Source organism: Sphingomonas sorbitolis (genome assembly GCF_036663875.1).
In the GTDB taxonomy this organism is placed as follows: Bacteria; Pseudomonadota; Alphaproteobacteria; order Sphingomonadales; family Sphingomonadaceae; genus Sphingomonas.
The window spans coordinates 508,675-566,345 of sequence record NZ_JAXOJS010000003.1 but is presented as its reverse complement, the minus strand read 5'-3'; the positions used below and the strand labels follow the sequence as shown (position 1 = coordinate 566,345).

Annotated in this window: 45 protein-coding genes and 1 tRNA gene (2 of these 46 only partly in view); 24 read left to right on the top strand and 22 right to left on the bottom strand. The window is 66.5% G+C overall.

Annotation, left to right across the window (positions count from 1 at the left end):
* The 3 genes in view from U1763_RS11895 to U1763_RS11885 are tightly spaced (each overlapping or abutting the next) and all read right to left on the bottom strand, a layout consistent with a single transcriptional unit that may run on beyond the window.
* On the bottom strand, positions 1-1,032 hold the 5' portion of the coding sequence (locus U1763_RS11895) for an acyl-CoA dehydrogenase family protein (RefSeq protein WP_332755369.1). Its footprint begins 66 nt before the window's first position; 1,032 of the gene's 1,098 nt are visible here — the first part of the coding sequence; the start codon lies at positions 1,030-1,032; its stop codon lies off the left edge, out of view.
* Positions 1,029-2,567, bottom strand: a complete 1,539-nt coding sequence (locus U1763_RS11890; RefSeq protein ID WP_332755368.1) for an acyl-CoA synthetase — start codon at positions 2,565-2,567, stop codon at positions 1,029-1,031. The genes U1763_RS11895 and U1763_RS11890 overlap by 4 nt, the downstream gene beginning before the upstream one ends.
* Entirely contained in the window at positions 2,567-3,820 is a 1,254-nt protein-coding gene (locus U1763_RS11885; protein WP_332755367.1) for an acetyl-CoA C-acetyltransferase, read from the bottom strand. The genes U1763_RS11890 and U1763_RS11885 overlap by 1 nt, the downstream gene beginning before the upstream one ends.
* A gap of 110 nt (positions 3,821-3,930) precedes the next feature.
* On the opposite strand from U1763_RS11885, the gene U1763_RS11880 reads away from it, so the two are divergent.
* On the top strand, positions 3,931-4,488 hold the full coding sequence (locus U1763_RS11880) for a TetR/AcrR family transcriptional regulator (protein WP_332755366.1): 558 nt from the start codon (positions 3,931-3,933) through the stop codon (positions 4,486-4,488).
* Positions 4,489-4,545: 57 nt separating this feature from the next.
* A complete protein-coding gene (locus U1763_RS11875; protein WP_332755365.1) occupies positions 4,546-6,165 on the top strand; it encodes a choline dehydrogenase in 1,620 nt (539 codons plus the stop codon).
* 301 nt (positions 6,166-6,466) lie between these two features.
* Here U1763_RS11875 and U1763_RS11870 read toward each other — a convergent pair whose 3' ends face one another.
* On the bottom strand, positions 6,467-7,246 hold the full coding sequence (locus U1763_RS11870) for an SDR family NAD(P)-dependent oxidoreductase (RefSeq protein WP_132739416.1): 780 nt from the start codon (positions 7,244-7,246) through the stop codon (positions 6,467-6,469).
* Positions 7,247-7,350: 104 nt separating this feature from the next.
* On the opposite strand from U1763_RS11870, the gene U1763_RS11865 reads away from it, so the two are divergent.
* The 4 genes from U1763_RS11865 to U1763_RS11850 are packed head-to-tail and all read left to right on the top strand — an operon-like array spanning position 7,351 to position 13,307.
* Positions 7,351-8,721: a cytochrome P450 gene (locus U1763_RS11865; RefSeq protein WP_332755364.1), complete on the top strand. Its 1,371-nt coding sequence runs from the start codon at positions 7,351-7,353 to the stop codon at positions 8,719-8,721.
* A gap of 42 nt (positions 8,722-8,763) precedes the next feature.
* A complete protein-coding gene (locus tag U1763_RS11860; RefSeq protein WP_332755363.1) occupies positions 8,764-10,839 on the top strand; it encodes a prolyl oligopeptidase family serine peptidase in 2,076 nt (691 codons plus the stop codon).
* Positions 10,836-12,944: a S9 family peptidase gene (locus U1763_RS11855; RefSeq protein ID WP_332755362.1), complete on the top strand. Its 2,109-nt coding sequence runs from the start codon at positions 10,836-10,838 to the stop codon at positions 12,942-12,944. The genes U1763_RS11860 and U1763_RS11855 overlap by 4 nt, the downstream gene beginning before the upstream one ends.
* Positions 12,945-12,992: 48 nt before the next feature.
* A complete protein-coding gene (locus U1763_RS11850) occupies positions 12,993-13,307 on the top strand; it encodes a hypothetical protein (RefSeq protein ID WP_332755361.1) in 315 nt (104 codons plus the stop codon).
* Positions 13,308-13,461: 154 nt separating this feature from the next.
* Here U1763_RS11850 and U1763_RS11845 read toward each other — a convergent pair whose 3' ends face one another.
* From U1763_RS11845 to U1763_RS11835, 3 genes are all read right to left on the bottom strand, one after another.
* A complete protein-coding gene (locus tag U1763_RS11845) occupies positions 13,462-14,409 on the bottom strand; it encodes an aldo/keto reductase (RefSeq protein ID WP_332755360.1) in 948 nt (315 codons plus the stop codon).
* A complete protein-coding gene (locus tag U1763_RS11840) occupies positions 14,406-14,642 on the bottom strand; it encodes a hypothetical protein (protein ID WP_332755359.1) in 237 nt (78 codons plus the stop codon). Before U1763_RS11840 ends, U1763_RS11845 begins: the two co-directional genes overlap by 4 nt.
* 114 nt (positions 14,643-14,756) lie before the next feature.
* Positions 14,757-15,128, bottom strand: a complete 372-nt coding sequence (locus U1763_RS11835) for a hypothetical protein (protein WP_132739398.1) — start codon at positions 15,126-15,128, stop codon at positions 14,757-14,759.
* A gap of 193 nt (positions 15,129-15,321) precedes the next feature.
* Between U1763_RS11835 and U1763_RS11830 the strand changes: the two genes are divergently transcribed.
* From U1763_RS11830 to U1763_RS11810, 5 genes are all read left to right on the top strand, one after another.
* Positions 15,322-16,275 carry an ArsR/SmtB family transcription factor gene (locus U1763_RS11830; protein WP_332755358.1) on the top strand — a complete coding sequence of 318 codons (954 nt, stop codon included), beginning with the start codon at positions 15,322-15,324 and terminating at the stop codon, positions 16,273-16,275.
* A complete protein-coding gene (gene metF / locus U1763_RS11825; protein WP_332755357.1) occupies positions 16,272-17,216 on the top strand; it encodes a methylenetetrahydrofolate reductase in 945 nt (314 codons plus the stop codon). The genes U1763_RS11830 and metF overlap by 4 nt, the downstream gene beginning before the upstream one ends.
* A gap of 115 nt (positions 17,217-17,331) precedes the next feature.
* Positions 17,332-18,390: a homocysteine S-methyltransferase family protein gene (locus U1763_RS11820; protein WP_332755356.1), complete on the top strand. Its 1,059-nt coding sequence runs from the start codon at positions 17,332-17,334 to the stop codon at positions 18,388-18,390.
* Between the two features lie 143 nt (positions 18,391-18,533).
* Positions 18,534-21,224 carry a methionine synthase gene (gene metH, locus U1763_RS11815; RefSeq protein WP_443026915.1) on the top strand — a complete coding sequence of 897 codons (2,691 nt, stop codon included), beginning with the start codon at positions 18,534-18,536 and terminating at the stop codon, positions 21,222-21,224.
* Positions 21,225-21,293: 69 nt separating this feature from the next.
* Positions 21,294-23,069 (top strand): SLC13 family permease, encoded by a 1,776-nt coding sequence (locus U1763_RS11810; RefSeq protein ID WP_332755355.1) that lies wholly within the window; start codon positions 21,294-21,296, stop codon positions 23,067-23,069.
* Positions 23,070-23,216: 147 nt separating this feature from the next.
* Here the strand turns inward: U1763_RS11810 and U1763_RS11805 are convergent, their stop codons facing one another.
* Positions 23,217-24,677: an aldehyde dehydrogenase family protein gene (locus U1763_RS11805; RefSeq protein ID WP_332755354.1), complete on the bottom strand. Its 1,461-nt coding sequence runs from the start codon at positions 24,675-24,677 to the stop codon at positions 23,217-23,219.
* A 106-nt stretch (positions 24,678-24,783) separates the two neighbouring features.
* Here U1763_RS11805 and U1763_RS11800 point away from each other — a divergent pair, with 106 nt between their 5' ends.
* The 5 genes from U1763_RS11800 (at position 24,784) to U1763_RS11780 (ending at position 29,785) form a co-directional block, all read left to right on the top strand.
* Positions 24,784-25,758 (top strand): quinone oxidoreductase family protein, encoded by a 975-nt coding sequence (locus U1763_RS11800; protein ID WP_332755353.1) that lies wholly within the window; start codon positions 24,784-24,786, stop codon positions 25,756-25,758.
* 87 nt (positions 25,759-25,845) lie between these two features.
* Positions 25,846-26,166, top strand: coding sequence for a hypothetical protein (locus U1763_RS11795; protein ID WP_332755352.1), 321 nt, complete (start codon positions 25,846-25,848; stop codon positions 26,164-26,166).
* The gene (locus U1763_RS11790) at positions 26,163-27,692 is read left to right on the top strand and encodes a methyl-accepting chemotaxis protein (protein WP_332755351.1); all 1,530 of its coding nucleotides are present in this window, start codon (positions 26,163-26,165) and stop codon (positions 27,690-27,692) included. Before U1763_RS11795 ends, U1763_RS11790 begins: the two co-directional genes overlap by 4 nt.
* 75 nt (positions 27,693-27,767) lie before the next feature.
* A complete protein-coding gene (locus U1763_RS11785) occupies positions 27,768-28,448 on the top strand; it encodes a response regulator transcription factor (protein ID WP_332755350.1) in 681 nt (226 codons plus the stop codon).
* The gene (locus tag U1763_RS11780; RefSeq protein WP_332755349.1) at positions 28,448-29,785 is read left to right on the top strand and encodes a sensor histidine kinase; all 1,338 of its coding nucleotides are present in this window, start codon (positions 28,448-28,450) and stop codon (positions 29,783-29,785) included. The genes U1763_RS11785 and U1763_RS11780 overlap by 1 nt, the downstream gene beginning before the upstream one ends.
* A gap of 141 nt (positions 29,786-29,926) precedes the next feature.
* On the opposite strand, the gene U1763_RS11775 is transcribed toward U1763_RS11780, so the two are convergent.
* Positions 29,927-32,452, bottom strand: a complete 2,526-nt coding sequence (locus tag U1763_RS11775) for a TonB-dependent receptor (protein WP_332755348.1) — start codon at positions 32,450-32,452, stop codon at positions 29,927-29,929.
* 250 nt (positions 32,453-32,702) lie between these two features.
* On the opposite strand from U1763_RS11775, the gene U1763_RS11770 reads away from it, so the two are divergent.
* Both U1763_RS11770 and U1763_RS11765 read left to right on the top strand, forming a co-directional pair.
* Positions 32,703-35,819: a TonB-dependent receptor gene (locus U1763_RS11770; protein WP_332755347.1), complete on the top strand. Its 3,117-nt coding sequence runs from the start codon at positions 32,703-32,705 to the stop codon at positions 35,817-35,819.
* A complete protein-coding gene (locus U1763_RS11765; protein WP_332755346.1) occupies positions 35,819-36,853 on the top strand; it encodes a phytase in 1,035 nt (344 codons plus the stop codon). Before U1763_RS11770 ends, U1763_RS11765 begins: the two co-directional genes overlap by 1 nt.
* A gap of 192 nt (positions 36,854-37,045) precedes the next feature.
* Here U1763_RS11765 and U1763_RS11760 read toward each other — a convergent pair.
* Positions 37,046-37,119 (bottom strand) — tRNA-Gly (locus tag U1763_RS11760).
* A gap of 137 nt (positions 37,120-37,256) precedes the next feature.
* Between U1763_RS11760 and U1763_RS11755 the strand changes: the two genes are divergently transcribed.
* From U1763_RS11755 to U1763_RS11745, 3 genes are read left to right on the top strand one after another with little or no spacing between them, the layout of a single operon-like run.
* Entirely contained in the window at positions 37,257-37,832 is a 576-nt protein-coding gene (locus U1763_RS11755) for a TspO/MBR family protein (RefSeq protein WP_132897620.1), read from the top strand.
* Entirely contained in the window at positions 37,829-38,194 is a 366-nt protein-coding gene (locus tag U1763_RS11750) for a thiol-disulfide oxidoreductase DCC family protein (RefSeq protein ID WP_332755345.1), read from the top strand. The genes U1763_RS11755 and U1763_RS11750 overlap by 4 nt, the downstream gene beginning before the upstream one ends.
* On the top strand, positions 38,191-38,685 hold the full coding sequence (locus U1763_RS11745; protein ID WP_332755344.1) for a DUF427 domain-containing protein: 495 nt from the start codon (positions 38,191-38,193) through the stop codon (positions 38,683-38,685). Before U1763_RS11750 ends, U1763_RS11745 begins: the two co-directional genes overlap by 4 nt.
* A gap of 3 nt (positions 38,686-38,688) precedes the next feature.
* On the opposite strand, the gene U1763_RS11740 is transcribed toward U1763_RS11745, so the two are convergent.
* The 3 genes from U1763_RS11740 to U1763_RS11730 all read right to left on the bottom strand — a co-directional run bounded on the left by U1763_RS11740 (position 38,689) and on the right by U1763_RS11730 (position 41,863).
* On the bottom strand, positions 38,689-39,546 hold the full coding sequence (locus U1763_RS11740; protein ID WP_332755343.1) for an NAD(P)-dependent oxidoreductase: 858 nt from the start codon (positions 39,544-39,546) through the stop codon (positions 38,689-38,691).
* Positions 39,547-39,603: 57 nt separating this feature from the next.
* Positions 39,604-41,028 carry a sensor histidine kinase gene (locus U1763_RS11735; RefSeq protein WP_332755342.1) on the bottom strand — a complete coding sequence of 475 codons (1,425 nt, stop codon included), beginning with the start codon at positions 41,026-41,028 and terminating at the stop codon, positions 39,604-39,606.
* 169 nt (positions 41,029-41,197) lie between these two features.
* Positions 41,198-41,863 (bottom strand): response regulator, encoded by a 666-nt coding sequence (locus tag U1763_RS11730; protein ID WP_332755341.1) that lies wholly within the window; start codon positions 41,861-41,863, stop codon positions 41,198-41,200.
* 111 nt (positions 41,864-41,974) lie between these two features.
* On the opposite strand from U1763_RS11730, the gene U1763_RS11725 reads away from it, so the two are divergent.
* The gene (locus U1763_RS11725) at positions 41,975-42,652 is read left to right on the top strand and encodes a hypothetical protein (RefSeq protein ID WP_332755340.1); all 678 of its coding nucleotides are present in this window, start codon (positions 41,975-41,977) and stop codon (positions 42,650-42,652) included.
* Positions 42,653-42,732: 80 nt separating this feature from the next.
* On the opposite strand, the gene U1763_RS11720 is transcribed toward U1763_RS11725, so the two are convergent.
* From U1763_RS11720 to U1763_RS11700, 5 genes are all read right to left on the bottom strand, one after another.
* Positions 42,733-42,957 (bottom strand): hypothetical protein, encoded by a 225-nt coding sequence (locus U1763_RS11720; RefSeq protein ID WP_332755339.1) that lies wholly within the window; start codon positions 42,955-42,957, stop codon positions 42,733-42,735.
* Entirely contained in the window at positions 42,954-44,087 is a 1,134-nt protein-coding gene (locus tag U1763_RS11715) for a PepSY-associated TM helix domain-containing protein (protein ID WP_332755338.1), read from the bottom strand. The genes U1763_RS11720 and U1763_RS11715 overlap by 4 nt, the downstream gene beginning before the upstream one ends.
* Before the next feature lie 235 nt (positions 44,088-44,322).
* Entirely contained in the window at positions 44,323-45,216 is an 894-nt protein-coding gene (locus tag U1763_RS11710) for an SDR family oxidoreductase (protein ID WP_332755337.1), read from the bottom strand.
* A gap of 59 nt (positions 45,217-45,275) precedes the next feature.
* Positions 45,276-46,910, bottom strand: a complete 1,635-nt coding sequence (locus tag U1763_RS11705; protein WP_332755336.1) for an OFA family MFS transporter — start codon at positions 46,908-46,910, stop codon at positions 45,276-45,278.
* 42 nt (positions 46,911-46,952) lie between these two features.
* Positions 46,953-47,627 carry a fumarylacetoacetate hydrolase family protein gene (locus U1763_RS11700; protein WP_332755335.1) on the bottom strand — a complete coding sequence of 225 codons (675 nt, stop codon included), beginning with the start codon at positions 47,625-47,627 and terminating at the stop codon, positions 46,953-46,955.
* 126 nt (positions 47,628-47,753) lie between these two features.
* On the opposite strand from U1763_RS11700, the gene U1763_RS11695 reads away from it, so the two are divergent.
* Together U1763_RS11695 and U1763_RS11690 are read left to right on the top strand one after the other, a co-directional pair.
* A complete protein-coding gene (locus U1763_RS11695) occupies positions 47,754-48,848 on the top strand; it encodes a catalase family protein (RefSeq protein ID WP_332755334.1) in 1,095 nt (364 codons plus the stop codon).
* On the top strand, positions 48,841-49,635 hold the full coding sequence (locus tag U1763_RS11690) for a metallophosphoesterase family protein (protein WP_332755333.1): 795 nt from the start codon (positions 48,841-48,843) through the stop codon (positions 49,633-49,635). The genes U1763_RS11695 and U1763_RS11690 overlap by 8 nt, the downstream gene beginning before the upstream one ends.
* Positions 49,636-49,682: 47 nt before the next feature.
* On the opposite strand, the gene U1763_RS11685 is transcribed toward U1763_RS11690, so the two are convergent.
* The 4 genes from U1763_RS11685 to rpoB form a co-directional block, all read right to left on the bottom strand.
* Positions 49,683-50,471 (bottom strand): hypothetical protein, encoded by a 789-nt coding sequence (locus tag U1763_RS11685; protein ID WP_332755332.1) that lies wholly within the window; start codon positions 50,469-50,471, stop codon positions 49,683-49,685.
* A 92-nt stretch (positions 50,472-50,563) separates the two neighbouring features.
* A complete protein-coding gene (locus tag U1763_RS11680; RefSeq protein ID WP_332755331.1) occupies positions 50,564-51,847 on the bottom strand; it encodes a glycosyltransferase in 1,284 nt (427 codons plus the stop codon).
* Positions 51,848-52,405: 558 nt separating this feature from the next.
* Positions 52,406-56,692 (bottom strand): DNA-directed RNA polymerase subunit beta', encoded by a 4,287-nt coding sequence (rpoC, locus tag U1763_RS11675; RefSeq protein WP_056051382.1) that lies wholly within the window; start codon positions 56,690-56,692, stop codon positions 52,406-52,408.
* A 168-nt stretch (positions 56,693-56,860) separates the two neighbouring features.
* On the bottom strand, positions 56,861-57,671 hold the final stretch of the coding sequence (rpoB, locus tag U1763_RS11670; protein ID WP_056051380.1) for a DNA-directed RNA polymerase subunit beta. 3,344 nt of this gene lie beyond the right edge of the window; 811 of the gene's 4,155 nt are visible here — the last part of the coding sequence; its start codon lies off the right edge, out of view; its stop codon occupies positions 56,861-56,863.

Sequence of the window (57,671 nt, the reverse complement as noted above, 5' to 3'; positions counted from 1 at the left end):
GACGAGCGCGAGCTGGCGCGAGCGGCGGTAATAGAGGTGGCAGTCGGACTCCCAAGTGAAGCCCATCCCGCCATGCGTCTGGATATTCTCCTTCGACGCGAACCAATAGGCGTCGGACGCAGCGACGCGCGCGGTGGCGGCGGCGAGCGGGAGTTCGGCGGCGCCCGCGTTCAGCGCCCATGCGCCGTAGTAGGCGTTCGAGCGCGCGAGTTCGTTCTTCACATACATGTCGGCGAGCTTGTGCTTGATCGCCTGATAGCCGCCGATCTGTCGGCCGAACGCGTAGCGATCGAGCGCGTACCCCTTCGCCATCTCGAGACAGCGATCCGCGCCGCCCAGTTGTTCGAATGCGAGGAGGACGGCGGCGCGATCGAACACCGCCTGCATCGCGGCGATGCCGTCGTCGGTGCCGAGCTTTTCGCAAGGCGCGTCGGTGAAGGTGAGGCGGGCGGCACTGCGCGTCGGGTCGAGCGTTTCGAGGACTCCCGCGGTGACGCCTGCGCCCTGCTCGACGAGGTAGAGGCCGTCGCGCGCGAGAACGACGATCAGGTCGGCGACGTCGCCGTCGGTGACGGGGATCTTCTCGCCGGTGAGCTTGCCGCCGGAAACGGTGGTGCGGATTGAGCGTGCGGTAACCGGGCCGACGCCTTCGGAGGTGGCGAACGCGCCGATGACGTCGCCCGCCGCGATCCTTGGGAGCCATCGGACTTTCTGGGTGTCGCTGCCGTACAGCATCAGAGCTTCGGCGACGAAATAGACGGTCGAGGCGAACGGGATCGGCGCGCAGGCCCGCCCCAGCTCCTCTGCGATCGCGCAAAGTTCGATGTGGCCGAGGCCCAGTCCACCGAATTCCTCGGGGATCGCCGCGCCGAGCCACCCTTGGGCGCCGACCGCCTTCCAGAGGTCGACGTCATGCGCCTTGGCGGGATCGTCGAGCACGGCGCGGACGCGATCGCTGCCGCAATGCGCCGTCAGGAACTTGCGCGCTTCGTCCTTGAGGAATTTCTGGTCGTCGGAATAATCGAAGTTCATGCGGACTCCCTGGCTTGCGCCCAATATTCGTCGCGGAGCAGGCGCTTGTAGAGCTTGCCCGTCTCGTGCCGCGGCAGCGTCTCGCGAAAGTCGATCCGGCGCGGCGCCTTGACGTGGCTGAGGTTCGCGCGGGCGAAGGCGCTGAGTTCGGCGGCGAGTTGCACGCGATCCTCGGACGGGTCGGCGGGGCAGATGATTGCCACCACCTGCTCGCCCATTTCATCGTCCGGCGCGCCGATCACCGCGACGTCGGCGACCTTCGGGTGGGTGACGAGCAGGTTCTCGATCTCGGCCGGATAGATGTTCACGCCGCCCGAGATGATCATGAAGCTCTTGCGGTCGGTGAGGTAGAGATAGCCCTCCTCGTCCAGCCAGCCGACGTCGCCGAGCGTGGTCCAGCCGTGCGCGTTAGCGGCCTCCGCGGTTTTGGCGGGATCGTTGTGATATTCGAACGCCCCGCCGCCCGCGAAATAGACGTCGCCTTCGGTGCGCGGTGGCAGTGCATTGCCGTCCTCGTCGCAGATCATCGTCTGCGCGGTCAGGTTGCGGCCGACCGAGCCCTTATGCGCCAGCCATTCCGCGCTGGAGATCGCGCAGAACCCATTGCCTTCGGTACCCGCGTAATATTCGCCGATGATCGGCCCCCACCAGTCGATCATCGCCTGCTTGACCGGGAGCGGGCAGGGCGCAGAGGCGTGCCAGACGGCTTTGAGAGACGATACGTCGTAGCGGGCGCGGACGTCTGGCGGCAGTTTGAGCAGGCGGATGAAGTGCGTCGGCACCCATTGCGCATGCGTGATGTGATAGCGCTCGATCGCGGCCAGCGCGGCCTCGGGGTCGAAATGCTCCATCACGACGACGGTGCCGCCGACCTGATGCACCGCCATCGACCAGCGCAGCGGCGCCGCGTGATAGAGCGGCGCAGGCGACAGATAGACCATCCCAGGCGTGAACCCGTACAACCCCTTGCCGAGCATCACGAGCGGCGAGACGTTGGTCCCGAACGGCTCGTCGGACAGCGCGTGCTTGACGCCCTTGGGCTTGCCCGTGGTGCCCGACGAATAGAGCAGGATTCCGCCGGGAGACGGATCGGCAATGGGCGTGGCCGGCTTCGCGTCGCGCGCGGCTTCGTACGCCGCGTACCCGTCGATCGCGCCGTCGACGACGTAGCGCCGCACGTCGTCAAGCATCGGCACCAGCACCACAGCAACCTCCGCACAACCCTTGCTCGCGATCAGAACCCGGCAATCGCCGTCGCGGATGATGTACGCCGCCTCGGTCGCGGTGAGTTTCGAGGACAGGCAGGTGCAATACACGCCGGTCCGCTCGGCTGCCCACATCACCTCCAGATAGCGCGGCGAATTGTCCATCAGCACTGCGATCCCGTCGCCACGCTTCAGCCCCAGCGACCGGAGCAGATGCGCGCCCTGATTAGCCCGGGCGTCAAAGTCGCGATACGTCACCGTCTCGCCCGTCGCCGCCATGATGTAGGCGGGTTTATCGGGCGTCGTCAGCGCGTGCGCGACGGGGTGCATCAGACGCGCTCGATGATGATCGCCGGCGCCATCCCGCCGCCCGCGCACATCGTCACGAGCCCGCGCTTCAGGTCGCGGCGTTCGAGCTCGTCCAATATCGTGCCGATCAGGATCGCCCCGGTCGCGCCGATCGGATGGCCGAGCGCGATCGAGCCGCCATTGACGTTCACCTTGTCGCGGTCGAGCTTCAGGTCGCGGATGAACTTCTCGGCGACCACCGCGAACGCCTCGTTGATTTCCCACAGGTCGATGTCGTCGACGGTGAGCCCGGCCTTCGCCAGCACTTTTCGCGCGGCGGGAACGGGGGCGTTGAGCATCAGCGTCGGGTCGTCGCCCATGTTCGCCATCGCGACGATCCGCGCGCGGGGTTTAAGACCGTGCTTGGCGGCATAGTCGGCACTCGCGAGCAGCACCGCGGCGGCGCCATCGACCACGCCCGACGAATTGCCGGCATGATGGACGTGCTTGATATCGACGTCGGGATAGCGGCGGTTGATCTGCTTGCGATACGTCGTGCCCTTCTCGTCGAGCGGAATGTCGGCAATCCCGGCAAACGAAGGGCGCAACGCCGCGAGGCCCTCGGCGGTCGTATCGGGTCGTGGGTATTCGTCCTTTTCGAGCACAAGCGCGCCGGTATCGTCGGTGACCGGCACGAGGCTGCGATCGAACCGCCCTTCGGCGATCGCCACCGCGGCGCGGCGCTGGCTTTCCAGCCCGAGCGCTTCGAGCGTCTCGCGGTCGATCCCCTCGATACTGGCGATCGCGTCGGCGCAGATGCCCTGGTTCGATTGCGGATGCGCCGCGTCGAGCCTCGCGTTGCCCGAACCGATCCCGAGCGGCCGCTTCCCCGCCGCCATGTCGTCCTCCATCATCGTCGTGGTCAGCGACATCATCTCGGTCCCGCCGGCGATCACGAGGTCTTCCATCCCGCTCATGATCTGCGCCGCGGCGAAGTTCACCGCCGTGATCCCGCCGCCGCAGAACCGGTCGAGCGTCGTCCCGCTCGCCTTGACGTTATAGCCCGCGTCGAGCGCCGCCATCCGCCCAAGATCGCCGCTCTGTTCGCCGCGCTGGGTCGAGGTCGACCAGATGATGTCGTCGACATCGGCGGTATCCAGCTTGTTTCGCTCGGCAATCGCCTTCAGAACGGTCGCGGCGAGATGTTGGGGGTGCATGTGCGCAAGCGCGCCCTTGCCGGTCTTGCCGATACCGCGCGGGGTACGGACGGCGTCGATGATCAGTGCCTCGGCCACATCGCTCTCCTGTTGCACCCGCCGGTTCGGTCGTGGTGCCTGAGCCGGATTGCGTCCGGCTTCGGTACGACGTAACATTCGTTATGGGGAATGGCTTGTCAAGCAGGGTATTGTTGGAAGACGGGGCGGCACCACGCGCTGATCTGGCGCCGCGCGACTGGTTGGAAATTGGCCTGCAGTTGCTGAAGGACGGCGGGCTGCGTGCGCTAAAACTCCGCGGCCTGGCGCAGGCGCTCGGTGCGTCGACGGGAAGCTTCTATCATCATTTCAAAGACTTCGATGGATATCACGCGGCGCTCGCGGGGTATTTCGTCGAATCGCATATCGATCCGTTGATCGTCACGCTGTCCGCGTCGGAGCTTCCACCGGTCGAGCGCATTCGGGCATTCGCGGATCATGTTCGCGACCACGACATGGCCCAGCTGGCCTTGGCGATGCGGGCCTGGGCGAAAAGCGACGCGCGGGTGGCGGCGGCGATCCGCGAGCATGACGACAAGGTAATGGCGTTCCTCGTCGAGCAACTCGTGGCACATGGGTTCGAGCCGGTTGAGGCAGGGATTCGGGGTTACGCGCTCTTGGCAATCGGGCTTAGCCAGGTCGCTGCGGCCGAAGAGATCGAGCGTAGCGTGTTGCGTGAGGGATTGCTGACCCTGCTGTGCGAGCGCTAGCGTAGCGAACTGACGCGACTCCGTAAAAAAGTGGAGCGTGAACAAGAGGATGCGGGCATGCAGACGTATGACTACGTGATTATCGGCGCGGGCTCGGCCGGCTGTGTGCTCGCCGCGCGGCTGACCGAGGACCCCGATGTTAGCGTGCTGCTGCTCGAGGCGGGCGGGCGCAACGACGGTGTGCTGGTGCGAATGCCCGCGGGCGTCGGCGAACTCATCAAGAGCAAGAATGCGAGCAACTGGGGCTTCTCGACCGAGCCCGAGCCGCATCTCGACAACCGTCGGCTGTGGTGGCCGCGCGGCAAGGGGCTGGGCGGTAGTTCGTCGATCAACGGCATGATCTACACGCGGGGGCACCCGCAGGATTACGACGAGTGGCGGCAGATGGGCTTGCCCGGTTGGTCGTTCGACGACGTGCTTCCCTATTTCAAGCGGCTCGAGGGGCATCATCGCGGCGAGTGCGCCCTGCACGGCGGCGGCGGGCCGCTGACGATCTCGGGCGGCGAGTCCGACAGCCCGTTCTACGACGCGCTGGTCGAGGCCGGGCGGCAGGCGGGCTATCCGGTGACCGAGGATTTTAACGGCGCGAGCCAGGAGGGCTTCGGGCGCTACGACCTGACCGTCGCGGACGGGAAGCGCTGGAGCACCGCAGCGGCGTATCTGCGGCCGGTACTGTCGCGGCGCAACCTGACCTGTGTCACGGGCGCGCGGACGACGCGGATCCGGATCGACAAGGGGCGTGCGGTCGGTGTCGATTATGTGCTCGACAAGGGGGCACGGGCGGAGTCGGTGACCGCGGCGCGTGAAGTGCTGTTGTGCGCGGGGGCAGTGCAGTCGCCGCACATCCTCCAGTTGTCGGGGATCGGCGATCCGGATCGGCTGACCGCGGCAGGGGTAGGCGTGGTGCATGCGCTGCCGGGTGTCGGGAAGAATTTGCAGGATCATCTCGACGTCGTGATGAACTGGAAGTCGCGCGGGCTGCGCACCGGCTATGCGATGACCAAGGGCGTCGGGATGATCGGCGTCGGCCTCAATTACCTGTTGCGCGGCAAGGGCGCGGGGCGGCAGCAGTTCCTCGAGGCAGGCGCGTTCGTGTCGTCGCGCGAGGGGCTGTCGCGGCCCGACGTGCAGATCCACGCGGTGCTCGCGATCATGCAGGAGCACGGCAAGGTGAAGGCGACCGAGGATGGCTTCACGTTGCACTTGTGCCAGTTGCGGCCGGAAAGCCGCGGGCGGATCGGGCTGCGCTCGGCCGATCCGTTTGCCGATCCGGTGATCGTCGCGAACTATCTGGCGACGGCGGAGGATCGGCGGGTGATGCGAGCGTGTGTCGGGATCGGTCGTGAGGTCGCTCGGCAGGCGGCGCTCGATCCGTACCGGGCGGGGGAGCTGTCGCCGGGCGAAGACGTGCGGACCGACGACGAGATCGACGCCTGGGTGCGGCGGACGGCCGAAACGATCTACCATCCGGTCGGGACGTGCAAGATGGGCACCGCGGACGACAAGCTGGCGGTGGTCGATGCGACTTTGGCGGTCCGCGGGTTGCAGGGTCTGAGGGTGGTGGACGCCTCGGTGATGCCGACGCTGATCGGGTCGAACACCAACGCGCCGACGATCATGATCGCGGAGAAGGCGGCGGATATGATCAAGGGACGGCAATTGGCGCGGGCGGCTTAAGCGTCCGGTTCCGCGACACCGAGCAATACCTCCGCTCAAAAGATACCACCCCGGCGGAGGCCGGGGCCCAATTGGAAAGGTCGCAGTAACGAAGCACGGACCTCAGTTACCGACGTCCCCCAATTGGGCCCCGGCCTCCGCCGGGGTGGGGGAATGGTTCGATGCGCGGGGAATTTTTCGCCATCGTGCGCCATCCCCCAATTTCCCGTCATCCTGACGAAAGTCAGGACCCAGAGCCACGGACGACACCGCCTGTGATCCTGGGTCCTGACTTTCGTCAGGATGACGAGAGAAAGGGGCGTTACCGAGGCGCCATCCGGATCGCGCCGTCCAGCCGCACATCCTCCCCATTGAAATACCCGCACTCGATCATCGTCAGCGCGAGCGCCGCGAACTCCTCCGGCCGCCCCAAGCGCTTAGGAAACGGCACCGACGCGGCCAGCGCATCGCGCACCTGTTGCGGCGCGGCGGCCAGCAACGGCGTGTCGAAGATCCCCGGCAGGATCGTGTTCACTCGGATTCCCTCGCTCATAAGGTCGCGCGCGATCGGTAAGGTCATGCCAACCACGCCCGCCTTCGACGCTGAATAGGCAGCTTGCCCCATCTGGCCGTCCTCCGCCGCAGCACTCGCGGTATTAACGATCGCCCCACGCTCGCCGTCCTCACCGGGCTCCAGTGTCAACATTCCCGCCGCCGACTTGGCGAGACACCGGAACGTGCCGACGAGGTTGATCTGGATGATCCGGTCGAACGCATCGAGCGGGAAATGCTTGATCGAGCCGTCCTGCTTCGATCGCCCCGCCGTCTTCGCCGCATTCCCCGTGCCTGCGCAATTGACCAGGATCCGCTCCTGACCGTGCGCCGTGCGCGCCGCTGCGAACCCGGCGTCCACGCTGTCGTCCGAGGTCACGTCGACCTTGCAGAACACCCCGCCGATCTCCGCCGCGAGCGCTTCGCCCTTGTCCGCCTGGAGGTCGAAGATCGCCACTTTCGCGCCCTTGGCGGCCAGCGCGCGCGCGGTTGCCGCGCCCAATCCCGACGCGCCGCCGGTCACCACGGCAGCACTGTTTGCGAGGTCCATGCATCTCTCCTGTCAAAGCCCCGAGATCCGCGTCCCGGTTGCAGAACATTAGTTATGCCGGTATTCGAGGCTTGCCAAGCCGGCATGTCGCTGAGGATCCGTCGATGAGCCACGCCATGTTGCAGAACGCCAGCGCGCACTGGCTCCCGCGTCAGCGTAAAGGCGCGCTCGATCATATCCCCGGCAATTACGGCCTGCCGTTCGTCGGCAACACCTTCAAACTGCTCGCCGATCCGATCGCGTTTTCCGAATACATGGCGGCGCGGTATGGCCCGGTGTATCGCAATCGCGCGCTCGGCGGCACCGGCGTCAACCTGCTCGGCCCCGATGCGAACGAGCTGGTGCTGTTCGACCGCGACAAGATCTTCTCGTCCGAACAGGGCTGGGGACCGGTGCTCAACCTGCTGTTCCCGCGCGGCCTGATGCTGATGGATTTCGACAAGCATCGCGCCGACCGGAAGACGCTGTCGGTCGCGTTCAAGCCCGAGCCGATGCGGCATTATGCGACCGAGCTCGATACGGGAATCGAGGCCGCAATCGGTGGCTGGGCCGGGCAGACCTTGCGCTTCTATGATGTGGTGAAAAAGCTCACGCTCGATCTCGCCGCGACCAGCTTCCTCGGCGTGCCGCTCGGCGCGGAGGCGGACCGGATTAACCAGGCGTTCGTCGACGAGGTGCAGGCGAGCGTCTCGCCGATCCGCAAACCCTGGCCCGGCACGCAGATGCGCAAGGGGGTGAAGGCGCGCGCGTATCTGGTCGACTTCTTCGAGCGTGAAATCCCCGCGCGGCGGACCGGCGACGGCCAGGATTTCTTCTCGCAATTCTGCCGCGCGACCGACGACGACGGTGCGCCGCTGTCTGCGCTGGCGATCGCCGACCACATGAATTTCCTGATGATGGCGGCGCACGACACGATCACCTCTTCTGCGACGAGCCTTGTCATGCTACTCGCGCGCAACCCCGAGTGGCAGGAGCGGCTGCGCGAGGAAGTCGCCGCGCTGGATACGGCGCTGCCGCTGACCGAGCAACTAGATCGCCTCGTCCTCACCGAATACGCGTTCAAGGAATCGCTGCGGATGATGCCGCCCGTCCCGTCGATCCCGCGGCGCGCGCTGAAGGATTTCAGCTTCGGCGGGTTCGATATCCCGGCGGGCACGAGCGTGAACACCGGTATCACCTATACCCACCGGATGGCCGAGCATTGGCCCGATCCCGACAAGTTCGACCCGCTCCGCTTCACGCCCAAAGCGTCGAAGGGCCGCCACCGGTTCGCGTGGGTGCCGTTCGGCGGCGGCGCACACATGTGCATCGGGCTGCATTTCGCGACGATGCAGATGCGGCTGCTGATCGCGCATCTGCTCACGCGCTACCGGATCGAGGCGGCGGCGGGCAGCGGCGATGCGTGGCAGGTCTTCCCGATCCCACGCCCGAAGGATGGTTTGCCGGTGACGTTCGTACCGCTTGCCACCTCGTAATAGTGTGTCATCTTCGCGCGGTTCATTCGAAGGAGCCGTTCGTTGCGCTTGACCCTTGCTCTCCTCCTGCTCGCGGCGACGCCGGCCCTTGCCCAGCAACAGCCAGTCGCGCCGGTCGCCGATGGCCCGACCCGCAGCTTCACCGGCAGCGACCTGTTCGGTCTGACGATCGCGGCTGATCCGCAGATCAGCCCGGACGGCAAGACGATCGTCTATGTCCGCCGCACCGGCGACGTGATGACCGACAAGATGCAATCGTCGCTCTGGCTGATCGACGTCGCGAGCGGCCGCCAGACGCCGTTCGCCACCGACGGCAGCAGCCCGCGCTGGTCGCCCGACGGGGCAAGGATCGCCTATGCCGCGCGCGACGGCGAGGGGTCGCAGCTGTTCGTCCGCTGGGTCGGCGGCGCGCAGAGCGCCCGGATTACGAGCTTCCCCGGCGATCCGCAGGCGCTCGCCTGGTCGCCGGACGGCACGAAGCTCGCCTACATCGCCACTGTAGCGGGCGAGGGCACTAAGCTCGGTACGCAACCGCCCAAGCCCGAGGGCGCGAAATGGGCCGAGCCGCTGACGATCATCGACCGCGTGAACTACCGCAACGACGGGCCGGGTTATGTGAAGCCGGGCTACGACCATCTCTTCGTGGTCGGCGCGGACGGCGGCGCCGCGCGGCAACTCACATACGGCAAGTTCGACGATGGCGGCCCCCTGTCATGGACGCCAGACGGCCGCAGCATTGTCTTCGCCGCAATCCGGGGGCCGGCGGCCGATCGCCAGGTGATGAACTCCGACGTGATCGCGGTCGATGCGACGAGCGGCACGATGCGAACGCTGACGACGCGCGACGGTCCCGATGCGCAGCCGCGGGTGTCGCCGGACGGCGCGAAGATCGCGTGGCTCGGCTTCGACGACAAACGCCGCAGCTATGAGAACACGCAGCTCTATGTCGGCGACCGCGACGCCGCCTCGCCGCGCTCGCTGACCGCCACGCTCGACCGCGCGATCGACGACGCGGTGTGGTCCGCCGATGGCCGCAGCCTGTATGCAAGCTATGACGACCACGGCCAGCGCCGTGTTGCGCGCATCGGTGTCGACGGTCGCGTCACGCCGTTGATCGACAATGTCGCGGGCGGCGGTCTCGACCGGCCCTATACCGGCGGCGAGTTCTCGGTCTCGAAGGGCGGCACGATCGCCTATACCGGCGGCGATGCGAGCACGCCCGCGGACGTCTGGGTGCTGGCGGGCGGCAAGCCGCGCCGGCTGACGACGCTCAACGCGGTGCTGACCGGATCGAAGGCGCTCGCGCCGGTGCGGAAGATCGCGGTGATTGCGCCCGATGGTCGCCCGATCGACGCATGGCTCGCAACGCCACCGGGCCGCGTGGCAGGGCAGCGCGTGCCGCTGATCCTCGAGATCCACGGCGGCCCGAATGCCGCCTATGGCCCCGGTTTCGCCACCGACATTCAGCTTTACGCCGCCGCCGGCTATGCGGTGCTGTGGACCAACCCGCGCGGCTCGACCTCCTACGGCGCCGAGTTCGCCAACCTGATCGACAAGACCTATCCCGCTGCGGACTATGACGACCTGATCGCCTCGGTCGACGCGGCGATCGCGGAGGGCACTGCCGATCCCGACAATCTGTTCGTGACCGGCGGTTCGGGCGGCGGGCTGCTGACCGCGTGGATCGTCGGCAAGACCGACCGGTTCAAGGCCGCCGCAACACAGAAGCCGGTAATCAACTGGATCAGCGAGGCGCTGACGATGGACAACACGCTGTTCACCTCGCGCTACTGGTTCACCAAGCTGCCGTGGGAGGATCCGATGAGCTATTGGAACCGATCGCCGCTGAGCCTGGTCGGCAACGTCAAGACGCCGACATTGGTGGTGGTCGGCGGAGACGATTACCGGACGCCGGTCAGCGAGTCCGAGCAATATTATGCGGCACTCCAGATTCGCGGCGTCCCCACCGCGCTGGTGAAGGTGCCGGGCGCGAGCCACGGTGGTATCGCCTCCCGTCCGTCGCAGTCCGCAGCGAAGGCATCCGCGATCATCGCCTGGTTCGATCGATATCGGAAGCCGGCGCTAGCGACGGCACCGGCGCAGGGAGCAGCACAATGACGATACGGTACATGATGCTCGCCGGCGTGGCGCTGGTCTCGACGGCGGCGGTCGCGCAGGTCCAGCCCCCGCGCGTGGCGAAGAAGCCGTTCCAGGTGACGTCGCCCAACGGCGCGCGCGAGGATGATTATTACTGGCTGCGCGACGATACGCGGAAAAACCCCGAGATGCTCGCCTATCTCGCTGCGGAGAATGCGTACGCCGATGCGCAACTCGCGTCGCTGAAGCCGCTTCAGGCCAAGCTCTACGAAGAGACCGTCTCGCATATCAAGCAGGACGACAGCTCGGTCCCGTATGCGAAGAACGGCTATTATTACGGTTCGCGGTTCCAGACGGGCGCGGATTACCCGATCCTGGAGCGTCGCAAGGGCAGCCGTACCGTGCCTGCCGAAACGCTGTTCGACGAACCGGCGATGGCGAAGGGCCATAGCTTCTTCGCGCTGAGCGACTGGGCGGTAAGCCCCGACAACGCCCGCGTCGCCTGGGCCGAAGACACCGTCGGCCGTCGCCAATATGTCCTCAAGGTGAAGGACCTCGCGACCGGCGCGACGATCGCCGACACGCTGTCGAACATCGAGCCGAACGTCGTCTGGGCGGACGACAACAAGACGTTGCTGTACGTCGAGAAGGACCCCGTCACACTGCGCGGCTACCGCGTGAAGGCGCATGTCCTTGGCACGCCGGTCGCCAGCGACCGTCTGCTCTACGAGGAGAAGGACGACACCTATTCGATGGAGGTCTCGCGCACCTCCGATGACAAGTTCGTCTGCATCGGCGTCGGCAGCACGGTCAGCGACGAGCAACGCTGCGCACCGGCTGCTGCACCGACCAGCTTCACGATCGTCGCACCGCGTGCGCGCGAGTTTCGTTACGGCGCGGATCATATCGGCAACCGCTGGATCATCCGCACCAACAAGGACGCGAAGAACTACAAGCTCGTCACCGTCGCCGACGCCGATCTGGCGAAGGGCACCGCCGCATGGCACGACCTGACGCCCGCCAGCGACACCGTCTTCATCGAAGGCTTCAAGCCGTTCGACGGATTCGTCGCGATCGACCAGCGCGAGGGCGGCAACCGCATGATCCGGGTGCTCAACGATGCGGGCAAGTCGACCGCCGTGACCGCCGACGAACCTGCCTATCGCATGTCGCTCGACGTCAACCAGGAGACGTCGACTCCGTGGGTGCGCTACACCTATGGCTCGCTCGTCACCCCGACGACCACCTACGAGGTCAATGCGAAGACCGGCGAGCGGCGCGTGCTGAAGGTCGCGCCGGTGCCGGGTTACGATCCCGCAAAATACGTCACCGAACGCGTCTGGGCGCCAGCGCGAGACGGCACGCGGATCCCCGTGTCGCTCGTCTACGCCAAGGGAACTAAGCGAGACGGCACCGCGCCGCTCTTCCAATACGCCTATGGCAGCTACGGAATCTCAAGCGATCCGGGCGTCGACCCCGGTCGCATCGGCCTGCTCGATCGCGGCGTGATCTACGCGATCGCGCATATCCGCGGCGGGCAGGAGATGGGCCGCGGCTGGTATGACGACGGGCATCTGCTCAACAAGAAGAACAGCTTCACCGACTTCATCGACGTCACCCGCTATCTCGTCGCGCAGAAATACGCGGCGAAGGACCGCGTGGCGGCGATGGGCGGCAGCGCCGGCGGGCTGCTGATGGGCGGCGTCGCGAACATGGCACCGGCGGACTACAAGCTGATCATCGCGCAGGTGCCGTTCGTCGACGTGGTGACGACGATGCTCGACGCGTCGATCCCGCTGACGACGTTCGAATATGACGAATGGGGCAACCCCGCGCAGAAGGCGTCGTACGATTACATGCTGAGCTATTCGCCGTACGACAACGTCAAGGCGAAGGCGTATCCGGCGCTGTATGTGGGCACCGGGCTATGGGACAGCCAGGTCCAATATTACGAGCCGACCAAGTGGGTCGCCAAGCTCCGCGAGATGAAGACCGACACCAACCCGCTGCTGTTCCGGGTGAACATGGAGGCGGGGCATGGCGGCAAGTCGGGGCGGTTCGAGCGCTATCGCCAGAATTCCGAATGGCAGGCGTTCATGCTGCAACAACTTGGGCTGGCTAAATAGCGGCCCGGCACTTGGAGCGGTGCCTGATCGAAACGAGAAGGTGCGCGGATGCTGGTTCGGATTTTCATGGGCGCGAGCTGGGCTGCGGCGGATCGGCAGGAGGATTACGAGTTCGATGCGCTGCCGGCGGTCGGTCACAAGCTCGCGATTGCGTATGACGATGGTTGGGAAGTGGCGACGGTGCGCGATATCGCCCACCGGCTGACCGATCCGGAGACGGCGGCGGATATCGCAATTCTGGTGTCGGTGCCGGTCGCGAGCGGGAATGCGGCGGATGCGCTGCCGCTGGCCGGGCTGGATGGCGTAGCTGGGAAAACGCCGGGGGTTTCGGTGCCCAAGACGGCGAGCCCTTGGGGGTCGTAATAGGACCCGCCGTTCGGTCCTAATCCTCCCCCGCAAGGGGGAGGTGGCACCAAAGGTGACGGAGGGGGAGGAACACGCAACCTAGGCGACTCTTACCTCCCCCTCCGTCTGGCACGCGCCAGCCACCTCCCCCTGACGGGGGAGGATCGTTGGGTCAGGCGCCCGATTCGGTGAGGGAGTCGAGCTGATCCTTCGACAATTCAAGTGTCATCGCGGGCAGCAAATCCTCGACCTGCTTCACGCTGGTAGCGCTGGCGATCGGCGCCGTCACGCCGGGTTGCGCGATCAGCCAGGCAAGTGCGACCTGTGCATGGGTGGCCCCGGTGGCTTCGACGACCGCGTCCATCGCGTCGAGCACGGCCTTGCCCTTGCCTTCGAGCAGTTCGCCCATCCGACCGCCGCGAACGCTCTGGCCGAGATCGTCCTTGGTGCGGTATTTACCGGTCAGGAAGCCCGAGGCCAGGCCGTAATAGGGCAGCACGCCGATATTCTCGGTGACGCAGTAATCCTGTAATTCGCCCTCGAACTTGGTCCGGCTGACGAGGTTATATTCGGGCTGGAGCACATGGTAGCGCGGCAGATCCGACGTCTTCGCGGCCTCGACCGCCGACTTCAGCCGCGCGGCGTGGAAGTTCGACGCGCCGATGACGCGGACTTTCCCCGCATCGACCAGCTTACCGAACGCTTCGAGGACGGCGTCCTGCGGTACGTCCTCGTCATCCTGATGCGCGTAATAGAGGTCGATGCGATCGGTGCCGAGGCGCTTGAGCGAGGCTTCGGCGGCCGCGGCGATACGCTCGGGGGCAAGCTTTTCGCCACCTTCGCCGGGCAGCATGCCGACCTTGGTCGCGATCAGCACGTCATCGCGCCTGCCGCTGGCCTTCAGCCATTCACCGATCATGCTCTCGGACTCGCCGCCCTTGTGGCCGTCGACCCACGCCGAATACACGTCGGCGGTGTCGATCATCGTGCCGCCGCCGGCGACGAACGCGTCGAGCACCGCAAAGCTCGCGACGCGGTCGGCGGTCCAGCCGAACACGTTGCCGCCGAGGACGAGGGGGGCGATCTTGAGATCGGTCGAGCCTAGGCGGCGAAGGGTCATCGGGTCTGATCGCTTTGATTCGAGAGGGGATTCGAGAGAGAATTCGATGGTGTTTCGGTGTCGGGCGCAGTGTCGTCAGGAGCGGCGGCGACCGCGTTCAGGTCGACGCTGTTGGCATCGAGCATCGCGGCCGCTTCGTTCAACTGATGCGCTTCGTCGGCGGTGACGGCGCTGGGATCGCTGGCGGGTGAGCAGGCTGCCAGCGAAGAAATAGCAAACAGCGCCCCCACCATCACACCGTCATGCCAGCGAAAGCTGGTATCTCTCCGTGTCGGTCGTCGTGACCCGAACCGGGAGATCCCAGCGTTCGCTGGGATGACGGGGAGGTGGGGGCGCCTTGGCAAGGCTTAGTCCTTGATCGCGTTGCCGGCGCGGGTAAGCGCGTTGCCGGTGGCGTCGGCGGCGCGGTCGGCACCGTTGCTGATCGAGGCGCCTGCGCGGTCTGCACCGGCTTCGATGCGGTCACCGGCGCGGTCAGCCTTCACATCGAGATTGTCGGTGGCGTTGTCGAGCTTCGCACCGGCGTTGTCGAGCGAACGCTCGGCCGAACCCAGCGCGCGATCGCTGGCGGCGCTGACGTCGTCGACCGCGTTGGCGGTGGTCGCGCTGGCGTCGGCGGCGATCGCGTTGGCGGCCTGTGCGGTCTGGTCCTGCGCGTTGTTGCTGCAAGCGGCGAGACCGGCGGTGAGCGCCAGGGCGGGGATCAGGAACTTCTTCATAGGTATCTACTCCCGTGGATGTCGTCTTGTGGACCGGGGAATCCCCAGCCCATAGCGCAATCGAACGCGGAGAAAGCGTTTCCGATCCGTCACGATCGCGCGCGATGCGATAAGTCGCAGAGACCTATGGCGGAAATGGAAGATGCGCACGCCTGCGTTGACCTCATATAAAGAAATCTTTATATGAACTTTCATGACGATGGCGCTCGAAATCTTCCGTGCATTGGCGGACGCGACCCGGTTGCGGATCCTTGCGCTGTTGCGACGGATGGAGCTGTCGGTCGGCGAACTCGCGCAGGTGCTCGGGCAGAGCCAGCCGCGTGTCTCGCGGCATGTGAAGATCCTGTGCGATGCAGGGCTAGCCGAACGTCGCAAGGAGGGCAGCTGGGTGTTCGTTGCGCTCGGCGCGCCGGACGTGGTCGAGCCGGTTGCAGGCGCGCTCGATACCTGGGCGAAGACCGAGCCGGATCATTGGGCAGTGGCGGACGCGGCGCGGCTCGCGGCGGTGCGCGCGGATCGGGCGGCGTCGGCGGCGGCGTGGTTCGAGGGGCATGCCGACGAGTGGGACGCGATCCGGTCGCTGCATGTCGCCGATAGCGAGGTCGAGGCGGCGATGGCGGCAGTGCTCGGCGACGCGCCGGTGGGGACGCTGATCGATATCGGTACGGGCACCGGGCGGATGCTCGAACTGTTCGGCGGGCAGGCTACGGTCGCGCTCGGGATCGATCGCAGTTCGGAAATGTTGCGGCTGGCGCGCGCCAAGCTGCACGACATGACGCACGCCGAACTGCGTCAGGCTGATTTGTACGCGTTGCCGATGGCAGACGCTGCGGCGGACGTTGCGATCTTGCATCACGTGCTCCATTTCGCACAGCAGCCGGGCGCCGCGGTTAGCGAGGCGGCGCGCGTGCTCGCACCGGGCGGTCGGTTGCTGATCGCCGATTTCGCGAGCCACGACCGCGAGGAGCTGCGGGTGCGCGACGCCCATACGCGTCTCGGGTTTGCGGACGAGCAGATGGCGGCGTGGTTCGAGGCGGCGGGCTTGCAGACGGCGCGCGTGGAGACGCTCGAGGGCGGTGAGTTGACGGTGAAATTATGGCTCGGTCGGAAGATCGGCGCGAGCTTGCGTGAGGTGAAGGCGGCATGACGAACATTTCGATCCCCCAACTGGCAGAAGCGCGCCGCGCGCTCGAAGAACCGCTGTTCGCGGATCTTGCCGGTGATGTCGGCTTAAGCTTCGAGTTCTTCCCCCCCAAGAGCGAGAAAATGGAGACGCAACTCTGGGAGGCGATCCGCACGCTGGAGCCGCTCGCGCCCGATTTCGTGTCGGTGACGTATGGCGCGGGCGGGTCCACGCGCGAGCGGACGCATGCGACGGTGGCGCGGATCCAGCGCGAGACGTCGATGAACGCCGCCGCGCATCTGACCTGCGTCGAGGCGACTAGGGCCGAGATCGACCAAGTGGCCGAGGAATATTGGGCGGCGGGCGTGCGGCACATCGTCGCGCTGCGTGGCGACATGCCCACCTTGGGCCAGCCGTATCAGGCGCATCCGGGCGGATATGAGAACGCGGCGGCTTTGGTTGCTGGGTTGCGGAAGCTGCATCCGTTCGAGATCTCGGTCGCGGCGTATCCCGAATGCCATCCGGAATCGGGCGGTCACGACGCCGACATCGACAATCTGAAGCGCAAGATCGATGCCGGTGCGACCCGGGCGATTACGCAGTTCTTCTTCTCGCCAGAAGCGTATTTCCGGTTTCGCGACCGGGTCGCAACCGCCGGGATCACCGCGCAGATTTTGCCGGGTATCCTGCCGGTGTCGAACGTCGCGCAGACGCGGAAATTCGCGGGGCTCTGCGGTGCCGAGATCCCGGCGTGGATGGACCGGCTGTTCGAGGGGCTCGACGATCATCCGTCCGCTCGGCAGCTCGTCGCGGCGACGATCGCGGCCGAGATGTGCAGGCGGCTGTACGCGGGCGGGGTGAAGGATTTCCACTTCTACACGCTCAACCGCGCGGAACTGGCCTACGCGATCTGCCACATGCTCGGCGTGCGCGCGAAGCCTGCGACGAAGGTCGCCGCGGCTTAGCTCTCCTCCCGCTTGCGGGAGGGGTCGGGGGAGGGCGTGGCCCAGCCCGACCGGCTCGCTTGCGGCACTTCCCTCCCCCGACCCCTCCCGCAAGCGGGAGGGGAGGAGATTGACGATGACACCACGTGAACGTTTCAACGCGGAAGCCGCCAAGCGCATCCTGATCACCGATGGCGCGTTCGGCACCGAGATCCAGAACTGGAAGCTCGACGAGGCGGCTTACGCAGGCACGCTCGGCCTGAGCCATGACCAGAAGGGCAACAACGACATCCTGGCGATCACCAAGCCGGACGTCCCCGAAACGATCACGCGCGAATATCTGGAGGCCGGCTCGGACATCGTCTCGACCAACACGTTCAGCGCAAACGTCATCTCGCAGGCCGACTACGGCGCAGAGCATCTGGTGCGCGAGATCAACGTCGAGTCCGCCAGGATCGCTCGCGCGCTCGCCAACGAATACGAAGCGAAGGACGGCCGTCCGCGCTTCGTCGCCGGCGCGATCGGGCCGACGAACAAGACGCTGTCGCTGTCGCCCGACGTCAACGATCCCGGCTTTCGCGAGATCGACTTCGATTATCTGAAGGGCGTGTACCGCGAGCAGATCGACGCGTTGCTCGAAGGCGGCGAAGGGGTCGGCGTCGACTTCATCCTGATCGAGACGGTGTTCGATACGCTCAACGCCAAGGCGGGCATCATGGCGGCGATCGAGGCGGGCGACGCGCTCGGGCGTGACGTGCCGATCATGATGTCGATGACGTTGACCGATCTCTCGGGGCGCAACCTGTCGGGGCATACGGTCGAAGCGTTCTGGCATGCGGTGCGGCATGCCAAGCCGATCACGATCGGGCTGAACTGCTCGTTCGGCGCGGAGCAGCTGCGGCCGCATGTGAAGACGTTGAGCGCGATCGCGGATACGCTGATCATGGTCTATCCGAACGCGGGGCTCCCGAACGAACTCGGCGAATATGACGAGCAGCCGGAGACGACGGCGGGGCTGGTTGGCGAGTGGGCGGTGGCGAAACAGGTCAACGTGCTCGGCGGCTGCTGTGGCTCGACGCCGGCGCATATCAAGGCGATGGCCGACGGCGTGCGCGGGCTTGAGCCGCGGGTTGTAGCTCGGCCTGAAGTGCGGACCAAGCTTGCCGGGCTAGAACCTTTCACGATGGCGGCGTAAATCCTCCCCGGCACGGGGAGGGGGACCGCGCCTGAAAGGCGTGGTGGAGGGGGCTCTCCACCAAGCGTAACGTTCGTGGAGAGCCCCCTCCACCGCTCTGCGAGCGGTCCCCCTCCCCGTACCGGGGAGGAATTGGAAAACCGATGACCATCTCCTCCTCCACCTCTTTCGTCAACATCGGCGAGCGCACCAACGTTACCGGCTCGGCGCGCTTCAAGAAGCTGATCATGGCGGGCGACTATCCCGCCGCGGTCGAGGTCGCGCGCCAGCAGGTCGAGAGCGGCGCGCAGGTGCTCGACGTCAACATGGACGAGGGGCTGCTCGACGCGCACTACGCGATGACGACGTTCCTGAAACTGATCGCCGCCGAACCCGACATCGCGCGCATCCCGTTCATGGTCGACAGCTCGAAATGGAGCGTGATCGAGGCCGGGCTGAAGTGCGTCAGCGGCAAGCCGATCGTCAATTCGATCAGCATGAAGGAGGGCGAGGAACAGTTCCTTGCCCAGGCGCGCAAGTGCATGGCGTACGGCGCAGCGGTGGTCGTGATGGCGTTCGACGAGGTCGGGCAGGCGGACACCAAGGAGCGCAAGGTCGAGATCTGCGAGCGCGCGTACAAGCTGCTCGTCGGGATCGGCTTCCCGCCCGAGGACATCATCTTCGATCCCAACGTCTTCGCGGTCGCGACGGGGATCGAGGAGCACAACAACTACGGCGTCGACTTCATCGAGGCGTGCAAGGAGATCAAGGCGCGCTGCCCGCACGTCCACATCTCGGGCGGGCTGTCGAACTTCAGCTTCTCGTTCCGCGGCAACGAGCCCGTGCGCCGCGCGATGCACAGCGTGTTCCTGTACTATGCGATCCCTGCGGGCATGGACATGGCGATCGTCAACGCCGGCCAGCTCGACATCTATGACGACATCGATCCCGAACTGCGCCAGGCGGTCGAGGACGTCGTGCTCAACACCGATCCCGAGGCCGGCGACCGGCTGGTCGCGCTCGCCGAACGCTATCGCGGCACCGACGTGGTCGCCGAGAAGGCGGCGGCGGAATGGCGCTCGCTGGGTGTCAACAAGCGACTCGAATATGCGCTTGTGAAGGGCATCGACCTCCACGTCGTCGAGGATACCGAGGAGGCGCGGCAGATCATCGAGACCAATGGCGGCCGCCCGATCGAGGTCATCGAAGGTCCGCTGATGGACGGCATGAACGTCGTCGGCGACCTGTTCGGCAGCGGCAAGATGTTCCTGCCGCAGGTCGTCAAGTCGGCGCGCGTGATGAAGAAGGCGGTCGCGCATCTGCTGCCGTATATCGAGGCGGCCAAGGAGCCCGGTGCGCGCGGCAAGGGCAAGATCATCATGGCGACCGTCAAGGGCGACGTGCATGACATCGGCAAGAACATCGTCGGCGTGGTGCTGCAGTGCAACGGCTTCGATGTGGTCGATCTCGGCGTGATGGTGCCGTGGTCGAAGATCCTCGAGTCTGCGAACGAGAACGATGCGGACATGATCGGGCTCTCCGGACTGATCACGCCGAGCCTCGACGAGATGGTCACCGTCGCCGAAGAGATGAAGCGCGCGGGGATGACGATGCCGCTGCTGATCGGCGGGGCGACGACGTCGAAGGTGCATACCGCGTTGCGGATCGCGCCAGCGTATGATGGCCCGGTAGTGCATGTGCTCGATGCGAGCCGTGCGGTGGGTGTGGCGTCGACGCTGGTGTCGGACACGATCCGCGACGAGTTCGTGACCAAGACCGCGGACGAATATGAGGCGGTGCGGATCTCGCGCGCGAACAAGGGGCAGAGCGAGTTGCTGCCCCTGGCGACCGCGCGCGAGCGCGCGTTCGTTGCGGATTTCGCGCTGAAACCGCCTGCGCCGGTGAAGCCTGGCGTGCATGTGTTCGCGGATTGGGATCTGTCGGATCTGCGCGACTATATTGACTGGACGCCGTTCTTTCGCGCGTGGGAGCTGGCGGGGAATTTCCCGGCGATCCTGACCGACGAGGTCGTCGGCGAGAGCGCGACTTCGCTGTACGCGGATGCGCAGGCGATGCTCGATACGATCGTCGCGGAGAAATGGCTGACCCCGCGCGGTGTCGCAGGGCTGTGGCCGGCGCGCCGCGAGGGCGATGATGTGGTTCTTTCCCCCTCCCGCTTGCGGGAGGGGTCAGGGGAGGGGCGTGCCGCACAAGAAGGCCCTTCCCCGACCCTTCCCGCAATCGGGAAGGGGGCAGAAGACGAAGTACGTCTCCCCATGCTGCGCCAGCAGATCGCCAAGCGCGAAGGCCGCGCCAACATGTGTCTCGCCGATTTCGTCGACACCCAGGACGACTGGTTCGGCGGTTTCGCAGTCGGCATCCACGGGATCGACGATCACATCGCCCGCTTCAAGGCGGACAACGACGATTACAACGACATTCTGCTGAAGGCGCTCGCCGACCGCTTCGCCGAAGCCTTTGCCGAACGCCTCCACAAGCACGTCCGCACCGATCTCTGGGGCTATGCGCCCGACGAACAGCTCACCAACGAAGCGATGATTAAGGAACAGTATCGCGGCATCCGTCCGGCGCCGGGTTACCCCGCCTGCCCGGACCACAGCCTCAAGCCGATCCTGTTCGACCTGCTCGACGCCCCGACCGCGACCGGGCTCGAACTGACCGAGAGCTTCGCGATGTTCCCGACCGCCGCCGTCTCCGGCTTCTATTTCGGCCACCCGCAGGCCGAGTATTTCGGCGTCGCCCGCGTCGGCCGCGACCAGCTCGAAGACTATGCCGCACGCCGTGGCGCGGACCTCAAGACCGCCGAACGCTGGCTTCGTCCTAACCTCGACTAAGGTCCGGGCTCGCGCGCGGAACAACCGCCGCGAGCCCGCGCTTATTATGGGTCGACATGCGGAGACCCGATGACCGTTCCCCAGTATCTCTCGATCGCCACGCTGTTCGGGATGATGGCGCTCTTCATTTGGGGCAGGTTCCGCTACGATGTCACCGCGATCCTCGCGTTGCTCGCCAGCATCGCGCTGGGTATTGTCAGCCCGGAGGACGCGTTCAAGGGCTTCTCCGACGACATCGTCATCATCGTCGGCTCGGCGCTGGTGATCTCGGCGGCGGTGCAGCGCTCGGGAATTATTGAACGCGCGCTCGCCAAGTTCGCCAGCCGCGTGACCCGCGTCCGCTCGCAACTGCTGCTGCTGACCGCCTCGGTCGGGTTCGCCTCCGCGCTGGTCAAGAACATCGGCGCGCTCGCGATGCTGATGCCCGCCGCGTTCCAGATGGCGAAGAAGAACGACACCTCGCCCTCGGTCTTCCTGATGCCGATGGCGTCCGCGTCGCTGCTCGGCGGGCTCATCACGCTGGTTGGCACGTCGCCCAACATCATCGTCAGCCGCGTCCGCGAACAGATGACCGGGCACCCGTTCGGGATGTTCGACTACGCGCCGGTCGGACTCGGCCTGACGCTGATGGGGCTGATCTATCTCCGCTTCGCCTACCGGCTGCTGCCGCGCGATCGCCGTGCCGCGCCGACGATGGGCGAGGCGCTCGACATCAAAGGCTATGTGACCGAGGCGATGATCCCTGACGTCTCGCCCGCGGTCGACGAGACGGTCGACGCGTTCCTCGACCGCCACGACCGCGAGGTGACGATCACCCGCATCCTTCGCGCCGGCATGCGCAGCGCACCGCACGACCACACGCATCTACGCGCCGGCGACACGCTGATCCTCGGCGGCAATCCCGACGCGCTCGAACGCGTGATCGCGCGCGACCGGTTGAAGCTGGAAGGCGAGGACCGGGAGAAGGCGGACGAGGACGACGACGACGAGGTCGGCGTGATCGAGGCGGTGATCGGGCTCGGCTCGGCGCTGGTCGGCAAGACGGCGGCGCGGCTCGCGTTGCAGGCGCGCTACGGCGTCAACCTGATCGCGATCTCGCGGCAGGGCGAACACCTCTCGCGCCGCCTCGCCAATACCGAGTTGCGCGCTGGCGACGTGCTGGTGTTGCAGGGGCCGCTTGAGCAACTGCCGAGCAAACTGCGCGACCTCGGCTGTCTGCCGTTGGCGCAGCGCGAGATGCGGCTTGGCGTGTCGAAACGGAGCTGGTTGCCGATCGGCATCCTGGCCGTGGCGATGAGCGCGACGGCGATGGGGTTCGTACCCGTCGCAGTCGCGTTCTTTGCCGCGGCGGGGCTGATCATGGCGACCGGCGTGCTGCCGGTGCGCGAGGCGTACGATCATGTCGAATGGCCGATCCTGATCATGCTCGGCGCGCTGATCCCGGTCAGCGATTCGCTGCGCACCACCGGCGCGTCGGAGGTGATCACGACCTGGCTGTCGTCGACCGCGGCGACGCTGCCGCCCTGGGGCGCGGTCGCGCTGATCCTGGCGGCGGCGATGGCGGTGACGCCGTTTCTCAACAATGCCGCGACGGTGCTGGTGATGGCGCCGATCGCCGCGACTTTTGCCGGCGATCTCGGGTTCCGGCCCGAGGCGTTCCTGATGGCGACCGCGGTCGGGGCGGGATGCGATTTCCTCACCCCGATCGGCCACCAGTGCAACACGCTGGTGATGGGCCCCGGCGGGTACAGGTTCGGCGATTATGCGCGGCTGGGCGCGCCGCTGTCGTTGCTGGTGCTACTGATCGGCACGCCGCTGATCGTCGCGGTATGGCCGATGCATTGAGGGCAATCTTCTGATCCTCCCCCGCCAGGGGGAGGTGGCTGGCCCTTGCCAGACGGAGGGGGAGGAAAGGGCAAACCCTCGTTTCGTATCCTCCCCCTCCGTCGCCTACGGCGCCACCTCCCCCTGGCGGGGGAGGATTGAAAGGGATTACGCGCCAGCCTCAGCCGGCCTTCCCTCGCGCACGTCACCCGGCAGGCCGGTGATCGTCTTCACCTCCATGAAGTCCGTCAGCCCATAGCGCCCGTTCTCGCGCCCGTTGCCGGATTGCTTGTATCCCCCGAACGGCGCGCCGATGTCCGGGCTCCATGAGTTGATCGTCACCAGCCCAGCGCGCAACTTCGGAGCCACCTTTGCCGCCGCGGCCGGATCACCCGAGATCGTCGCGGACAGCCCGTACTCGGTGGCGTTGGCGATGCGGATGCCTTCGTCCTGATCGCTGTACGACGTGATCGTAGCGACCGGCCCGAACGTCTCCTCCTGCGCGATCCGCATGTCGGGGCGGACATCGGTGAACAGGGTTGGCTGGATATAGAAACCGGCATTGCGCCCGTCCGGCCGACCTACGCCGCCGGTCACCAGCGTCGCGCCTTCGTCGATCGCCGACTGGATCAGTCCCTGGATCTTGTCGAACTGCGCCTTGTTGACGACCGGGCCGATATGCTGGCCCATCTCGGCGGGATCGCCGACCTCGGTCTGCTCCATCATCGACTTCACGATCGCGGTCGCCTCCGCGACCTGGCTAGCATGCACCAGCAGGCGCGTCGGCGCGATGCAGCTCTGCCCCGAATTGGCGAGCACGCCGGCCACTGTCGGCGGTAGTACCGCGGCGAGATCGGAGCCCTCCAGCACAAGGTTCGCCGCCTTGCCGCCAAGTTCCTGATGCACGCGCTTCACCGTAGGTGCCGCAGCCAAAGCAACCGCGATGCCGGCGCGCGTCGAGCCCGTAAAGCTCACCATGTCGACGTCGCGGTGCGTGCACAAAGCTGCGCCGACACCGGGACCGTCGCCGTTGACGAGGTTGAACACCCCCGCCGGTACGCCCGCCGCGTCCATGATCTCCGCGAGGATCACCGCGCACGATGGCGCCTCTTCGGACGGCTTCAGGATCATCGTGTCGCCCGCCGCCAGCGCAGGCGCGACCTTCGCGCAGATCTGGTTCAGCGGCCAGTTCCACGGCGTGATCATCGCGACGACGCCGAGCGGCTCGTGGACGACGGTCGCCTTGCCGATAACCTCGGAAAACTCGAACGTCGCCAGCGCCTTCGCGGTCGCCGAGAAATGCGCGAGGCCGGTGGGCGCCTGCGCCATCGACGCGAGCGCCATCGGTGCGCCCATCTCCTGCGACATCGCCTTCGCCAGATCGGGCATCCGCGCCTTGTACTCGGTCATGATCCGGCCGAGCACGTCGAGCCGCTCTTGCACGCTCGTCTGGCTCCAGCTCTCGAACGCGGACCGAGCCGCGGCAACGGCCTTGTCGACGTCGGCGGCGGTGCCCAGCGTGATCTCGGTGCACGGCTGTTCCGTCGACGGGTCGATCACCTGATAGACGGTGCCGCCCTCGCTCTCGACCCACGCGCCATCGATATACTGCTTCAAATAGCTTTTCATCGTGCCTCTCCGCATCTTGTCTCGCCAAGGAATGGGCTCGCCGGAGATCGGTTGCAACCCGAAACGCATGCCGTAGGTTGACCGGGAAATTCATCAGGAGGCCGGCATGGCGAGAGTGGCATTCATCGACAAGATCGGCGGTCCCGAGGTCATCCAGTGGCGTGACGTCGAACTGCCGCCTCCGGCCAAGGGCGAGGTCTGGATGCGCAACACGGCGGTCGGCCTGAACTATATCGACACCTACCACCGCAGCGGCGTGTACCCGGTCGACCTGCCCTCGGGACTTGGCAGCGAGGCGGCGGGCGTGGTGATGGCGGTCGGCGAGGGCGTCACCGACTTCGCGCCCGGCGACCGTGTCGGCACCTTCGGCCCGTCACGCGGCGCCTATGCGACCGATCGCAACGTGCCTGCGAACCAGCTGTTCAAACTGCCCGACACGCTCGACGACCGCACCGCCGCGGCGATCCTGCTCAAGGGCACCACCGCCGAGTTCCTGGTCGAGCGTTGCGCGAAGGTGCAGGCGGGCCAGACCGTCCTCGTCCATGCGGCCGCGGGCGGCGTTGGCCATATCCTGGTCGGCTGGCTGAAGGCGATCGGCGCGAGCGTCATCGCCAGCGTCGGCAGCGAGGACAAGGCGGCGCGAACACGGAAAGCCGGCGCCGATCATGTCATCCTCCACAAGTCCGAGGACATCGCCGCGCGGGTGCGCGAGATCACCGACGGCAAGGGCGTCCCCGTCGTTCTCGACGGCGTCGGCGGCGCGACGTGGAACGCGTCGCTCGACAGCGCAGCCAAGCGCGGCCTGATCGTCAGCTACGGCAATGCTGGCGGTGTGGTCGACGGTGTCAATATCGGGGTTCTCGCGCGGAAAGGCTCGCTGTTCGTGACCCGGCCGAAGCTGTTCGATTACTATGTCACGCCCGAGGAGAGGCACGCCGGAATCGCCCGCCTGTTCGCGATGCTCGACAGGGGCGCGATCACGCCCGAGATCGGCCAGACCTTCGCGCTTGAAGACGCCGCCGATGCGCATCGCGCGGTCGAGAGCGGGCGTACCTGGGGGAGCACGCTGCTGCTGCCGTAAGCTGTGATCGACTGGCTGATTGAGCGATAGAGAGACGGTGACCGATACGTTAACTGCCGCCTAACGCATTGTACGTACGTCGAACATATGGTTCGTTCTTACAAGTCCACGGTGGCGATCTGCATCGCCGCACAGGGGATCGCAGTCGTCATCGGCTTCGCGGTACTGATGGCCTGGCCGCCGCGGCATGGCGAATATCTGCTCGTACCGGTTGGCGCGAACGCGGCCGCGAGCCTGTTGCCGACCGCGGTCGCGGGCCATGCCCTGCTGATCGGTGCCGGGCCGTTGCCGAACAGCTACATCGTCAGGGGCGATCGTGCGCAATTGGCAGGGCTGATGATGGCGCATGGCGTGGTGCTGCTCGGCGCGTCGGCCGCAGCCTGCGGCGAAACGGCGGTCGCGGCATGAACCCCACCGACCTCCAGATCTTCCGCGCGCGCGGCATCGCCATCGTCGCGATCGCGGGATGGGTCTGTACGCTATGGCTTGGCGTGATGGGCCTGTGGCTCGATGCCGACGGGCTCCTGCCGGTGCTGGTCGTCGCGGTGCTGGTCAATCTCGCGCCGACGCTGATGGCGGTGCGGCGGCGTCATGACCCGGTTGCGCGGCTGGTCTCCGGCACGCCCGCCGCGGTGTATCCGGCGCTCGGCGTGTATCTGCTGCAGGGGCATGCCTGGCAGATGGATGCGCACATGTATTTCTTCGTCGCGCTCGCCGCCCTCGTGGTGTTCTGCGACTGGCGGCCGATCGCGCTCGCCGCGGGCCTGATCGCGGTGCATCATCTGGTGCTGGAGACGGCGGCACCCGGGTGGGTGTTCACGGGCTCGGGCAATATCGGCCGCGTCGTCATTCATGCCGCCGCGGTCGGGTTACAGCTTGCGGTGCTGGGCTATGTGACCGCCCGTCTGCGCAGCCTGATGATCCGCCAGGAGACCGCGCGCTGTGAGAGCGAGACGCTCGCGAACGAGGCGATCGACAGCCGCAACCGGATGGAGGAGGCGATCACCGGGATGCGCGCGGCCGAGGCACGCGAGGCGCGCGAACGCCAGCGTCGGCTGGAGATCGAGCGCGAACTCGCCGCGCAGCGTGCCGCCGAGATGCTGGCGCTGGCGGAGGCGTTCCAGGCGTCGGTGGCCGATATCGTCGTCTCGGTCGGGTCGGCGTCGACCCGGCTCGATGGGTCGGCGCGTGCGCTGAACGAGCTCGCGCAGGTCGCCACCCGCCAGACCGAAGCGAGCGCCGCCGCCGCCACGCAGTCGTCGGAGAGCGCGGGGCGGTTGTCGGCGCAGATCCACGCGCTGACCCAGTCGGTGACGTCGATCGCAAGCGTGGCCGAACAGCAGGTCCAGCTCGGGACCGAGGCGCGTACCGCATCGACGCTCAGCCACACGGCGATGATCGCGCTCGTCGAACGGACGCAGACGATCGGCAGCTTCGCCAATTCGATCCAGCAGATTGCCGCAAAGACTAACCTGCTCGCACTGAACGCAACGATCGAGGCAGCGCGCGCGGGCGATGCCGGCAACGGCTTCAAGGTGGTCGCGAGCGAGGTCAAGCAGCTTGCCGGGCAGGCGACCGGCGCGTCGAGCGAGATCCGTGCGCTGGCTGGCTCCGCGGAGCAGGGGGCGGGGGTCGCCAACGATGCGCTCGGCCGGATCGCGACGATGATCGGCCACCTCGCGACCGCCGCGGACACGATCCAGGCGGAGGTGCGGCATCACCACCAGACCGCGGCGTCGATCGAGCGCACCGCGGACAGCACCGCGGCGGGGATCGACAGCATGGCGGACGAGTTGCTTGGGATCGCGCGGGTCGCAGGCGAGACCGCGGGGCTGTCCGACATGGTCGCCCGCGCCGCGACCGGGCTGCTCGATACCGCGCGCCAGCTCCGCGCGGCGACCGATCGCTTCGTGATCCAGCTGAAGGCCGCGTAGCGCGCGGTTTGCCTGGGGGGGCGAAAGCGCGGTAGGGCGGGGGCCCATCCAAGTGATCCTTTCGGCGAGACGACGATGAGCCTGAACCTGTTGCTGGTCGAGGACGATGCGGTGTTTGCGCAGGCGATGGCGGAGGAACTGCGCGGGCTCGATCACCGCGTCACGGTCGCGATCGATGGCCGCGAGGCGCTGGCCGCGGTCGACAGCGCGCCGTTCGATGCGGTGGTGCTCGACCGGATGCTGCCCAAGGTCGACGGGATGTCGGTGCTCGCGCGGCTGCGCGGCGGCAACATGACGGTGCCGGTGATCATGCTCACCGCGCTCGGCCGGTCGGTCGAGAAGGTCGAAGGGCTCGAGGCGGGGGCGGACGATTACGTCGTGAAGCCGGTCGCCGCCGCCGAGCTGAGCGCTCGCTTGGCTGCAGTGGTACGCGGACGTGGTTGGACCGGCGGCAGCGCCGACACGATCCGCGCGGGCGACATCGTCGTCAGCCCAACCAAGTTCCGCGCATGGCGCGACGGCATCGCGCTCGATCTGGGCAAGCTCGAGTTCAAGCTGCTCGCCGAGTTCGTCGCCAATGCCGATGCGGTGCTGACGCGCGCGATGCTGGTCGAGCGCGTCTGGGGCTACGACTTCGCGCCGACCACCAACATCGTCGACGTCTATATCCGCCACCTCCGCGTCAAGCTGACTGCGGCGGGCGGCGAGGACCCGATCGTGACGGTGCGCGGCGTCGGTTACATGTTGCGCGGCTGATGCGGTTCCGGTCGCTTCGCACGCTGACCGGGGCCTTCCTGCTGGCGTTCCTGGTCGCGACGATCGGGACCGGGGTCGCGATCCACGGTATCACGCTGCAGACGATCGAGCGGTTGGTCGATCGCCGTATCCTGGTCGTCAGCGACGCGATTGCCGGCGTGCCGGGCGACCGGCGACCGGCCGACGTCTTTCGCCGGATCGACGCGGCAATGCGCGAACGCGATACCGGCGATATCGGTTTGTTGCTGGTCGATGCGAACGGCCGTCGGCTCGGCGGCAACATCACCTTGTCGCGCCGCCTGCCGCTGGGCTTCTCGACGATCGCGCGGGACGACCGGATCGCCGGTTTGTCTGCCGGGCGCGCGCTGGTCCGTACCGTCGGCGGCGGGATGACGCTGACCACGGTCGCCGAGACCGAGCCGTTCGACGACTATAACGCCGCGCGCACGCGGATCTACCTGATCGGGTTCGGCTCGATCGTGCTGATCGTGATTGGCGGCATGGTCTTCTTCGTCGTCACGATCGGCCGGCGGATCGGCGAGACGCGGCGCACGGTCGAGGCGATCATCGACGGCGACATGACGCGACGTGTGCCGATACACCCGTCGGGCGGCGAGTTCGCGCACCAGGCGATGGCGTTCAACCGGATGCTCGACCGCATCGCTGACCTGATGGCGAGCATCAGCAACGTCTCGAACGACATCGCGCACGATCTGCGCACGCCGCTCGCGCGGCTGCGCAGCCAGCTTGCGCTGACGGTACGCCGGGCCGAGACGGCGGCGCAGCGCGAGGATCTCGAAGCCGCAATCGCGATGAGCGACGAGCTGCTCGCGATGTTCGCGGCAATGCTGCGGATCGCCGAGGTCGAGGGGGGCGATCGTCGCGCCGCGTTCGCGTCGTTCGATCTCGCCGACTTGGTTCGGGAGGTCGGCGACATGATGCAGCCGGTCGTGGTGGATAGCGGTCGGCACCTCGACATCGTCGTGAAGGAACCGGTTCAGATCGTCGGTGATCGGCAGTTGCTGGGCCAGGCGATGGTCAACCTGATCGAGAACGCGATCCGCCATACGCCTACCGGCACGCGGATCGAGATCGGCGTCGTCTCGACCGAGGCCGCGACGATGCTGACGGTGACCGACGATGGCCCAGGCATCCCGGCCGACCAGCGCAAACTGGCGCTTCGCCGGTTCGGGCGTCTGGACATCAGCCGTCACGATGTCGGGCATGGCCTGGGCCTCGCGCTGATCGATGCGATCGTTCGCCTGCACCGCGGCACGCTGTCGCTCGAGGATGCGGGACCTGGGTTACGCGTGGTGCTGAGCTTGCCACGCGGCTGAGCCAACAAGTAATCCTCCCCCGCCAGGGGGAGGTGGCAGGCAGAGCCTGACGGAGGGGGCGGAGGCGACACCCTGTGTTTGGTATCCTCCCCCTCCGTCGCCTTCGGCGCCACCTCCCCCTTGCGGGGGAGGATCGTGAGGTCAGAACTTGACCGAGGCTTCCATGCCGTAGGTGCGCGGCGCGTTGAAGTTGCCATAGTCGCCCAGCACGTTGTTGACGCTGCCCGATGTGAGGTTGGTCGTCGGGGCGCCAGGCAGGCTGTTCGACGGATCGCGACGGAAGACATACCGCTTGTCGAACAGGTTACGGACCCACGCCGAGATCGTCACCGCGTTGCTGCCAGCGACGTGGATGTTCGCCAGTGCCAGACGCGCGTTGGCGATGAACGCCGGATCGTTCTTGGTCGCGAACTGGTCGAAGGTCTGCGTGGCCTGCGAGTAGTTGCCGTCGAGGTGGAACTTCAGGTCCATGTCGCTGATCGGCATCGTGTAGTCGATCGACCCGTTGGCGGCGTTGCGCGGCGTGAACACGATGTAGAAGTTCTGGTACACGCCGGTCGACGCGATCAGCACCGGCGGGATCTTCGTGTAGGTGTACGCATAGCCTGCGGTCAGCGTCAGCCCGTCGACCGGCTGCACCGTCAGATCGGCCTCGATCCCGCGGATCTTGGTAATCCCCGGCGCATTGATCGTCACGAGGTTGTTAAAGCTGCCCGACGCGGTCGTCTGGATCGAGCTGATGTCGACCTGGCTGTTCTTGCGATCCATGATGTAGCCGGCAAGGTTCAGGCGAGCGCGGTGGTTCCAGAAATCGGTCTTCGCGCCGATCTCGTACGACTTCACGTCCTCGGGGTTGAACGTCTGGTAGTTCGAGGTGCGCGAGCTTGCACCGCCGGCGCGGTAGCCGGTCGCGTACTTGGCGTAGACATGGACCGAATCGCTCGCGTCATAGGCGAGCGTCGCCATCGGATTGAACCGGTTCCAGGTGGCATCGAGCGGCTTGTAGCCGGCCGCGGTCAGCTGAGCGGCAGTCGCCGTGTCGTAGTTCAGGTTGCGCGAATAATGCAGCACGCCCTGCTTTTCGTCGCGTGTGTAACGGCCGCCCGCGGTCAGGTGGACGCGATCGGTCGCGTTCCAGGTGACCTGGCCGTAGCCGGCATAGCTCTTCGAATGCACTTCCGAGGCACGATCGATCGATCGACAGCCCACGAGCGAGCCGAACCCGCCCGACCCGGTGCAGGGATCGAGCACCGAGATCGTCGTCAGCGCCGAATTGAACGCCAGCGAGTTCGGCGTCGCCGCGTCGTCGCTGATGTGCTCGTTGAAGTAATACAGCCCGGCGACGTAGTCGAACTGGCCGACCGTACCGACTGCCTGGAATTCCTGGCTGAACTGATTCTGGTGGAGGTCGGCGAGGCTGTAGCGGCTGAAGTTGCACGCGGTACCGGTGCAGCCTGCGGCGACGACGGGGACGCGGTGATAGCCGCCGCTATTGTCATACTGGGTCGCGTTCACCCCGCGCCATGCGGTGATCGAGCGGAGTTCGATCTCGGGTGCGACGTCCCAGCGGATGTTCGAGGTGAAGCCGTGCGTCTTGTCGACGCTCGGCTGCTGCGGAACGCCGATATCGGCGACCTTCGCGCGGCTGGTGCCGTTGACCACGACCTGGCTCGGGAGCGGCTTCACGCTGCCGGTTAGCGTCGTGTAGTTGGTGCCGGGCAGCGCGCAAGCAGGGGACGCGGATTGCGCCCCCGCCTTGCAGCCGTTCGGGTTCACGTTGAGCAGCTGGCTGTAGAACGGGCTGTTCGAGTCATAGCCGTTATCGTAGCTGAAATCGGCGGTCATGCCCGAGATCGGGTGGACGCGCGCGGTCGCCTTGAAGCCGCGGCGGTGATAATAGTTGAAGCCAGTCTGGCCCTCGAGCGGGTTCTTGGTGGTCGCATCCTGATGCTGGATGACGCCGTCGAGCTTTAGCGAAACGCCGTAGGTTTCGGGCAGGTCGAGATGCAGCGTACCGTTGTAGCTGCCGTAGTTCGCGATCCCGCCGGTCGCGCTGCCGCCCCATTTGCCGCTCGGGCCCTTGGTGACGATGCTGAGCGCGCCGCCTTCGGTGTTGCGACCGAACAGCGTGCCCTGCGGGCCCTTGAGCACTTCGATCCGGTCGACGTCGAACAGCGCTGCGTTCAGGCCGTGCTGGCGACCGAGATAGACGCCGTCGATATAGACGCCGACGCCCTGCTCGCGGGCGGGCTGGTTGGCGTCGAGCGGGACGATGCCGCGGATGCCGATCGTCAGCGCGGACTGGCGCGCCTCGAAGGTCGCGACGCGCAACGACGGCACCGCGCCGTCGGCGAGGTCGTACAGGCTCTGGACGTGGCGGTCGGTCAGCGCCTGGCTGCTGAGGACGTTGATCGCGATCGGCGTCTTCTGCAGGTTCGTCTCGCGCTTGGTCGCGGTCACGACGATCTCGCCGAGACCGGTCTGGTCCGCAGGGTCGGCGGTCACGGGGGCGGCAGGATCGACGGGCACGGGATCGGCGGCGGCGACGGTCGCCGTATCCTTGGTGGCAGTCGGCGTGGCGGCAGCGGCGAAGGCGGGCGACGCGATCGCGACCGTCAGGGCGGCGCCGGCCAGCAGCCGCAAGCGCAGGCTTGCTGAATTCAACATCGAGGAGTTCCCTTTTTCGGCAGTGTTTGCCTTGAGGGGCGCGATAGGCGGCGGTCGTGGCACGTCCGTTACGTTTATAAGAATCGCGTGTCCGACGTTTTTAATGTTGGCTTAATGCGCGCCGCCAATGCCGCGCGAGATGACGGGGCTGTCATGTTCCTGTCACGCACGCGTAACGCGGCTGCCATCCGCAGCGGCTACCGCGCCTCCCAAGCCGGCTGGACAAAGCCGGGACATCCGGGGACCCATCATGACATCCAACCTGTCGCGCCGCTTTCGCGGCCCTGTTTTCGCGCATGGCTTGCTCGCCGGCTGCGCGCTGCTGCCGTTGAGCATCGCCACCGCGCATGCTGGCCCGATTGCCGCCCCGATCGCCGCAACGCCGGTCGCGGCAACCCCGGTCGCCGTAACGCCAGTCGGGGCGCCGCGCGCGCCTGGATCGGTTACCGGCACGGTGTCGCAGGCTGGCAGCGGCGACTATCTCGATGGCGCATCGGTCTCGATCCCCGCGCTCGACCTGTCGACGGTCGTCGATCGCACCGGGCGGTTCTCGCTGAACGGCGTCCCCGCCGGCACGCACGAACTCGTGATCCGCTATGTCGGCTTCCCCGATGCGCGCCGGACCGTCACGGTCGCCGATGCCCCGGTAACGCTCGACGTGGCGATGACCGCGGCCGTTGGCACGGATGCGGGCGCAGGCGAGGGGGCGGAGATCGTCGTCTCGGGCTCGCGTCCGATCGCCGAATCCGAAGCCGCAGCACTCCAGATCCAGCGCACCAGCCCGTCGCTCGTCTCGGTCATCGCCTCGGACTCGATCGGGCGCCTGCCCGACCAGAACGTCGCACAGGCGGTCAGCCGGTTGCCCGGCGTCGGCGTCCAGCGCGACCAGGGCCAGGCACGCTACATCACGCTGCGTGGCGCGCCGATCAACTGGACCACACTGTCGATCGACGGCATCAACGTCGTCAGCCCCGAAGGGCGCGACGCCCGCTTCGACTCGATCCCGTCGGCGATCGCCTCGCAGATCATCGTGCGTAAGGCCGTCACGCCCGACATGACCGGCGAGACGATCGCCGGCAATGTCGACATCATCACCCGCTCCGCGTTCGATTATCCGGGTATGAAAGTGCAGGCCAAGGGCGGCCTCGGCCATGTCGAACTCGGCAAGAAGACCGAATATGAGGGCTCGCTCGTCATCTCCGACCGGATCGACACCGGGATCGGCGAGTTCGGCATCGTCTCGTCCGCCAGCCTGTATCGTCGCGGCATGGTCACCGACAATTTCGAGACCGATTTCGAAGCGGTCAAGGAAGACAAGCGGCCCGGCTATCAGACGCGCAACTGGGCACGTGAGACCGAGAACAAGCTGTACCGGCTGACGCGGAAGAACTACTCGCTGTCGACCCGGCTCGATTGGCGCCCGGCGCCCGGCCACAAGCTGTTCGCCGAGACGATCTACTCGGCGTTCCAGGACGATGAGCAGCGCAATAACTACATCTTCGATCTCGACGACCAGCAGTCGCGGGCGCCGACCGGCAGCGCCGCCTGCACCGTCAACGCTCGGCCCGCATCGGGCACCACCGGCTATGCCGACATCTGCACCGGTAACACGCCCTTGCTCGGCACCGTCTACGGCGTCGATCTCAACGCGAACTTCACGGTACGCAAATACAAGCAGTCGGTGTTCACCAACACGGTCGGCGGCGATCACGAACTCGGCGAGTGGAAGGTCGCATGGCGCGGCAATTTCACGCGCTCGATCGACGACCGAACGCAGCCGGCGCAGCTGAACTACGAAAGCCCCAGCTTCACGAACGCCACCAACCGGCTGACCGTGGGCTATGACCTGACCGACCCGCAGCTTGCCAAGGTCCAGCTGTTCCGCACGATCCGCAACGCCGACGGAACGTTCTCGCGCGGTGCGCAGGTGACCGCGATCGAGGATTTCCCGACTTCGCTGACCCGTCTCCGCTCGCTGAAGGCGCAGGACGTGACCGAGGCGTACACCGCCAAGCTCGACGTCAGCCGCGAGGCGTCGCTGTTCGGCGCGCAGACGGTGTTCACGGCGGGCGTCCGCTATGACGATCGCACCAAGACCGCGAACGAGGATCTGCTCGATATCAACGGCGCAGCGCAGTTTGCCGCCGCGGGGATCTCGACCAACTATTCCGCGATCGCCAAGTCCGGCGGGTTCCAGGGCGAGATCCCGCTTGGCTACACCTTCCAGTATTTCGACCGCGACAAGGTGCTCGGGTTGGTCGACCAGGCGAAGACCGTCGCCAGCTATCTGCCGGTCGACGCGAACTATTATAAGGTCGGCGAGAAGGTCTATTCGGCGTACGCGATGGCCACGGTGACGACCAACTGGGGCAGCATCATCGGCGGCGCCCGCGTCGAGCATATCCGCAACGACGCGCGGGCGTTCTCGATCAACGCCGCTACGAGCGTGGCGACGCCGGTCGAGGCGAAATCGAGCCAGACGCTGGTGTATCCGAGCCTCCACCTGAACTGGGACGTCAACGATCGGATGAAGGCGCGGCTGTCGTTCAACACCGGCGCCGCACGGCCCGATTACGATCAGCTCCGCCCGAACCTGACCTATAACGACGCCAACCTGACCGTGTCCGGCGGCAACCCCGACGCGAAGCCCGAAAAGGCCAAGGGCATCGACGCCTATGTCGAATATTACACGATGCCGCGCGGCTTCCTGTCGATCGGTGCCTATTACAAGGACGTCACCAACGTCCTGTTCGACTCGGTGCAGACCTTCGGCAGCACGATCCTCAACAGCGGCAATACCGATCGCTCGCAATATCAGTTCTCGACCGTCCTGAACGGCGGCAAGGGCTATATCATGGGCATCGAGGGCGCGATCCAGCAGCAGCTCGATCCGTTCACCGCCGATCTCGGCCTGCCGGACTGGATGGGTGGCTTCGGCATCCAGCTCAATGCGACGATCAACAAGAGCCGCGCGGACACGCCAGGCACGGCTGATATCCCGTCGCGGAAGGTACGGCTGCCCGGCGCGTCGGACGCGATCTACAATTTGATCGCCTATTACGAGAAATACGGATTCTCCGCGCGTGTCTCGTACCAGAACCGCTCGGCATGGCTCGACGCGATCGGCTCGGTCGCGAAGGTCGGCGACACCGTCCGCGGCGTCGATGGCGGCGACTTCTACTGGGCCAAGGACAATGAGCTCGACGCATCGGTGCGCTACGCGATCAACGGCAATGTCGAGATCTACGGCGATTTCGCCAATCTGCTGAACGGTCCCGGCCGCCGCTATGTCGGGTCGTCGGCGTACACGATCGAACATGAGACGTTCGGGCGGCGCTACACCGGCGGCGTGCGGGTGACGTTCTGATGCGCGCGCTTCCCTTTGCCGCGATGCTGCTCGCGGGGTGTGCAACGACCTCGGTCCCGGTGGCGGTGGAGGCGCCGATGGTCGCAGCGACGGTCGAGACCGACCCCGTCGATACCGCCGCCGACGCCGCGGACGATCCGGCGATCTGGCGCAACGCGAGCGATCCGGCGAAGAGCCTCGTCATCGGCACCGACAAGAAGGCGGGCATCCACGTCTATAGCCTGACGGGCAAGCGGCTGAGCTTCACGCCCGCCGCGCGCCTCAACAACGTCGACTTGCGCGATCTTGGCGGCAAGACCGGTGGGCGCGTGATCGCGGCCGCGAGCGACCGTGCCGACATCGCCACCGCACACGTCTCGCTGTTCACCCTCGACACGGCGGCAGCAAAGCTCGTCCCGCTCGGCCGCTTCTCGGTCGGGCCGGGCGAGGCCTACGGCATGTGCCTCTGGACCCGCGCGCGCGACCACGCGCTGTTCGGCTTCGTCGTGCTCAAGGACGGCCGCATCGACCAGGTCGCGATCGACCTGTCGGGTGCATCACCCAAGGTCACGACGGTCCGATCGATGAAGCTCGCCACCCAATCCGAAGGCTGCGTCGTCGATGATCGCACCGGGCAGCTTTATGTCGCGGAGGAAGACGTCGGGCTCTGGCGGTTCGACGCCGATCCGTCCGCACCCGTCACCGGGACCCCGATCGCCAAGGTCGACGGCAGGACGCTGGTCGCCGATGCCGAGGGTCTGGCGCTCGCCCCGTCGGGCAGGACCGGCGGTTATCTAGTCGTGTCGAGCCAGGGCGACAACGCCTACACGCTCTACCGTCTGCCGGGCGTTACCTATGCGGGCCGGTTCCGGATCGGGGGCGGCGGTATCGACGGGACCAGCGACACCGACGGCATCGACCTGATGCTCGGCGATTTCGGCCCTGGTTATCCGGGTGGGTTGCTGGTGGCACAGGACGGCGACAACGCGCCCGCCACGCAGAACTTCAAATATGTCGGTTGGGATGCCGTCCGGCGGGCGCTGAAACTGCGCTGACCGCCGCCACGCCGGCGCGCGCGCTATGCCGCCGCGATCGACAGCGTAGCGAGCTGGTCCGCGACCACCACGTGGTCGCGACCGGTGCGCTTGGCGCGGTACGGCGCGTTGTCGGCCAACGGGCGAGGGTCGATCCGTCGTGCGCGCCCCTTACGAGAACCGGGCTACGATCACATCACATCGATGGAAATTTGGAGCGGGTGAAGGGAATCGAACCCTCGTCACTTGCTTGGGAAGCAAAAGCTCTACCATTGAGCTACACCCGCCGACACGCGTCGTTCGAGGCGTGATGCGGTGTCCGTACCCGGCACGATCGTGAAGTTCAAGTATCAAGCGCACACGGAACGTCCGCGGGCGTCCGACGCTGTAGCACCACGGGCGTCGTGCCCGAAAGGACCAGGGCATGTCGACCTCTACACCGATCCACACCGACCCGTCGGACGTTGCGCTGACCGATCCGTCGCGGACCGGCGTGTCGCGGACGGGCTTGTCCAAGCCGGTTGCGGCGTTGATCGTGGCCGGCGTGCTGGGCGCGAGCGCAGTGTTGGGACGGCGTAACGCGCCCGATCCCTCGCACCCCAAGACGCGGCGCTGGTACAAACGGCTCGACAAGCCGGGCTTCACGCCGCCCGACGCGGTGTTCGGCGCGGTCTGGCCGGTGCTCGAAACCGGGCTTGCGGTTGGCGGCTATCGACTGATGCGCGCGCCGGCCGATCCGCGTCGCAACGCCGCGGTTGGGCTGTGGCTGCTCAATACCGCGATGGTCGGCGGGTGGACCGAGTTGTTCTTCCGCAAGCGCGCGCTGGAGACGAGCGCGATCGCGGCAGGCGGGATGGTCGTCACCGGCGCCGCCTATGTCGCCACCGCCGCCAAGGTCGATCGGCCGGCGGCGGGGCTGGGCGTGCCGTTCGTCGCCTGGCTCGGCTTCGCGACCGTACTCGCGACCCGGATCAGCCAGCGCAACGACACCCGACGATGAGCCGGCTGACCGTATGGCATGATGGCGACTGCCCGCTATGCCGGCGCGAAATCACGCTGATGCGGCGGCTCGACCGGCGCGGCGCGATCGAGTTCATCGATGCGACCGATGGCGACGCCTCCTGCCCGATCGACCGGCGCGAGCTGCTCGCGCGGTTCCATGCACGTGAGGACGGGCAATTGCTCTCGGGCGCGGCGGCGTTTGCGGCGATGTGGCGGGCGATCCCGGTTCTGCGCCCGCTGGGGCTCGCTGCGCGCCAGCCGATCGTGTTGGGCCTGCTCGAACGCGTCTATATCGGCTTCCTGCGCGTCCGACCCAAGTTGCAGCGCGCGCTGCGACGGCGCGAGGCGGTGAAGCCATGACCGTCGCCCGCGATCCGGTGTTGCCCGGACAGACCAGCGTCTGGGACTTCCCCCGTCCCGCGATCGCCGAGCGATGTGCGCGCCACATCCGCATCGAGCATCGTGGGCAGGTCATCACGGATACGCGCGCGAGCGTGCGGACGCTCGAAACCAGCCATCCGCCGAGCTACTATATCCCGCCCGACGACGTGACTATGGCGCTGCTACGGCGCTCAACGCATCTGTCGTTCTGCGAGTGGAAGGGCGATGCGGTCTATTACGATCTCGTGCTCGACGGCGAGACGCACCGCGACATCGCCTGGAGCTATCCCGCACCGACCCGCGCGTTTGCGGCCTTGCGCGACCATCTCGCTTTCTATGCTGCACCGTTCGATGTGTGCACCGTCGATGGCGAGATTGTCGTGCCGCAGCCCTGCGGCTTCTACGGCGGCTGGATCACCGCGGATCTTGCCGGGCCGTTCAAGGGCGTGCCCGGCAGTCGTTACTGGTAAGCCTTATTTGAGTCCGGCGGCCCGGCGCACCGCAAGGCCTGCGCCGGCCCAGTCGACGTCTTCGCCCTCCAGCGCGATCGCAGTGCGCAAATGGTCGCGGACGATCCCGAGCAGCGGCATCGGCGTGCGCGAAGTGCTCGCGGCGGCATCGACGAGGTTCATGTCCTTCAACCCCAATGGCGCGGCGAATCCGGCGGGCTTGAACGCATCGGCCACGAGCATGTCGCCATAGGTCTTATAGACCGGCGCGGAGAACAACGTGCCGGTCAGCACGTCGAGCAGGGTTGCGCGGTCGACGCCGCCCTTTTCCGCCAGCGTCATCGCCTCGGCCATCGCCTCGAGCGCGGCCATGATCATGAAATTGCCGCTGAGCTTGACCAGATTGGCGGCCGACGGCGTGGTGCCGACGCGAAAGACACGCTGGCCGATCGCCTCGAACAGCGGTTCGCAACGATCGATCAGATCGTCCGCGCCGGCTGCGACGACGAACAGCTTGCCGGCTTCGGCGGCGGGCGGCCGACCGAATACGGGGGCCGAGATATAGCGATCCGAGTCGTGGGCGAGGCGGTCGGCAAGCGCGACGCCGATCGTGCTGTGCGACACGTGCAGCGCAGGCGCGTTCAGGATGCCATCGGCGCCGTACACCACGGCTTCGAGCGCGGTGTCGTCCGCGAGCATCGTCATCACCACGTCGCCCTGCGCGGCCGCCGCGGGCGTTGCGGCCAGCGTCGCGCCGGCTGCAACCAGGTCCGCCGCCTTGTCGGGCGAGCGGTTCCACACCGTCACCTCATGCCCTGCCTTGACGAGATTGGCGGCCATTGCGCTGCCCATCTGGCCAAGACCGATGAATCCGACTTTCATGCTCTATCCTTCCGACTGTCCGTAGCGGGCCAACGCACGCCGCAGCGGATCGCTGCGTCAGGCGCGCAGCGGCAGGCTGAGACGCGCGATCAGTCCGCCGGTCGGCGATCGGCCCAAGGCGAGACTGCCGCCGTTGAGTTCGGCGAGTTCGCGCGTGATCGACAGGCCGAAGCCGTGGCCGTCGCTGCGTTCGTCGAGACGACGACCGGGCAGCATCGCTTCCGCGATCGCGCTGTCGTCGAGGCCGTCGCCATCGTCGGCGATACCCAGCGTCACCATGCCGTCGGCGGCGCGCGCATCGATCGTCAGCGCCGACCGCGCATGGCGCCAGCCATTGTCGAGCAGGTTGCCGATCATCTCGTCGAGATCCTGCGGGTCGATCGCGACTGCAAGATCGGCGGGGATGGCGCGTTCGACCGCGATCGCTCGCTCGGCATGGATCCGCCGCAACACCGCGAGCAGGTCGTCGACCGCGGGGGCGATCTGTGTTCGAACGCGGGCGCCGCCGGTCGCATCGGCGCGCGCGCGACCGAGATGATGGCGGACGCGGCGGTCGATCTGCTCGACCATGTCGCGGACGTCGTCGTCCGCACCGGTCTCCGCCAGCTTGAGCGACAGCGCCGCCAGCGGGGTCTTGAGGCCGTGCGCGAGATTGGCGACATGCTGGCGTGCGTGCGCGAGCCCGGCGGCGTTCTGGTCGATCAGCGCGTTGAGTTCTGTGACGAGCGGTTGCAGTTCGCCGGGCTGGTCGTCGGGGACGTGGCGTTCGGTACCGGCGCGGACCGCTGCAAGCGACGTGCGGAGATCGCGCAGCGGACGCAGGCCGAACCGAAGTTGCACGAACGTCGCCAGCGCCAGCCCGATGCCGAGCAAGGCGAGCGAGCCGAGCAGCGGGATCATCGCCTCGCGCAGCGGCTCCTCGACGATCCGGCGGGGACCGATCGCGGTAATCGTCACGGGGCCGCGCGGCGTGGCGACGTCCATCGTGCGCGAGTGGAGGCGATTGCCGCTCCGATCGCGCGTGTCGTCGGCGTGGAGCGCGTGATCTTCGGGGCCGCCCGGGCCGGGAGGATGAGGGCGTCCGGGATCGGGCTGCGGGGCTGGAGGCATTGCCTCGATAGGTGGCGCCGGCTTGGGGGCGGGGGGCGTGATCGGGGGCGTGATGGGGGGCAGGGGGCGGGTCGTGCCGCTATCGAAGCGACCGGCGGGGCCTTCGACCTGCCACGACCAGTCCGATCCGGGCTCGCCGAATTCGGGCAGGTCGACCGCGCGCGTCCGGTCGAGCGTCGCATCGGGACGGACCGCACGCGCCAGCACCGCGACCTGCGCATCGAGCCGCTCGTCGAGTCCGCGTGTGACGAAGCGTTCGAGGACATGACTGATCGTCACCCCCGCGAACAGCAGCGCGAGCCCGGTCGACAGCCCTGCGATGACGAGCATTCGCCCGAAGAGCGATCGGGGGATGAGGCGGAGGCGGGTCATTGCGTGCGCTCTTCCAGGTATAGCGATCGCCCTACTGAACCCCACCCCGGCGAAGGCCGGGGCCCAATTGGAAAGGTTTTTATAACGGTGGACTGCGCTCCGTCAGCGACGTCCCCCAATTGGGCCCCGGCCTTCGCCGGGGTGTCGAATATGGTCTGCGCTATCGCCATCACACCTCGTCCGCCGTCAGCCGATATCCACGGCCGCGCACCGTCTCGATCATCTGCGCCCCGATCTTCCGCCGCAGCCGACCGATGATCACCTCGATCGAGTTCGAGTCGACATCCGCATCGCCCTCGTACACCCGCTCGATCAGGTCGGCGCGTTCGATCACCACTTCGCGGCGGAGCATCAGCGCCGACAACACGCGCCATTCGAACGCGGTGAGCTTCAGCGGCAGGCCATCGCGCTCGAACGTGCCGAGCTGCGCATCGAACGTCAGCGGCCCGCATGTCACGCGCGCCGCGGCATGACCGGCGGCGCGGCGGACCAGCGCACGCAGGCGCATCACCACCTCTTCGACGCGGAACGGTTTCACGACATAATCGTCGGCGCCCGCCTTGAACCCCTCGACCTTCTCCGACCAGCCATCGCGGGCCGTGAGAATCAGCACAGGCAGGTCGCGGCCCGCTGCGCGCCAGTCGCGCAGGACGGACAACCCGTCGCGTTTCGGCAGGCCAAGATCGAGCACCGCCGCGTCGTACAATTCGGTCGCGCCGAGATGGCCGCCGTCCTCGCCGTTGCTCGCGACGTCGACCGCGAAATGCTCCGCGCGCAACGCTCGCGCCAACCCGTCGGCGATCGCCGCATCGTCCTCGACCAGTAATACCCGCATGCGCCTGTCCCTATGTCCAAGATCACAACGGAAACTGAACGGCTTGGTTCAGCGGGCGTCGGCAGCGTGCGCCTAAACGGTGATTCGTCAACCAATGAGAGGAACGACGCAATGACCGAACATTCCCACACCGCGCCCAGCAAGCGGTTCAATCTCCGCCGCAACCGCCTGGCACTCGCCGCCGCCGGCTTGCTCGTGGTCGGTGGTGCCGCCGGTGCCGTCACCGTCGCCGCCACGCGTCCGAGCGTGACGATGGCGCCCGCCACCCCGGTCGCGATCCGCTCGCTCCAGTCGGACGGGATCGTCACGATCCGCGGCACCGTCGCCGAGCAATATGGCAACAAGTTCGTGATGGCCGATCGCACCGGCCGTGCGCTGGTCGATCTCGGTCGCGGCGGCGAGGGTAGCAACCTGGTCGCGACCGGGCAGCCGGTGACGATCCAGGGTCGGTTCGAGGATGGTTTCGTCCACGCCTCGTTCCTGGTGGCGCCCGGTGGCAAGGTGACCGCACTCGGCCCGGTCGGTGGCCCGCCGCGCGGTCCGCATGGCCCTGGTCCTGATGGTCCGGGTCGCGACGGTCCGGGTGGCCCCGGTGGTCCCGGTGGACCTGGCGGTCCGGGCGGCCCCGGCGGTCCGGGTGCTCCCCCGCCGCCGCCAACCGGGGTCGCACCGCCCCCGCCAGCCGGCATGGCACCGCCGCCGATGGCGCCGGGAGCAGCCCGCGCACCAGCCGGAGCGCTCCCCGCACCGGCAGCGGTACCTGCCCCGCGGGCGACGCCAGCGACCTGAAGTCTGTGGAGCCGGGTAACACCGGCTCCATCTTTTCATCGGCACGAACGCTCCGCCCCCCTGGCGGGGGAGGATCGTCTTTAGTGGGCGATCGACGCGACCCTTGGCGCTTCGGCGGCGCGCGATTGCGTGATCGGTGCGCGGACCCAGTAGCGGCCGGTCACGACCAGCGGCAGCGCGAGCAGCAGGCCTGCGCCGACATCCCAGACGCCGTCGCCGATCAGGCCTGCGCCGAGCCCGGCACAGGTCGAGGCGCCCAGCAGGATCGGCAGTGCGAAGATCTGGCCGTTGGTCTTGTGAGTCATGCGATTTCTCCCGCCATCACGACTTCGCGGACGCGCTGGTCGCTCGGACCGCCGCGACGACGCAGCCAAAGATACAGCCCGCTGCCGAGCACGATGATCGTCACTATGTCGAAAATGGCCCAGACGATCTTCATCGCGAGGCCGCCGTAATTCCCGAAATGCAGCGGCTGGGCGAGCAACATCGCCTGCATGTACCACGGCATCGGCACGACCGCGTCGAGCCGTCCGGTCGCGGCATCGACGAAGCCGGGTAGCAGCAGCTTCGACGTCAGCGGCGTCGCGCCCTTCAGGAACACGGCGTAGTGATGCGGGCTGCTGAAGACGACGCCGGGGAAGGCGATGAACTGCGGCTTCATCTCGGGCGCCTTGCGCTGCACCGCGTCGAGCGCCGCCTGTACCGATGCGCGCTGGGGCCCGAGCGGGGTGCGCGTCTCGCTGGCGATGATCTCGGCGAGGCCGTTCGACTTCCAGATGGCGGTGATCGGCACGACGAAGGTGTTGATCGTCCCCGTCACACCGACGACGCTCGCCCAGACGAGCGTGACGATGCCGAGCAGATTGTGGCGATCGAGCCAGCCGAGCCGCTTGCTGCGTCCGCGGCGCAGCGTGCCGAAGTCGAGCTTCGCCATGAACGGTGCGTAGAGCACGACGCCGGACACGATCGCGGCGAAGAAGAGCAGGCCCATCACGCCCAGGAAGATCTCCGCCCAGAAGCCGAGGAACATGTCGGTGTGGAGTTTCAGGATGAACGCCATCACGCCGGGGACGTAGGGCGGCATCTTCGCCCCGGTGCGCGCGTCGAAGGCGAGGAAATGCATCGCTGCCGGGGCTGCATCTGCGGTGGGGCCGGTGGTGACGTAGACGATCGGGCGCTCTTCGTCGAAGCTGATGTAGAGCGGGAGCTCGCCGGGGGCCGCCTTCGCCGCGCGGGCCAGAATGGTGTCGAGCGAGAGCGATGGCGTATTCGCGGGTAGCGTCGCCATCGGCGCGGGCGGGTTGAGCCAGCCATCGATCTCCTCCTCGAAGATCAGCGGCAGGCCGGTCACGCACAGCATCAGCAGGAACGCGGTGCAGATCAGGCTCGTCCATTTGTGGACGAGATACCAGGTCTTGATCGTGCCGCGGGTCATGTGCGGGCAGCGGTTCTGACGAGGGATATGATCTTCCGGGCGGTCACCGGGATACAAGTACAGAATTGATAACGATGTGCAATAGCGGTGTGGTGAGCTTGACGATCCTCCCCCGCCAGGGGGAGGTGGCTGGCGTTTGCCAGACGGAGGGGGAGGTAAGGGTAACCGCGGTTGCGCGTTCCTCCCCCTCCGTCACCTTTGGTGACACCTCCCCCTTGCGGGGGAGGATCGTACGTCAGGCTACTCCCGCGCCGCCCGTGACGCCGTAGACCTCGCCCGTGATATAGCTCCCCTCCTGCGAAGCGAGCAGCACATACACTGGCGCGATCTCGACCGGCTGGCCCGGGCGGCCGAAATGGCTCTTCGACCCGAAGGTCTCGACCATCTCCCGCGGTTGGCCGCCGCTCGGCTGAAGCACCGTCCAGAACGGCCCAGGCGCGACGACGTTGGCGCGGATGCCCTTTTCGATCAGCTGCTTGGCGAGACCCTTAGTGTAGGCGACGATCGCCGCCTTGGTGGTCGCATAGTCGAGCAGGTTGTCCGACGGATCGTAACCCTGCACCGACGCGGTCGTGACCACTGCCGCGCCGACGGGCAGATGCGGGACGGCCGCCTGCACGAACCAGTGCAGCGCATAGACGTTAGTCTTCATCGTCTGGTCGAAATCATCGGTCGAGATATCGGCCACGGTCGGCCGCGTCTGCTGGCGACCGGCGTTGACGACCAGCACGTCGAGACCGCCGAACGCATCGACCGCCTGCTGGACCGCGTCGCGACAGAACGATTCGTCCTTCACGTCACCGGGCAGCGCAAGCGCCTTGTGACCCTCGGCCTCGATCAGTGCGACGACTTCCTGCGCGTCGGCTTCTTCGGCGGGGAGATAGACGATCGCGACATCGGCGCCCTCGCGCGCATAGGCTATCGCCGCGGCGCGACCGATGCCACTGTCGCCACCTGTGATCAGGGCTTTGCGCCCGGTCATCTTGCCCGAGCCCTTGTAGCTCGTCTCGCCGTGATCGGGCTTCGGGTCCATCTTCGACGCGATGCCCGGCGCTTCCTGCGGCTGTTGCGGGAAGGGGGGCTGCGGATATTGCGTGCGCGGATCCTGCATCGTGAGCCGGTCGGCCATGGGAAGCTCCTGTCTGGGGGGAACAGGGGCAACCGATGGCCGACCGATCGGGTTGCGCTTTACTTGAGCAGGATCAACGCCTTCGACAGCGTCATGTAGATCCCCCAGAGGATCGGCAGCCCGACCGCGAGCCACGCGACCACGACCACCGGCGAGGTGCCGGTAGCCGTGGCGACCGTCCCGCCGGCCACCGTCTCGACCGTAACGGGCCTGTCGTCGGCGGGCATGTGGAACTTGGCGGCGACCGGCCGGACGAACAGGTTCGCAACGAACCCGGCGACCAGCATCGCCGCCAGCACCCAGAAGATCGGCGGATAGATATCGCTGCGGGGCACACCCGCCGCGATCGCGCGGTCACGCATGTTGGCGACCAGCAGCGGGCCGACCACGCCCGCCGTCGACCACGCGGTCAGCAACCGGCCATGGATCGCGCCGACATATTTGGTCCCGAACAGATCGGCGAGATAGGCAGGCGCAGTCGCGAACCCACCGCCGTACATCGACGCAAGAATGCAGAAGACCAGGATGAACAGGCCCAAGGTGGTGCCCGCAAGTGCAGGTGCGGCGAAACCGTAAAGCACGGCGCCTGCTGCGAGGATCGTCGCGAACAACGGCTTGCGCCCGATCCGATCGGACAGCCACGCCCAGAAGAAGCGCCCGCCGATGTTGAACAGGCTGATCGCACCGACAAAGCCTGCGCCGACCGCGGCCGCCGCCTTCTTTTGGTCGTCGTCGAACGCGGTGAACAGCACGCCCGGCGCATCGATCAGGCGTCCGCCGAACAGTTCCTGCAACATGGGCGAGGCGATGCCGATGATCCCGATCGAGGCGGAGACGTTGAAGAACAGCACCAGCCACACCAGCCAGAATTGCGGCGTGCGGTGGGCGTTCGACAAGGCGACGTTGAACCGACTGATCGAGGCCTTGGCCGATGTCGGCGCGGTCCAGCCGGCCGGCGCCCAGCCCTCGGCGGGCACCCGGTAGCCGATCGCGCCGGCCATCATGAACACGAAATAGACGCAAGCGAGCACCAGGAACGTCTGCCAGACGCCGACGCCTGCGGGGCTCGCGAAATGCTTCATCAACAGGTCGGCGAGCGGTCCGCCGATCATCGCGCCGCCGCCGAAGCCCATGATCGCCATGCCGGTCGCCATGCCGCGCCGATCGGGAAACCATTTGATTAGCGTCGAGACGGGCGAGATGTAGCCGAGCCCAAGCCCGATGCCGCCGATCACGCCCGAGCCGATCCAGATCAGCCAGAGCTGGTGCATCGACACGCCGATCGCGGCGATCCCCATGCCGCCACACCAGCAGAACGCGGCGACGACGCCGGCTTTGCGCGGGCCGGCGCGCTCGAGCCACCCGCCCCAGATCGCGGCCGACGCGCCGAGCACGACGAAGAACAACGTGTACGTCCAGACGAGGTCGCTCACCCGCCAGTCGCAGGTCGTCGTGGTCAGCGCGCCGAGCAGCGAGAGGTCCTTGCAGACCACCGGATCGGTGATCCCGATCGCACGCGACAGCGGCAGCCAGAACACGCTGAACCCGTAGGCCATGCCGATGCACAGGTGGATCGCGAGCGCGCAGGGGGGCACCAGCCAGCGGTTGAAGCCGGGGCCTGCAACCGTGCGCGCCCGGCTCAGAAAGCCGTCCGCGGCCGAGTTCCGTCCGCCAAATTCGCCTGTTTCAGCCATGTGCCCCCCGATTATCTGCTTATATTCGGGGACGATGGCCGATCAGGCGGTGAATGTCACCTCAAGCGGTTCGAACCCTTCGATCGTCGCGCGCACCGCCTGTCCGCGCTGGATCGGGCCGACGCCGGCGGGAGTGCCGGTGAAGATCAGATCGCCGGGCGCGAGTTCGACGAAGGTCGACAGCGTCGCGATGATTTCGGGGACGCTCCAGATCATCATCGACAGGTCGCCCGACTGGCGCGTCTCGCCGTCGACCGTCAGCGCGATGCTGCCCGATGTGGCGGGGACGCCCGGCGTCAGCGCCGCAACGGGGGCGGAGCGGTCGAAGCCCTTCGCCATGTCCCACGGTCGCCCGATCTTCTTCGCCGCCGCCTGAAGGTCGCGTCGCGTCAGGTCGATGCCGACGCCCGCGCCGAAGATCATCGCCGCGGCATCCTCTACGGCGACGTCCTTGCCGCCTGCGCCAAGCGCGACGACCAGTTCGACCTCGTGATGCAGGTCTTCGGTTTGTGGCGGGAAGGGCAGGGCACTGCCGTTCGCCACCACCGCGTCGGCGGGCTTCGAAAAGAAGAACGGCTCCTGCCGGTCGGGGTCCGATCCCATCTCGCGCGCGTGATCGGCGTAGTTCTGGCCGACGCAGAAGATTCGGCGCACGGGAAAGCGGTCGGTCGTACCGGCGATGGCGATCGTCGGGGCAGTGACTTCGGGAATATGCATGATGGCTCCTTTGCCGGCCTTCATCACGTGCCCGGCCGCGGTTTGCAACGCAGGCGGAACGTCCTCGGGCACGATGGGTTGGGCCTGCATACCCCAGGAAAACCTGCATTCGCAGTGGAGATACCGATGCCCAGCACCCAACCCGTGCGTTTCGACCCGTCGGTCGAGACGATCGCTCCCGATGAAGCGGAGACGTTGCAGGGCATGAAGGACTCGTTCCGGGAAATCTTGGAAACGACGTCGCAGGATTACGGCCATGCGGTGCGCGCGGTCCATGCCAAGGCGCACGGCATCGCGCGCGGATCGATCACGATCGCCGACGGCCTGCCGCCGATCCTGGCGCAGGGCATGTTCGCGACGCCTGGCCGGTATGAGGCGGTGATCCGTATCTCGACCAATGCAGGCGATATCCTCGACGACAGCATCAGCCTCCCGCGGGGGCTCGCGCTGAAAATCCTCGATGTCGCGGGGGATCGCCTGCCGGGGTCCGAAGGCGACACGATTCAGGACTTCATCATGGTCAACGCCCCCGCCTTTTCCGCCAAGGATCCCAAGGCGTTCGGCAAGAACCTCAAGCTGCTGACCAAGACGACGGATCGGTTCGAGGGGGTGAAGAAGGCGATGTCCGCCACCTTCCGCGTCGTCGAGTCCGCGCTGGAGGCGGTCGGCGCGCAGTCCGCGACGCTGACGACGCTTGGAGGCGCCAAGCCCGTGCATCCGCTCGGCGAGACCTATTATTCGCAGACCGCGTTCCGCTACGGCGACGCGATCGTCAAATTCGCGCTGTTCCCGGTATCCCCCGAACTGACGAAACTGACCGGCAGCCTCGTCGATATCACCGCGCGACCGGACGCCCTGCGCGAGGTCGTCCGCGACGCCTTCGCCGAGCATGGCGGGACGTGGGAGTTGCGCGTGCAGATCAATACCGATCTCGATGCGATGCCGATCGAGGACGCGTCGGTCGTCTGGGACGAAGCGGTCAGTCCCTATGTGACGATCGCCAAGCTCGAAATCCCGGCGCAGGTGTCATGGGATCAGGGCAGCAGCGAGCGGACCGACGACGCGCTGGTCTATAGCGTGTGGAACGGGATCACGGCGCACCAGCCGCTTGGCGGGATCAATCGCGTGCGCAAGGAAACTTACGAGATGTCGGCAGAATTCCGCGGCAAGTTCAACGGGTGCCCCGTGCATCAGCCATCGACGTTGTCCGACCTTGCCTGACGCATCGGCCAAGGGGGGCACGTCGTTGAAGCTGTTCCATGTCAGCGACGTACATTTCGGTGCGGAAGACCCGGCGGCGATCGCGTGGTTTTCCGAGCGGGTCGCGGTCGAAAAACCCGATGCGGTCATCATGACCGGCGACTTGACGATGCGCGCGACCAAGGACGAGTTCCAGCGTGGCGGCGACTGGTTGCGGTCGCTCGGCGTGCCGGTGACGCTGGAGGTCGGCAACCACGATATTCCCTATTACTGGGATCCGTTTCGGCGGCTGTTCGCACCCTATCAGCGCTATGCCGCGGTCGAGCAGATGATCGAGCGGCCGCTGGAGCCTCCCGGCGTCACGGTGGTGCCGCTGAAGACGACCGCGCGGGCGCAGTGGCGGTGGAACTGGTCGAAGGGCCGCGTGAGCCCCGGTTCGCTCAAGCGCGCGCTGGCGATGATCGCGGACGTGCCAAAGGGCAATTTGATCTTCATCGGCGCCCATCATCCGTTGATCGAGGGCGGGACGACCGGGACGGCGAAGACGCGCAACGGCGACGAGGCGCTGACCGCGCTCGCCGAGGCTGGCGCGCATGCGGTGTTGTCGGGGCATGTCCACGATCCGTTCGACGTGCCGGTCGAGCGCGAAGGGCGCATCATCCGGATGATCGGTGCCGGCACGCTGTCGAAGCGCACGCGGGGGAGTCCGCCGGCGTTCAACGAGATCCGCGTCGAGGGTGGGCGTTTCGAGACGTTGGCGCGGACGCTGTCGGACGAGAAGAAGCACTCGATCACGAGTGACGTCTGAAGAAATCTACGATCCTCCCCCTGGCGGGGGAGGATCGAGGACTGACCTTAGTCCGGCGCCTTCCCGGAATTGAACTCGATATCGATCTCGACCCAGCCGCCGAGGATCTGCTTGCCACCTACGCGTGGCGGGCGGACGCGGAATTGCCACGCCGCTTGCCGCATCGCGCGGGCCAGCCCCGACCCGACCGGCGACTCGCTCAGCGCACGGCAATTCTCGACCTGGTAGTTGGCGATCATCCGGCACGCGATCTTCGCCCAGCTGTTGGGCGGCGGTGGGCTCTTGAGATAGCCGTTGAGTTCGGCGTCGGTCGGGCGGCGATACCATTCGACCTTGTACAGGCGCTCGCCACCAGGGCCTTCGCCGGGACCATAGGCTGCGCCACTGTCCTTGCCCTTGCCCGAGCCGCTGCCGCCGTCTCCGCCGGCAAGCTGGTCGTCGGGATGCGATGGCATCTTCGAGATATCAGCGGCGTCGAACATCTCCATCCCGCCGAGCATCTTGATCGGCAGGGGCGGGGGCGACTTCGGCGGCGCGGGCGGTGCCTGTGCGGACTCGGCACGCGGCGCAGCGCGCGGCGGCGACCCACCGCTGGCCCGCTTCTGCTTGGTCGGCGACGGTGTGCGCTTTTGCGGCGTGGGCGCGGTCTGGTCCGGCGCGATCTGGAACGTGACCGGATCGCGGCGCTCCTCGGGCTTCACGACGGCCGAAGGCGTCAAGCGCAACAACAGCAACAGGATCAGGATATGCGCGATGACGGTGAGCACGAACGCACCACTGCGCCGGCGCGCAGAGCCGCGCGTCTCGATCGACGAAGGATGGTACGCCGACCGCATCGGCTGTTCGCCTAGCTGCGCCAAGGCGCGACGGCAACGCCTGGCGTCGATGATCTTTTTGTCACCATGGTCACTGAAAACTGTCGACCAAGTCAGCCGCGCACAACGACGAGCGCGGCGATCGCGTCCGCAGCAGCTTCTGCGCCGTTCTCCCGCGCAACCTGCGCGCCGACCTGCGCGGCCGTCTCGCGCATCCGGTCGGTCAGGATGGCGGTGATCGCGGCACCAGCACGCGTGATCGTGAAGTGCTTCGACGACAGCGTCTTGCCGACGCCGATCGATTGGATGCGGTGCGCGTTGTCGTACTGATCACCCATGTGCGGGACGACGAGTTGCGGCTTGCCGGCCCGCAGCGCCTGGCCGGTCGACCCCGCGCCGCCGTGATGGACGATCGCGCACGCCCGCGGGAACAGCAGCGAGTGCGGCGCATAGCGGCAGACATGGATATGTTCGCTGGCCGTTGCCTGATCGTCGCTGCCTGTCAGCAGTACCGCGCGTAGGCCAAGTGCTCGCGCGGTCGCCGCTGCGGTGGTGTAGAAGTCGCCCGGCGCAAACGTCGCAAAGGATCCCAGCGTGAAGACCAGCGGCGGTGGACCGGCGGCGAGGAACGCCTCGAGCGTTGGCTCAAGCCTTTCGGGCGCCCCGGTATCGCTGTCGAAAATCGCAAAGCCGGTGACGCGCGCAATGTCCGGCAGGTCAGGCTGGCGCGGCGCGATGGCCGGCGAATAGCAGCACAAGGTCAGGTCGGCGCTCACGGGCGTCTCGAGCAGCAACGCCTGGCGTGACGGCGGCAGGCCGCGTGTCTTGCGAACCGTATCGACGTGCCGTCCATACCGATGTCGCAGGACTCCACGCATGACCCGGTACACCGACCGGTTCCAGGCGCGGCCGATCGGCCCGGTCGGTGCGTGGGCCATCATTGCGAAGTCGGGCGTGCGGGGTGGCGCATAGGCGGAGAAGGTCGCCATGGGCTGGAGCAGAACGTTGACCAGCGGCACGCCACGCGTCTCGGCGACGATTGGCGCGGCGAAGACGAACAGCGAGGCGACCAAGGCGACCGCACCCTCCATCGCCTCGTCGAGCGCCGTCGTGCTGTCGGCGAGCCACGGCATCAGGATTCGGTTCATCAGATAGGTCTGATCCGACATGATGCGCTTTGCGACCTGGTCGGGCGGCATGCCCAAAGTCTCCGTCAACGCGTCGAACCCGCCGACGATGGCGATGCCGGTCAGCCCCGCGGCTTCGACCTTGGCGACGTGATCGGCAGGTACCGCCAGCACGACCGCGAACCCTCTGGCCTTCAGCGCAAGGCCGATCGCGATGAAGGGATGCAGGTCGCCGAGCGAGCCGATCGTGGCGAGAACGATCTTTCGCATCGGCTCTGTGTTGTCCTTCCCGGCCGCTAATTTCGACAGCACCCGCCGCAGCCGTACAGCGGGAATGCGACTCCTTTGTTGCGGAGAAATCGTCGATGCCGTGGTGCACAGCATGAAGCCACGCGCGCTAAGGGGGCCGATCTACTGTCAGCTCGGACCGCCAGATCCGCATTTTCCGCGTCATGCCGGACAAGTTCCGGGATTCACGGTCGCGCAAATCGAAAGACGTGTCTTGCAGAACGGGGAACGCCGGACCGCGTCGGTATCCCTCTCGAGTAAGAGCCGACCCGCAGTTCGACGGCGGCACCTTCTTGTTCTCCCGCGAAGGCGGGAGCCCAGTCTGGATCCCCGCCTTCGCGGGGAAACAGCTTACCTTACAGCTGTACCCTCCGAACCCATCAAACCGACCGGGAAATTCGGGACTGAAGCCCTTTCAATGCTCTGAAGGTCGATCAGTCCTTCTCTGCATCTGCGCGCCAAAACGAAAAAGGCCGCCGCCCGGTATCCCGGACGGCGGCCTTTTCCTTAGCCAGCGCGGAAGGCGTATGACGAAACCGATTACTCGGCTTCGTTCAGATACTCGCCGGCATCCGCGTCGGTGCCGGTGCCCGAGGTGACGACTGCCGCGAGCGGATCCTCACCCGTGCCGCCTGCATCACGCGGCGAACGTGCCAGTTCGGCAGCATGCTCGTCGGCAGCCGACATCGGTGCCACGATCGACACCTCCGCCATCTTGCGCTGCTGGACGCGCATCGCGGCGTCGCGGCTGTTGGCCACGACACGCAGGCGGTTGAGGCCTGCACCGGTGCCTGCCGGGATGAGCCGGCCGACGATCACGTTCTCCTTCAGGCCCATCAGCATGTCCTGCTTACCCTGGACCGCTGCCTCGGTGAGGACGCGGGTGGTCTCCTGGAACGATGCCGCCGAGATGAAGCTGCGAGTCTGCAGCGACGCCTTGGTGATGCCGAGCAGGATGGGCTTGCCCTGTGCGCGGGTCTGCTTCTTCTCGAGCTTCTCGTTGGTCGCGTCCATTTCCTCGCGATCGACCTGCTCGCCCTTCAGCAGCGTGGTGTCGCCGCCGTCGGTGATCTCAACCTTCTGCAGCATCTGACGAACGATCGTCTCGATGTGCTTGTCGTTGATCTTCACGCCCTGGAGACGATAGACCTCCTGGATTTCCGACACGAGATACTCGGCGAGGGGTTCGATGCCCATCGTCTCGAGGATGTCGTGCGGATCGGGCGAGCCGCCAATCAGGTTATCGCCGCGCTTGACGTAATCGCCTTCCTGCACGTCGATGACCTTCGACTTCGGCACCAGATACTCGACGACGTCGCCGCCATCCTCGGGCTGGATGCCGATCTTGCGCTTCGCCTTATAGTCCTTGCCGAACACGACGCGGCCCGAGATCTTGGCGATGATCGCCGAGTCCTTGGGGATACGTGCCTCGAACAGCTCGGCAACACGCGGCAGACCACCCGTGATGTCGCGCGTCTTGGCGCTCTCGCGGCTGACGCGGGCCACGACGTCGCCGCCGAACACCTGTGCGCCATCCTCGACCGACAGCGTAGCGCCGATCGCCAGCATGTAACGACCGGTCTCGCCCGACGTCTCGTCGAGCAGGGTCATGCGCGGACGCAGATCCTCCTTCGACTTGGTCGCCGCACGATATTCGATCACGACGCGCTGGGCGATGCCCGTGGCTTCGTCGGTCTGCTCGGTGAGCGTCTTGCCCTCGATCAGGTCGACATACTTGATCGTGCCCGGGTTCTCCGTGATCACCGGCATGGTGAACGGATCCCACTCGGCCATCCGATCGCCGCGCGACACGATGTGACCATCGTCGAACAGCACGTACGCACCGTAGGGGATGCGATCGACCGAGAGTTCGCGGCCGTCCATGTCGACGATCGCGATTTCGCCCGAGCGGCTGAGCACCACGCGACGGCCACGCTGGTCGACGATGATACGCAGATCGCGGAACTGCACCGTACCGTCGGCATGAGCCTCGAGGTTCGACGTTTCGTTGAGCTGCGCCGCACCACCGATGTGGAACGTACGCATCGTCAGCTGCGTGCCCGGCTCACCGATCGACTGTGCGGCGATGACGCCGACAGCTTCACCGATGTTCACCGGCGTACCGCGGGCGAGATCGCGCCCGTAGCACTTGCCGCAGACGCCGATCTTCGACTCGCAGACCAGCGGGCTGCGGATCTTGCACGACTGCGTGCCGAGACCCTCGATCGTCGTGATCATCGGCTCGTCGAGCAGCGTGCCCGACGGGATGACGACCTTGCCGGTCTTCGGATCGACGATGTCCTCCGCGGTCGTACGACCGAGGATGCGCTCGCCGAGCGATGCGATGGTCGAACCACCCTGAAGGATCGCCTTCATTTCGAGTGCGCGCGTGGTGCCGCAATCCGGTTCGATGATGACGCAATCCTGCGACACGTCGACCAGACGACGCGTCAGGTAGCCCGAGTTGGCCGTCTTCAACGCCGTATCCGCGAGGCCCTTGCGAGCGCCGTGGGTCGAGTTGAAGTACTCAAGGACGGTCAGGCCCTCCTTGAAGTTCGAGATGATCGGCGTTTCGATGATCTCGCCCGACGGCTTGGCCATCAGGCCACGCATACCGGCAAGCTGCTTGATCTGCGCCTGCGATCCGCGAGCACCCGAGTGGGCCATCATGTAGATCGAGTTGATCGGCTTTTCACGACCGGTCTCCTCGTCGACCTTCACCGCACGGATCTCGTCCATCATGGCGTTCGCGACCTGGTCACCGCAACGGCTCCAGGCGTCGATCACCTTGTTGTACTTCTCCTGCTGCGTGATCAGACCGTCCTGATACTGCTGCTCGAAGTCCTTCACGAGTGCCTTGGTGTCGTCGACCAGACCAACCTTGGCGTCCGGAATGATCATGTCGTCCTTGCCGAACGAGATGCCGGCGCGGAATGCGTGGCGGAAGCCGAGCGACATGATCGCGTCGGCGAACAGCACGGTCTCCTTCTGGCCGGTGTGACGATAGACCTCGTCGATCACGTCGCCCACGTCCTTCTTGGTGAGGAGGCGGTTGACGGTGTCGAACGGCACCTTGTGGCTGTGCGGCAGGCACTCGCCCAGCAGCATGCGGCCCGGGGTCGTCTCGTACCGCTTGAGGTACTGCTTGCCCTTCTCGTCGGTCTGCGGAACGCGGCTGATGACCTTGGTGTGCAGCGTGACCGCCTGAGCGTTCAGCGCCTGGTGCACTTCGGCCATGTCACCGAGCAGCATCCCCTGGCCCGGCTCGTTCTCCTTCATCATCGACAGATAATAGAGACCGAGGACCATGTCCTGCGACGGAACGATGATCGGCTTGCCGTTGGCGGGCGACAGGATGTTGTTCGTCGACATCATCAGGACGCGTGCTTCGAGCTGAGCCTCGAGGCTCAGCGGAACGTGCACGGCCATCTGATCGCCATCGAAATCGGCGTTGAACGCGGAGCAGACCAGCGGGTGAAGCTGGATCGCCTTGCCCTCGATCAATACCGGCTCGAACGCCTGGATGCCGAGACGGTGAAGCGTCGGCGCACGGTTCAGCATGACCGGATGCTCGCGGATCACCTCGTCCAGGATATCCCAGACTTCCTTGCGCTCCTTCTCGACCCACTTCTTCGCCTGCTTCAGGGTCATCGACAGACCCTTCGCATCGAGACGTGCGTAGATGAACGGCTTGAACAGCTCGAGCGCCATCTTCTTCGGCAGGCCGCACTGGTGCAGCTTCAGCTCAGGTCCGGTCACGATGACCGAACGACCCGAATAGTCGACGCGCTTGCCGAGCAGATTCTGGCGGAAGCGGCCCTGCTTGCCCTTGAGCATGTCGGACAGCGACTTCAGCGGACGCTTGTTCGCGCCCGTAATCGTGCGACCGCGGCGACCATTGTCGAACAGTGCGTCGACGGCCTCCTGGAGCATGCGCTTCTCGTTGCGGACGATGATGTCCGGCGCACGAAGCTCCATCAGGCGCTTCAGGCGGTTGTTGCGGTTGATCACGCGGCGATACAGATCGTTCAGATCCGACGTCGCGAAACGACCACCGTCCAGCGGCACCAGCGGGCGCAGCTCGGGCGGGATGACCGGAACGACTTCGAGGATCATCCACTCGGGGCGGTTGCCCGAATCGATGAAGCTCTCGACGACCTTCAGCCGCTTGATGATCTTCTTGGGCTTCAGTTCGGACTTGGTGACCGCGAGCTCTTCGAGCAGCGCGGTACGCTCACCGACGAGATCGAGCGATTCGAGCATGATGCGGACCGCTTCGGCACCGATACCGGCCGAGAACGCGTCCTCGCCATACTGGTCCTGCGCGTCGAGGAGCTCGTCCTCGGTCATCAGCTGGTACTTCTCGAGCGGGGTCAGGCCCGGCTCGATGACGATGTACGCCTCGAAGTACAGCACGCGCTCGAGCTGCTTCAGCTGCATGTCGAGCAGCAGGCCGATGCGCGACGGCAGCGACTTCAGGAACCAGATGTGCGCGACCGGCGCGGCGAGCTCGATATGGCCCATCCGCTCGCGGCGGACCTTCGAGACGGTAACCTCGACGCCGCACTTCTCGCAGACGATGCCCTTGTACTTCATGCGCTTGTACTTGCCGCACAGGCACTCGTAGTCCTTGATCGGACCGAAGATGCGCGCGCAGAACAGGCCGTCACGCTCGGGCTTGAACGTGCGGTAGTTGATGGTCTCGGGCTTCTTGATCTCGCCGAACGACCACGAACGGATCTTGTCCGGGGACGCGATGCCGATCTGGATCTGGTCGAACGTCTCGGTCTTGGCAACCGGATTGGCGAAGGGGGTCATCTCGTTCATGAGCTGTCCTTAGGAAAAATCTTCCCCCCTACCGCTTGCGGGAGGGGGAGGGGCCCAGCCTCTTCAGGCTGGAGGGGGTGGGCGCCCGGCATCGACGTCGCGTTTCGCTGCCGGCCGGGAGCCCACCCCTCGGTCCCCTCCCGCGAGCGGGAGGGGAGGGCAAAGGAACTACTCCGCCGCGATCTGGATGCCGTCGCTGTCGAAGCCGGGCTCCGACTGCTTCAGGTCCACATTCAGGCCGAGCGAGCGCATTTCCTTGACGAGAACGTTGAAGCTCTCCGGGATGCCGGCCTCGAACGTGTCGTCGCCCTTGACGATCGCCTCGTAGACCTTGGTGCGGCCGACCACGTCGTCCGACTTCACCGTCAGCATTTCCTGCAAGGTATACGCCGCGCCGTAGGCCTGGAGTGCCCAGACCTCCATCTCGCCGAAGCGCTGCCCACCGAACTGCGCCTTACCACCCAGCGGCTGCTGCGTGACCAGCGAGTACGGCCCGATCGACCGTGCGTGGATCTTGTCGTCGACCAGATGGTGGAGCTTCAGCATGTAGATGTAGCCCACCGTCACCTTGCGATCGAACTGATCGCCGGTGCGGCCGTCGAACAGGTCCGACTGACCCGACGTGTCGAGGCCCGCCAGCGCCAGCATCGCCGAGACGTCGGCTTCGCGGGCACCATCGAACACCGGCGTCGCCATCGGCACGCCGCCCTTCAGGTTCTTGGCCAGCTCGACGATCTCGTCACCCGTGCGGGCGTCGATCTCGGCGTGATATTGCTCGCCGTACACCGTCTTGAGGCGATCGCGGACCGCCTCGGGCATCGCACCCGGCTTGGCGTCCGGATTCTCTTCGCGCCACGTCTCGAGAGCCGCGGTGATCGACTGACCCAGGCCACGTGCGGCCCAGCCCAGATGCGTCTCGAAGATCTGCCCGACGTTCATGCGCGACGGCACGCCCAGCGGGTTGAGCACGATATCGACC

Excerpts from the sequence above, each read along its gene's own strand:
- U1763_RS11795 (WP_332755352.1), top strand. The coding sequence starts at position 25,846 with ATGGTTCGTTCTTACAAGTCCACGGTGGCGATCTGCATCGCCGCACAG.
- U1763_RS11840 (WP_332755359.1), bottom strand. The coding sequence starts at position 14,642 with ATGGTGGGGGCGCTGTTTGCTATTTCTTCGCTGGCAGCCTGCTCACCC.
- U1763_RS11800 (WP_332755353.1), top strand. The coding sequence starts at position 24,784 with ATGGCGAGAGTGGCATTCATCGACAAGATCGGCGGTCCCGAGGTCATC.
- U1763_RS11780 (WP_332755349.1), top strand. The coding sequence starts at position 28,448 with ATGCGGTTCCGGTCGCTTCGCACGCTGACCGGGGCCTTCCTGCTGGCG.
- U1763_RS11730 (WP_332755341.1), bottom strand. The coding sequence starts at position 41,863 with ATGCGGGTATTACTGGTCGAGGACGATGCGGCGATCGCCGACGGGTTG.
- U1763_RS11740 (WP_332755343.1), bottom strand. The coding sequence starts at position 39,546 with ATGAAAGTCGGATTCATCGGTCTTGGCCAGATGGGCAGCGCAATGGCC.
- rpoC (WP_056051382.1), bottom strand. The coding sequence starts at position 56,692 with ATGAACGAGATGACCCCCTTCGCCAATCCGGTTGCCAAGACCGAGACG.
- U1763_RS11720 (WP_332755339.1), bottom strand. The coding sequence starts at position 42,957 with ATGACTCACAAGACCAACGGCCAGATCTTCGCACTGCCGATCCTGCTG.
- U1763_RS11765 (WP_332755346.1), top strand. The coding sequence starts at position 35,819 with ATGCGCGCGCTTCCCTTTGCCGCGATGCTGCTCGCGGGGTGTGCAACG.
- U1763_RS11790 (WP_332755351.1), top strand. The coding sequence starts at position 26,163 with ATGAACCCCACCGACCTCCAGATCTTCCGCGCGCGCGGCATCGCCATC.
- U1763_RS11705 (WP_332755336.1), bottom strand. The coding sequence starts at position 46,910 with ATGGCTGAAACAGGCGAATTTGGCGGACGGAACTCGGCCGCGGACGGC.
- U1763_RS11850 (WP_332755361.1), top strand. The coding sequence starts at position 12,993 with ATGCTGGTTCGGATTTTCATGGGCGCGAGCTGGGCTGCGGCGGATCGG.
- U1763_RS11845 (WP_332755360.1), bottom strand. The coding sequence starts at position 14,409 with ATGACCCTTCGCCGCCTAGGCTCGACCGATCTCAAGATCGCCCCCCTC.
- U1763_RS11745 (WP_332755344.1), top strand. The coding sequence starts at position 38,191 with ATGACCGTCGCCCGCGATCCGGTGTTGCCCGGACAGACCAGCGTCTGG.
- U1763_RS11725 (WP_332755340.1), top strand. The coding sequence starts at position 41,975 with ATGACCGAACATTCCCACACCGCGCCCAGCAAGCGGTTCAATCTCCGC.
- U1763_RS11685 (WP_332755332.1), bottom strand. The coding sequence starts at position 50,471 with ATGCGGTCGGCGTACCATCCTTCGTCGATCGAGACGCGCGGCTCTGCG.
- U1763_RS11680 (WP_332755331.1), bottom strand. The coding sequence starts at position 51,847 with ATGCGAAAGATCGTTCTCGCCACGATCGGCTCGCTCGGCGACCTGCAT.
- U1763_RS11710 (WP_332755337.1), bottom strand. The coding sequence starts at position 45,216 with ATGGCCGACCGGCTCACGATGCAGGATCCGCGCACGCAATATCCGCAG.
- U1763_RS11830 (WP_332755358.1), top strand. The coding sequence starts at position 15,322 with ATGACGATGGCGCTCGAAATCTTCCGTGCATTGGCGGACGCGACCCGG.
- U1763_RS11700 (WP_332755335.1), bottom strand. The coding sequence starts at position 47,627 with ATGCATATTCCCGAAGTCACTGCCCCGACGATCGCCATCGCCGGTACG.
- U1763_RS11755 (WP_132897620.1), top strand. The coding sequence starts at position 37,257 with ATGTCGACCTCTACACCGATCCACACCGACCCGTCGGACGTTGCGCTG.
- U1763_RS11770 (WP_332755347.1), top strand. The coding sequence starts at position 32,703 with ATGACATCCAACCTGTCGCGCCGCTTTCGCGGCCCTGTTTTCGCGCAT.
- U1763_RS11775 (WP_332755348.1), bottom strand. The coding sequence starts at position 32,452 with ATGTTGAATTCAGCAAGCCTGCGCTTGCGGCTGCTGGCCGGCGCCGCC.
- U1763_RS11785 (WP_332755350.1), top strand. The coding sequence starts at position 27,768 with ATGAGCCTGAACCTGTTGCTGGTCGAGGACGATGCGGTGTTTGCGCAG.
- U1763_RS11890 (WP_332755368.1), bottom strand. The coding sequence starts at position 2,567 with ATGCACCCCGTCGCGCACGCGCTGACGACGCCCGATAAACCCGCCTAC.
- U1763_RS11750 (WP_332755345.1), top strand. The coding sequence starts at position 37,829 with ATGAGCCGGCTGACCGTATGGCATGATGGCGACTGCCCGCTATGCCGG.
- U1763_RS11695 (WP_332755334.1), top strand. The coding sequence starts at position 47,754 with ATGCCCAGCACCCAACCCGTGCGTTTCGACCCGTCGGTCGAGACGATC.
- U1763_RS11805 (WP_332755354.1), bottom strand. The coding sequence starts at position 24,677 with ATGAAAAGCTATTTGAAGCAGTATATCGATGGCGCGTGGGTCGAGAGC.
- metF (WP_332755357.1), top strand. The coding sequence starts at position 16,272 with ATGACGAACATTTCGATCCCCCAACTGGCAGAAGCGCGCCGCGCGCTC.
- U1763_RS11875 (WP_332755365.1), top strand. The coding sequence starts at position 4,546 with ATGCAGACGTATGACTACGTGATTATCGGCGCGGGCTCGGCCGGCTGT.
- metH (WP_443026915.1), top strand. The coding sequence starts at position 18,534 with ATGACCATCTCCTCCTCCACCTCTTTCGTCAACATCGGCGAGCGCACC.
- U1763_RS11820 (WP_332755356.1), top strand. The coding sequence starts at position 17,332 with ATGACACCACGTGAACGTTTCAACGCGGAAGCCGCCAAGCGCATCCTG.
- U1763_RS11855 (WP_332755362.1), top strand. The coding sequence starts at position 10,836 with ATGACGATACGGTACATGATGCTCGCCGGCGTGGCGCTGGTCTCGACG.
- U1763_RS11835 (WP_132739398.1), bottom strand. The coding sequence starts at position 15,128 with ATGAAGAAGTTCCTGATCCCCGCCCTGGCGCTCACCGCCGGTCTCGCC.
- U1763_RS11870 (WP_132739416.1), bottom strand. The coding sequence starts at position 7,246 with ATGGACCTCGCAAACAGTGCTGCCGTGGTGACCGGCGGCGCGTCGGGA.
- U1763_RS11715 (WP_332755338.1), bottom strand. The coding sequence starts at position 44,087 with ATGACCCGCGGCACGATCAAGACCTGGTATCTCGTCCACAAATGGACG.
- U1763_RS11810 (WP_332755355.1), top strand. The coding sequence starts at position 21,294 with ATGACCGTTCCCCAGTATCTCTCGATCGCCACGCTGTTCGGGATGATG.
- U1763_RS11865 (WP_332755364.1), top strand. The coding sequence starts at position 7,351 with ATGAGCCACGCCATGTTGCAGAACGCCAGCGCGCACTGGCTCCCGCGT.
- U1763_RS11735 (WP_332755342.1), bottom strand. The coding sequence starts at position 41,028 with ATGACCCGCCTCCGCCTCATCCCCCGATCGCTCTTCGGGCGAATGCTC.